The following is a 56,740-nucleotide window of genomic DNA, read 5'->3' on the forward strand; positions in this document are numbered from 1 at the left end:
ACCAGATCGACCGCGACCTCGACCGGCGGCTCCGTGAAATTGCTGTCGAGGAAGACGACCTGGTACTCGAGTCCCGACTGGCCGGCTGGCTTGCCGGCGACCACGCCGACTTTCGGTTCTGGCTCGATGCGCCGCCGGCGGTTCGTGGCGAGCGAATCGGCGAGCGCGAGGACAAAGATCCAGCCCGCGCAACGGAGGAAACCCAGGCCCGTGAGGCGAGCGAGGCCCAGCGCTACGAGGAGTACTACGGCGTCGACATCCGCGATCTGACCATCTACGACCTCTCGGTCAACACGGCTCGCTGGGAGCCCGACGCGGTCCTCGACATGCTCGTCACGGCCGTTGAAGAGTACGACGCCACGGGTGACGAAGGACAGGCGACCGTCCCTCTCGAGTACGATATCTAGCATGACCCAACGCCAGCGTCTCCGCCCCGCTCCGGGCGACCGCACACCAGCCGAACTCCTGCAGTTCGGTGTCGTCAACCTCGATAAGCCACCCGGCCCGTCCTCACACCAGGTTAGCGGCTGGCTTCGTGATGCCGTCGCAGACGCGCTGGCTGAGGCTGATCACGGTGGGGACAGCGATAGCGACAATGACACCACACCAACGATCGACCAGGCCGCCCACGCCGGCACGCTCGATCCCAAAGTAACCGGCTGTCTCCCGACCATGCTCGGCGACGCAACCCGGCTCGCACAGGTGTTCCTTGAGGGTCACAAGGAGTACGTCGCGGTACTCGAGTGCCACGGTTCGATTCCGTCGGACGTCAAGTCGACGATCGCCGAATTCGAGGGGCCGATCTACCAGAAGCCGCCACGAAAGAGTGCGGTGTCACGCCGGCTCCGCGTGCGCGAGATTTACGATCTAGAGATCCTTGAACAGGGCGATCGGCAGTTGCTGTTGCGGATGCGCTGTGAGAGTGGCACCTACGTCCGAAAGCTCTGTCACGACCTTGGGTTGGCACTCGGTACTGGCGGACACATGGGTCATCTGCGACGGACGGCAACCTCACCGTTTGACGATACGGACCTCTACACTGCAACGGAGTTCCTCGATGCGCTCGCGTTCTGGCTCGAGGACGACGATCCAAGCCTGCTGTACGACATCGTCGATCCCGCCGAGCGGATTCTCGAGGAGATTCCCCGTCTCGTAATCGACTCGACGGCTGCTCGGGAGGTCGCAGAGGGGGCACCGGTCTACGCACCGGGGGTGCGGGAGGTTGTAGCCGACACCGCACTCGAGCGCGGTGATCTCGTCGCCTGTTATACACAGGTTGGGTCGGCGGTCTGTCTCGGCGAGGTCGTTGGCGATCCCGACGCAGAATCTGGTGTCGTCGTCGACCTAGAGCGGGTTCTCGTCTGAGGCGCAGTGCCCATGACAATCTGAAACGACACGCTTAAACAGCAGACACTCATCGTATCACGTGCGGGACCGTGGGGTAGTGGTATCCTCTGCGGATGGGGTCCGTAGGACCCGAGTTCAATTCTCGGCGGTCCCACTCGAAATTATCTAAGTGTTCAACTCTTAGACTCTCAACCCCTCGAGAGTGCCGAAAATCCAATTCTCGCTTTCAGTATATTACCACATAGCCGACAGCATAGTAGGGGGTGGTCGGCGTGACGGTCGCACCGTGGCCGTCGGTCGACCATTCGACCTGCGAACACTGTGGTGCCCACGTCACCGATCGGTTCCNGTGGTCGGCGTGACGGTCGCACCGTGGCCGTCGGTCGACCATTCGACCTGCGAACACTGTGGTGCCCACGTCACCGATCGGTTCCGCCGTGTCTTTGGTGACGATCGGGACCGAGCCCACCGTTGCGGAGAGTGCGATTCGTACGCTCGACTGAGTCGCGGCTCCGCTGCTGGTGTCGACGTGCCGGTGCCAGATCCAGAAACGTCCGCTGGTCGCCACGGAGGTGAGACCGATGCCTGAACGGGTCGACCCACGGAACCTCCCGTCTGGCTACTCGCCTGCATTCATTCAACTCTCCGACGGCCTGGTGTGCGTAGCGGACGCCACTGTCCGTGACTCGGGCTGGCTCGAGTTCACCGAGTGGTCCGGCACGACCGGTCTGGTGCCGCCGCGAGAGTGCGGCCGGGTGAAGTTCATTGCGACAGAGCACGTCGACGACGAGCTACGTCGACGTATCGCGGACGCGGATATTCGTGCGGAGTACGCTCCAAAAGCGGAGGTGAGTCGATGAGCCGAACCGGTCTGCGAAAGTTCGGCGTGATGGCTCCTACGGTTGTCCGTGAGCCGACGCGAGACCGCGACAACATCCCGATTTGCCCGGAATGCGGCCACCCTGTTCCCAAGACGAAGGGGTCGCAGCGGATCGAGAAGCCAGACCTCGTGAACGTGGTTCTCGCAGCCTCTTTCGACGAGATCGTTACGTTCGGATGGTGCTGCGACCGACACCCCTACGACATTGTGTTGCCCATGCGAGCAGGTGGCCCCGAAGCGGGTGCACTGATCGATGGGTGGACCGGCGTCAAGCTGCGGTTCTCTGACGAGCACGTCCGCCACGTTCCGGTCCCGGAGCGGGAGGTGAGCGAGCATGTCGAGTGAGCAGGTGACGCTGGTTGACTTTGGGCCGGACCTCTCCGGACTGACCGATGCCGAGCGCGAGGCGTACGTTGCCTGTCGAGAGAACGGCACCGGTGTTCGCGAGTTCGCTCGCCGGACCGATCGACGGCCGGGAACAATCGGAAATCTGCTCGCTCGAGCAGAGACCAAGCTCGAGGAGGGAACGCGATGAGCCGACTCGTCGAGAACAGCGAGTGCGAGCGCTGTGGTGAGTCCGTTGATGGGCTTCGCCGTCTCTGTGACGACTGTACACGCGACGTTCGAAACGCGCGGGAGGGACCGCTGTGAGCGTCGACGCTGCCGACGATCCGGTGCAGTTCGATGATGTCACCGGCTCTGAGTCCGATACCTTCCCGAAACCGCGTGCGCACGGTGCCGCGGTGATGAACCATCTCGCCGATGTCCAGGAGCCGAACGCTGGCCGGAGTGCCGACCGCGGGACACTGTACGATCGATCGCTGTCCTACTGGCGCGAGCACGTCGGCGATCGTGACCTCGAGCCGCACGTGGCCGTCGAAGACTTCGAGGCTGACTGGCTACCGGCAGGAGACTACGCCTTGGTCCTCACGTCGTCGCGCTGGAAGGCCGGTACCGGCCGCGGTGACGATTACCGAGCGTACTACGAACAGCACCTGAAGCTCCGCGAATGGGGTTCAGAAGACGAGAACGGCGAGCGTGAGCTTCGAAAGCCGCCGCTCGCGTTGCACGTCGAGATCATGCCTCAGTTCCGCCAAATGGTCTACAAGAGCGGTGATCCACTCGAGTGCCCATACGGCGAGGGAACGCGGTTGCTCGCCTGGACGACGTGGGCGGAAGATCCGTTCGAGATGGAGCGCCGAATGTACGATGCACTTCGAGCGGTGTACGGTACTGACGCAGTGGACCTTGACGATCGCGTCGACGACGCCCGCCGGCTTCCGAAAGCCGAGGCGCACATTCGGTTCCACATCGACAAGAAGAACGCGCTCGTCGAGACGCTCGACCAATCAAAGCAGCTCATCGACTGGGGTGGAGAGTCCGAGATCGAAGCTCACCAGCGACGCCAGAAAGAAGGCTGGCTCGAGGCGCTCGTCGAGAGTGACCGCTGGCACCTCCTCGGGTTCGATCCGAAGCGCTACAGCACGGAGATGAAGATCTACCAGGCGAATCAGTGGCACAAGAAGCCGCGCAGTGATCCGTTCCATCACCCGAAGCTCGAGGCTTCGTACGCGGGCGTCGACCGCGGAGAACTCCCGCACGTTTCCGAATGGGACGAGGTACTCGACCACCTTCGGACGGTCGTCGCGACGCATGCACGATGGGCTGGAATCGGTCGGTCGGACCTCATTGAGGATGATTTCTTCGATGGGCCGATGTCACCGCCGTGGGACTTCGAGCGGCCGACAGGCCGGCGCGAGATGCTTCGCCAGCGTTACGAAGACCTGGCGACGGACATCTACCGGGAAGCGCTGAAGGAGTCCACCACGGCCGTCTACGACATCCTGCGTATCATCGCTGAACACGACGGTGCGACCTACGATGCACTCGAGGAGCGAACCGGACTCGCGAGATCGACGATTCGGTACCACGTCCGTCGACTCGCTGAAACCGGTGTCGTCTCTCGCGAAGGGAATCCGGTGATGGTGTTCTTCGTTTCTCGCGTCGTCCTGGAGCAAGCACGCGAGATTCTCCGGGAGGTTTACCCGGACGACACTGTCGAGCAGCAGGATGAACGCGCCGAAGAGCGCCGTGAGAACCGTGAGAGTGACAATAGCCACTCAGCTACGGACGGAGACGAAGCCAGCGAGAACGACGATGAACCGGACTCGATTGGCTTCGAATACCTCGAGCGATTGAGCGCGTCGATCCACGACCTGGCGTACCTTCGTGACCGCGACCAGCTCGACGATCGCGACGTTCGGGTGCGGGCTGACGAACTTCCGCCACCGTTGCGGTAACCCGTCGTCGGTCCGGTTTGCCCGGTGAATAGCTGTAGCATTCGCTTTTTCCTGTTTCTTTCACCCTTCCTCTCCAGTGTCATTACAGCCCCCTTCAACAAACTCATTTTCTACGCAGTATTTCACTTTCACCTGGGTGTTAACGGCCGGTCTGCGCATATTTTGGGCCAGTTTAGCCGATTCGCGCGAACAATAGAACCGGCGAATTGCGGCCTGTGGTGCGCAAAATCTCCCGTATTAGGGGTTGGTGTCGGTAACAGGGTTGTCGGGTACCCCTACGGTAGGTGCCCCTAAGGGGGCAGGGCAATTGCGCGGCGCGCAGAGCGCGCGCCGCGCTCGCGAAAATTTGGCCTGCCGATATTGGACGCCAAAGAGACGCTACCTACAGATATCTTAGGATAGGACCTCGATAATCTTCCTTGTCAAATTTCCTTAGGAGGGTATCTGTACGACCCTTAACACACCTCACCCACGGAAAGCGAGTATGATAAACCCCAGTACAGAGCCGCCAACGATAGCGAAAAGCAGCCATTCAATCAGACCGGACATGAACCATTCTACCACATTATCACCTCCATTGACGGATTGGTTTTGACACAGGATAATAAAGTAGGAGAATTAGCACTTTTAGTACTGTTAGTACTGTTCCACTCAGACTCCTTGGGGTTGCACGTCGACAAAATCAGTTTCCCGAATATGCACACGAGATCGAGCAGGCCGTGTGCATATTCCGTTCCGATCGACGCTGCGAGACGGGACTCTTCTCTGTTGGGCCGACAGGTTCGCCCGATTTTGGGCCGATATGGGCCGTCCAGTGAGTCGAAAAAACTAGGATTTCGGGGGTCGTGTGTACGAGCATGCGAATCCGAACGGACGGTGACTATGCGTATCGACGAGACGCGATTGAACGTGCAGCCGACTTCTACGACTGCAACAAGACGAAAGCGGTCGTGAGCGCCTGCGACGATGTGCCTCACTTCGTTCGAGCTATCCGCCAGGTGCTCGCCCGTGATGATCTGACGCTCGAGCAGCGCCGGGAGATCGCGGAGACACTGAGCAGTCGAGCGGTGAGTTTCGAGGTAACAACCGAAGTTTCAGTTGAAACGAAAGGGGAAATGTGAATACTTCTCTGTGATACTCTGATTTAGAGATACTATGACCGGCAGATCAAAAGGCGTCTTGCGACTCGTGGCGATAGTATACTTTCCTGTCGTTGCAGTAGGAACGTTCTTCGGCTATCTCTCGGCTATTCTCTTGTTCATCCCGAGCGTTCTCCGTCAAATAATCACGGGCTATGAGAGAGATCACGAGCAGAACCCATCCGTCCGCTTTCGTCTGATGAAGTGGTTCGAAGACTGGAGACGTTTCGTCCTTTTAGGGCAAGGAGATATGCCGTGGAAACCATAGTGAGTGGCTGTCAGAACACATCTGAAATCGAGATTTTCGCCTGCTGGGTTCCACGGTGATCGCCACCGCCATGCCACCGGAGTAGCGGGAGATCGCACGAACGAACCATCTTGTCCTGGAGGATCGTCAGCCCCGATCGCCCATGTGGTCGGTAGACGACGAAACAGTACCAGCCGTCGTGTCGGCGTAGCTTCTCGTGGTACTCGCGGTAGACCTTCCAGTTTCCGGGCTGCCCGTTCGAATGCTCGTGCATCGTCGATTTGATCTCGACCGGCGTGCCATTGCCGAACCTGGCGTCGTGCCACGAGCTGCGCTCGAGTTCGAACCGACGTTTCTTCGCCATTCGTTTCTCGACGGCCGTGCCGAAGTGGTTCGCTCGCTTCGAACGATTCACGCGGACCACGCGCATCGCGCGCCGATATATATACTCCTCCGCTGCTGGTGAGTCGAGCGCGGAGAGCCCCGCGATGGGCTACGGCGTCGCGGTCCTGACGGACCGCGCCGCCCATGACTGTAGGGGGGTCGCTTCCGCTTTACAGGTAGACACCCCGACGCCGTCATGCAATCACCTGCTCGACGGTGTTAACCCAGTCTGCCTTTGTCCCGCCTTCGTCAATGTCGTTCCACCAATTCGAGACGGTAGCGTGGCTGTAGGGAACGAACTCGGCGGTTTCGCGCGCGGACATTCCCTGTCGGCGGCACTCTTCCATCGTCCAGGCAGCGACGCGTTTCACGTCCTCCTCGGCGATTGCGTCGCCGTCTTTGCTGTCTCCCTCGGGTGCTTCCCAGGCCCAATCGGCTTCGTCCTGTGTGTGGAAGTTCCAGTCGGTCGGCGGGATACCCTCGAGCGGTCGCGGATCGACGTCGACGAGTTTCCCGCCCGAGACACGATCGGCGACGACGGCGGTCTTCTGCGAGGTCTTCTTGATGATGATGCCAACGCGCCAGAGTAGCGGGTGAATCGAACTCTCGCCGTGTGCGATGTAGATGAGTGCTCCGCCGTACTTGCGGATCTTGTAGACCAGCGGCCCCATCTTCTGGCGGACCTTGTGGCCGTCTGCACCGGTGCCGCTGGCGTTCGTCGAGAACTCGTCCCCGATGAAGAGCTTCGGCTGCTGGGGGTTGTTGACGGGATCGCCGTCCTGCTTGGCCCACTCCTCGAGCAGCGGGTAGTGTGGAATCCAGCCGTCTTCGACGGTGCCATCGTCGCGGACCCACCGATCCGTCCGGTCGAGCGTTCGGATGTTGCTCCCGACGAGGAGATCGCCGTCGACCCACCGTTCCCGGAGCTGGCCCAACAGCCCAGCGAAGTCGGTCTTACCCGCGCCCATCTCGCCCAAGACGACGATCACGGGTGCCGGGCCGGCAACGATCTCCTGCAAGCGGGTGACGGCTTTGATGCCAGCGAGGTCGGCCTGCTGACTTGGGTCACCGATGTAGTGCTTCAGCGTGAGCGTATCGCCGTTGTCGAGTGCGTTGCGGGCTGTCTCGCTCCCTTCGACGCGAAGGATGTCTCGGTTCTTGCCGACCGCCATGTAGTCTTTTGCAGCCTTCCCGTCCCACTTGTCCGGATCGTGGTGGATTGCGCGCATCGCCAGCTGACGGTCAACCTGTTCGTCGCGAACGAATCCGGTGTGCGGAAGTACCTCGTCGGGAGTGCGCTCGAGCTTGCCTTCCTGGTACTCGCGGAAACCGCCGACCGTGTAGTTGTCTTGCTCGTCACTCATGCTGACTCTCCCTCGAGTTCCCGGATGATCTCTTCGGCGTCGATCTCCGCCTCGTCGAGTGCGTGCTCTATCTCCTCTCGCTGGCGTCGGCGAATCGCGCTCGCGAGCATTCGGTTCTTGCGCTGCTCGAGTTCGGTGACCATTTCCCGGCACTCCTCGGCGAGCAGTCGCTTCTCTGGCCGTTCGGCACAGTAGTCGAGTTCGCGAGTCTTCTCACGGTAGCGCTCGAGTTCGCTGGTCGTCAGTTCGAAGAGTCTCTGCTGTCCGTAGAATCTCATTNGTAGTCGAGTTCGCGAGTCTTCTCACGGTAGCGCTCGAGTTCGCTGGTCGTCAGTTCGAAGAGTCTCTGCTGTCCGTAGAATCTCATTGGTCAGTCCCTCCGTCGGTTGCAGCGACTTGCTCTGCGGCCTGTGCACGCGTCTGTGGTGGGCCGCTGGTCGTGTCGATCTCGTGCTCGTCGGCGTACTCTTCGACGTATCTGGTTACGTCTTTGATCTGGTCGATGTCACGGTCCTCGGCGTCACTCTTGGCCGATTCGAACCGCTCTTTCACCGACGTTCGTGGGTTCATCAGACCGCGCTCGTCGGCTTCTGCCTCCTCGTTGATCACGTCGCTCTGGATCTGGAGACCCATCTTGCTGATCCGTCCACGGAGTCGATTGTACTCCAAGAACGCGTCGACGAGGTCGCCGTGAATGTCCTCGAGCATGGTCTTCGTCGTGACGAGCTTCGAGTCGGCCATCTGGCTGAAGTAGCAGCCGCGTACGACCAGCTGGCCGGTGTCCTCGTGGTACGTGAACTCGCGTACCTCGTACGCTGTTTCGTCGTTACAGCGGTAGGGTGACGGCCCCTCGACGGTCTTCTCTGCCCACACTTCGGGTGCGACGTAGAGCTTCCGCCGGGTGTCGGTGACACCGTTGATGTGGTACACTTCCTCCATGTGCCGATTGCGGAGCTTCCGGGCACCGGTGACGAACAGCCCGAGCAGCGGCGGCCCAAGGAGCAGCATCGCCGCGAAGATTCCGCGAGCGACCGGCGGCATGCCTGGAATCTCCGGTCGAATCCAGATGAGTGCCGCGCCGATCGAGACTGCGGCACCGGCGACGAGTAGCTGGCCTTCCGCGAGCAGGTAGGTGAGCCGGTCCGACCATCCGCCGAACGTGGCGCTGGTGTCTCCGCTCATGCTTCGATCACTCCGCTGTCTTCGCTGCGGATCACGTAGGCCGTTCCAAGCCCCGCCAGTCCGGTTGTNGTGTCTCCGCTCATGCTTCGATCACTCCGCTGTCTTCGCTGCGGATCACGTAGGCCGTTCCAAGCCCCGCCAGTCCGGTTGTCATGATGACGCCGGTGAACAGGCCGGACTCACCGCCGAACGTCTCGAACGGGTTCTCTTCCTGTGCTTCCATCTCGGTGCCGAGCCTGACGGTCGTGCCCTGGACCGAGACGCCGACCGTCGACGCACCGTTCACTTCGCGCACGCTCGTCGAGATCGTGGTCTCGCCGGTGTCGATCTCGAACTCTTCTTGCGGGACTTCGACCGCGCCCTCCTGGTCGACGCCAGCGAGCGCGTCAGAGACGACGACGGTGAACGGCCGGTCGGCGTCGAAGGTGATCGTCGCGGTGCCGTCCTCGAGCTGGTACTCCAGAATCCGAAGGTCGTCGCCAAACTCGACTTCGTACTCTGGACCGGCGCTTTCGTTGCTGGTCTCCTCGGCGATCGCGGTGCCGCCCATCAGGCCCATGCCCATCGCGAGCGCCAGAGCTGTGAGCGTGGAAAACAGAAGAATCCGCCGCACGTCAGTCACCTCCGAACGGGAGCAGATCCGTGACGACACCAACGACGACCGCGATAGCCGCGCCGATGATTGCGATTCCAGCGAGCACCCCGCCGGTCGTTTCGAACGGATCATCGGGGAACGTGAGCCCTGGGCTGCTATCGTCCTCCAGCGCTTCCTCGAGGTCGTCGACCTGCTCGCGGAGGTTCTCCATGCGTTCAATCGTTTCGTCTCCGTCAACCTCGGTCGGGTCGGCTACGTAGTCGATCGAACGCGAGTACTCGACGCTGGGCACGACTTCGACCGATTCGATAGCTTCCCCTTCGTCGATATCGGTCGTCTCCAGAATCCATTGCTCACCGTCCTCGACGGCCTCGGATACGTCCGCGACGTGGTCGGTCGTCTCACCGGTGACGACGATCTGCCAGCCGTCGTGTTCGTCCGGGTCGGTGATCGGCTCGGGTGCACCGCTTCCCGTCCAGAGGATCACTTCACCGTCGACGCCGGCTTCCGGTTCGTATTCGTCTTCGATCGTGATTTCGTCCTCGAGGCCGGTGACGGAATGGATCTCGAGGGGTTCCTCACCGGAAAGTGTGGTCGTCTCGAAGCCGTCGTCTACCGCAGACTCGTAGCCGAAGTACGCCATTCGGTAGTCCTCGGGCTCGAGGGTCATTCCGCTGCGGAGGTTCAGCGCTTCGCCGTCGAATTGCGGATAGAGCAGCCCCTCCAGTTCGTCCGCCTGCAGGTCCGAGTGGGAGATCGTGGCCCGGTAGCTCGCTGAGTCCGGAACGTTCGCTCCGATCGCGAGGAGTTCGGCAGCAACCCGCGCCTGGTCGTCGCTGTCGCCGAACTCGTCGACGATGTCCTGTGACGAGAGCACGTCTGCAGGATCGATCGCACCCTGCTGGACGCCGTCGTACAGGTTGGAGACGTACGTTTGCACGTCGCCTCGGATATCGGTGTACGCTGTCTCGACCACAGCGAGCACTTCGGACGTGATCTCGCCGGTGTCGAGAACCGTCGTCTCTCCGAGGTCGCTGTGCTCTGCGACGAGCGAGTAGGAGTCGTCGATGTGGATGCCGTACTCGTCCCAGTTCTGTGCCCACTCCGTTTCCACAGCGGCCCCGTACAGACTGTCACTGCCGGACGTGTGCCCGAGTCCGATTTCCCAGAGCGGTTCGTCTCGCCCCTCCAGCTCGGTCGGATCTACCGGAAGGTCGACCTTCCACTCGTACATCACGAACTCGTCGTCAGCGGCGTCTTCCGTCTGTGAGGCTTCGATCGGACGAAGCCAGTCGATGTTCTCGACGTCTTCCTCTTCACTGGCGGTACTGAGCGCGAGCCCGCGGGTGTTTCCAGACTCAAACTCGACATGTTCGAAGACGCCGATCGACTCCTCAACGTCGAGTGTGAGCTGTTGAACGAGCGCGTTCAGGCCGGTGTTCCGACGCTCGACGATGTTGATAACCGACCGAGTCGTCTGCTTGTCGAGTGCCTCATGTGCGGCATCGACTGCATCTTCTTGGCTCCCCCCGTCGACGATTGCTCGCACTGCAGCCGCTCGAATTTCCTGCCACGCGACGCGGCCGTACGGTGTGTCCTGGGGGTCGTCTGGCCCCAGGAACTCCTGTTCCATCTCGTCGACGAACGCTTCCCGGCCGTCTGCGACCGAGGCCGCCGCCTCGTAGAGCTGGTCTTCGAGCACGTCTTCCGGGTCGAGATCGGTGCCTGGCTCATGCCAGAGAATGCTGCCCGTTGTGATACCCGCCGCTGCTCCTGATGCAAGGTAGAACCCGATAGCAGCCGGTGGGATTGCTTGCACCTGACCGATCGGCGAGTATGTCGGTGCAACGCGGTCGCCGGCCGCGCCGAGGGTGATCAGTGCCCCGCCCGCGATCGCGCTGCGCTCGAGGAACCCGCGGCGACTCACCGCATCCGAATCGTGGGCCGTGGGCGTGGGCTGTGGGCTGTCTGTACTCCGGGTTTCGTCGGTGGAAATAGCTGAAGTCATTGAATTCTGAACCTCGATTACTTGTAGGCGATCAGGTAGAACGCGGCACCGTTGAGGAACACCGTGAACCAGCCGACGTACCACATCGTCTCCAGCGTGTGCGAGACGGCCGGCACGAGTGCCCCGAGCACGTTTAGAATCACCGCCAGGAGCATCACGACGGTCTCAACGTCGGTGTAGTCCTCCGGCGTGGTCTCGTTGGTCAGCCAGCCGATCACGAGCACACCGACGGAGATGATGAACGCGTACGTGATCTCCGTCCCGTGGGCCGCATAGAGTGCGTCCGTCAGCGCGAAGTTCAGCGGCTCGCTGAACTCGAGCGTCCCGACCGCGCCGATCGAGAACGACGCCAGGACGAAGATCGGTGCGAGAATGCTGTCTGTGAGGTCGATACCGTCTTCCCGTCGAATTGAGTTGGGAACGTACTTCTGGGGTAGGCTAAGTGCCATACCTCCGCGGNGAGAATGCTGTCTGTGAGGTCGATACCGTCTTCCCGTCGAATTGAGTTGGGAACGTACTTCTGGGGTAGGCTAAGTGCCATACCTCCGCGGATCAAACCCGCTTCCTCGAAAAACTCCGCAAAACCGTGGCATGACCTTGGTGAAACCTTGGTCAAACCGATAGTCACCAACCTTTATACCAAGGCGGGTTGCCGCCAGGCGTATGGCGCTGAACAAACTTCGTCAGTTAGATCAGAACTCGCTCGGCGTTACACTACCAAAAGACGACCTCCGAATTGATGGGGTGCTTGATGAGAACGGAGAACTTCGTGACGAGCATTACGTTCATATTCGTCATTTAGAAGAAGGAGAATGGAAGATTGAATTACTTGACAATACATCTTCATAGCGATGCCTGTGCGGTTGAACTGTGTACGCTAAGGGCGGGACCGTAGTGTGACCTCTCGACGGAACCCAACGCTCGTGTTAGTTGGTCGGGGCACGCTCACAGCGGCCGTCGACGCACGTGGCCACTCGGAAGTGATTGTCTTGGGTGCGGCCGTGATTGATCGGAGCGAATTACTGAATAGCCTATCTCTAAAGACCACTTTTACTTATCTCGAACCAAAATAAAACTGCAGGAGGTTATCGACTTGAGTTATCCGTGTCCGTCCGCAGAAGCGTATAGCGTTACGCTAAAGTAATCACCTCTCCAGGGGGTATCATCCGTAAATTTCTCCTCTGAACGGTATTCGGAAATACCGTTCATTGAGAACGAGGTTTCAGATGTATTATCGTTTTCATATTCAACACCAAAGCTTCCACTTTGACCAGTGGATTGGTTTACTGGGTGAACAGTTCCTTGATGGACATAATTGGAACCTGACAGACCAGCACCTGCACCACTTGGAAGTGTGACATCTGCTGAAAGGTCGTATTCTCGCTCGCGCTGTAATTGAGAACTAGTCGGATCATATGACACCAGTGTCACATCGTCGTCAACCACGTCAATGCTCACTTCCATCTCTCTGAGTCTGACTTTGTAGAAATACCCATCATCAGGGTAGCCAGTCATATGGTGCCAGATGAAGTACACGTATTCATCACTAACCTGTTCATGGGCTCGATACATAGTGGCGTGCCCCTGTGCGTACCCATAATCAACACCCGCTGAACTTTCAAGATCGAGTGTGGAACTGAACGTCGCAACGTGGTCAACCGTATCGGTTGGCTCCATTCCACCGCCGGTTAGGATTCCGGGTCCACTGTGTGGATCCTCAGTTGTGATACTGGCGTCACCACCAATGTCGTCGCTAGTGACAGTTGCTTCGGCATACGCTTCTGATTCGGAGCGGTCCTCCGTATCATCTGCAGATGCCATGCCGGTAAGCGCAACTCCAGCTATGGAGCCAGTGGTAATTGTTTTCAGAACTTTCCTCCGGTCATACCCATTATCCATAGGCATACGACATCACCTATTCAGAGGAGTGTTATAAAATTATGGGCTAAAACAAAACCCAAATAAAAACTATTCGCTGATTATCTATGCTAGCTCATACACTGTTTGAACGGACTATTTTCAGATTACCATAACAATGTATAAGTAGTGAAAAGACAGCACATCTTCAGTAAACTACTCTATTTCGCTCGTTGGGGGTAGGGCTTTCGTGTGGACTCCCGTTCTATGCCATCCACAAATCCTTCGGATCTGGCTGCGCGAGATTATATCTGGCGAGCACCGTCCGTGGTAGCAAGGGAGATATACTTCCCACTCACGTTCAGCGTCCCACTGATTCTTCGCGCGTGTGCGCTGTCTGTAGCGGAGTTGCGTCTCAACGATACTGTCGAGGCCGTGGCACTGTTCGACGGCGCGACTGTGGACGTGTTACGACTCGCGGTGCGATGTGTTGTACTCGGTGACAGCTGCTGAGAGAACCCAGAACTCGTGTTTGCTGGTTCGGGACACACTCGTGGCGGTTGCTGATGCACGTGGCCGCTCGGAGGTAATTCTCTCGGGAGCGGCTGTGATCGCCCGAAGCAAGAGCTGATTCAATATATAAAGTACGGAGTCAAGAAGTTACGCAAAAATCGCAAAATTAGGGGGTGCGCTAGTTCTCGATCTCGAAGTTCTGGACCTCGTTCTGTTCTTCGATGTTACCAGGGTCGTTTCCGATATATGCGATCACAGCGTAGTCTCCCTCAGGCAGTTCCTCACTGCCTGTACCGATGTCTGCTTCGTCGCCAAGGGTCATCGTTTGACCGACAGTGTCTAGATGAGCACCATCACTATCAACGGCACCGGGTTCACTGTCTCCATCGGTGTAGAACTCGTTGTCCGTCGAGCCGTCTTCGACGACGTACTCACCGGTTTCACTGTGCAGCAAGATGATTCCATCGGCGTTCTGCAAGTTAGTGGCCGATAGTGTCACTTCGTTCGTCCCATCTCCCTCAATATCTATGGCAGCTTGAGCGTTTTCGCCCATGTCACCCATATCCAGCACGAATGCAGCAATCACGGCCGCGAGAATGACAGTAATCGCCACCATGAGTATAACTCCGATGACAGGGGAAACTGCACGCTCATTGTCCGATCCGACCAATTTGTTGCGGATTGTTTTTCCGTCCATGTATTATTTATTGTGTTTGTCTTTTATCTGTGTTTTGTACATTCATGATATATGCCAATTGGGTTTGATCCCGTTAGTCCGTCAGCTCGAAGTCTCGGATTCCAGTCTGTTCTTCAATGTTTTCGGGATTCTCACCGATATAGGCGATGGCAGTGTAATCTCCTGCGTGGTCGAAGTTGGTGCTATCGTGCTCAATGGTGACTTGTTCCCCAACAGTGTCGAGTTCCATCGCGGTCTCTGTGCCGTCCAGATCGATCAGATCTTCGTTGTCTTCCCTCACGTACTGACCTTCTTCAGAGTTGATGAAAATAACCCCGTCGGCGTTATCCATGCTAGCTACTGAGATAGTGACAGCATCGGTACCGTCTCCCTCGACGCTAACACCAGCTTGGGCGTTTTCACCCATGTCACCCATGTCCAGCACGAATGCAGCAATTACGGCTGCCAGAATGACAGTAATTGCCACCATCAAGATAACCCCGATAACAGGCGATACAGCGCGCTCATCTTCCGATCCGACCAATCTGTTGCGGATTGTTTTTCCGTCCATCATTGTTTAACCACACCTGAATCAGCAGAAAGGTTATACGCGATGGCATGGTAGCCAGTCGCGTACGGATGGGGGCTCCACACCGACCCACCGTGCAACCTTCCTCACTGTAATTTGGTGCTGATAGTCTCACGAAATTACCATACCTTAAACCCCACTGACGCTCAACAGATAACGGTTTCAGATCTGATAATCAGTGGCCCGCAGAAACCCTACAGCACCCCCTTGAACCGACTCAGTCTTGCGATTTAGTAATTCGACGAGCAAACGACAATACCAAAGCCAGTTCAGTTCCACGGACTGCACATGACTAAGACTGTGTTCGTGACCGGCCGCGACCTCGCGCGCACCTACGACGGCGGGGTCTACGAGAACGCGTGGGAAGCGGTCGAGCAGTACCGCGAAGCGACCCGTTACGCGAACACACACGACGCTGGCTCGGGTGCTACGGCGTCGGCACTAGATCTACCCCGCGGTCGTCTCCGTACGTGGATCGACGACGGTGGTGCACCGGACGTGGTCCGTGGGATCGATACCGCACGCGAGTATGGGTGGCTCGAGTGCACTCCCAGTGACGATGTGTTCGCTGGGTTGAACGCACTGGTTGCAAACATCTTTTCGGGCGGTTCGATTGCGGAGCAGCACTACCAGCCGTCGTTCGCATTGAACCACCACGGCGAGGACTCTCACGTGATCGACGCGCTCGAGCTGGTCGGCGTCGACTACCAGGTGGTCGACGATCGCGACGGACGGGCTGACGAAGTCCGTCCTGCTGAGGACGGTACCGTTCTTGGGCGCGTACTCGCTGTGCTCGGCGCACCTGTCGGCCCAAAAACCAGCCAGCAACTCTCACTCCCGAGCTATCTCGTGGCCGGTTCCGAAGAGGTCCGAGAGACGTTCGTCTACGCGTATCTCGAAAACCGGGCCGTCTATCACGAAGGGAAGGACACCCTGACGATCACCGAAGAGCGCAACGATTCCTACCTCTCTGGGCTGGCAGCGCTCATCAACGATATTGCAGGTGGTGGCGTCAAACGAAACGCAGAATCGATTACGATCTCCGCTGAAGCCGCTCGTTCGCTCGGCACCGTTCGGTAACTACGGTTCCGGCTCGAGTTCGTCGGCCTCGAGGTCTCCGTTCATATATGCTCGGCCGCGGTCGGTAATCTGGTAGTAGCTTCCGTCCACCTTCTCGATGAGATGTGCCTTCTCAAGCTTGCTCATCCGTCGGGAAACCCAATTTCGTGAATAGTCCAGATTGATCGCCGTAACCGCGGGAGAGAGTACTAACTCGGATTCATCGAGCAATTCGAGAATCCGGTTGTCGGTTTGGTTCATCCAGTCAACCCGCGGGCGCATACCCGCTTGTCGTCTTGTTGCATTTAACAGATACCGAAACCTGTTCTACTAAACAATATTCGGTGTTCAATAGAACACGGATTAGTGGGTTAGAGTTAAGTCCCCTCCGTGTCTGGATCGGAGCAACGGAAGTCAGACGGACCCGCCGCTACTCGGTCGGGTCCTCGTCAGAAACGCGGACCCGGTGTAGTAGCACCGGTCCGCCTGGCCTCCGTATCCGAGGTACGGAAGCATGCAATCGCTCGACGCAACGGGGGATAAAGCCCCCGATCGACAATATCGATTAGACTCCGGCCCACAGCCCACGGCCCGGTCAATCCGGCTCCGAACGACTATCGGAAACGGAATCGGAAAGTATCGGAAATCGACAGGCGCACGCGAGAGGCTTCAGAAGTGGCGAATTTCACGAAACCCTGATTTATCGGAAGAATCGGAAACGGCCCTGCAACGGCTAAGTATCAGTGGTCCTTTCGATCAAATCTACCGACGGACAGCGACCGTGCGCGCCCCCAGGTACCAACTAACGGCGCGCACGGTGAGTCCGCGGTCCCACAGACGTGAGACCATGACAAACCAAACGCGCAACCACGGTAAGCGTATCGCATTTTCAGATCACCGCTGCAGCTGTGCACCCGAGGTGCATCGATGAGCGTCGGCGAACTCGAGCCGATCACGCCGCGCGAGGCGGTCGACATGTGGCTCGATCGCCTGCAGTCCACGCGGGCCGATGAAACGCTGAAGAGCTACCGGTACCGACTGAAGCCGTTCCTCGAGTGGTGTGAGAAAGAGGGCATCGACAACCTGAACAACCTTACCAGTCGCGACGTGTTCCGGTTCGACTCGGATCGGCGCGCTGATGGGCTGAAGGTGTCGACGCTGAACAACCAGCTGGGGACGCTCAAGCAGTTCATCCAGTTCTGCGAGCGGATCGACGCGGTTCCTCAGGGATTGCCAGCAAAGGTCGAGGTCCCGTCGGTTGACCTGGCTGACCGCGTCAACGACGAACTCCTCTCCGCCGACCGTGCCGAGACGATTCGAGGGAATCTGAACCGATATGCGCGAGCATCGCGCCGGCAGGTAATGTTCGAACTGCTGTGGCACACCGGCTGTCGACTCGGTGGGCTTCGCGCGCTCGATCTCCGTGACTGCTTCTTCGAGGAGTCCGACCTGAAGCGACTGCGCCACCAAGACGACATTGATCAGGCCGCACTCGAGGCGGTCGATCTCCCGTTCGTCTACTTCCGTCACCGGTCAGAGACGCCACTGAAGAACAAACGCGAGGGCGAGCGCCCGGTCGCACTCTCACAGGACGTTGCTGACCGCGTTCGGGAGTACATCGACGTGAATCGCGTCGAGCGAACGGACTCGGACGAACGCCGGCCGCTACTGACGACCGAGAAGGGGAAACACGCCCGCGTTTCGAAGTCGAGCATTCGGCGGGAGATCTACATCCTGACCCAGCCCTGCCGCTGGGGTTCGTGTCCGCACAACCGTGATACGACGACCTGCGAAGCCCTGGAGCACACGCTTGAGGCGCGGTGTCCCTCGAGTCGGTCGCCCCACCCGATCCGTTCGGGTTCGATCACGCACATGCGTGACGAGGGCTGGCCACCGGAAGTCGTTGCAGAGCGAGTGAACGCTACCCCTGAGGTGATCAGGGCGCACTACGACCACCCTGATCCGATCCGACGGATGCAATCCCGTCGCGAGTTCCTTACGGAGGATTCAGCATGATTCAGACAACCCACGACAGTAACCCGCGTAACAGACGGCTTGTTGAGCTCGGCGGTCCCACTCGAAATTATCTAAGTGTTCAACTTGTAGCGGCTCGTACCCCGAGGCGTCCGAAAATCTAATTCTCACTTTCGGAATATTACCACATGTCCGACAGCACAACGGGAGGTGGTCGGCGTGACGGTCGCACCGGGGTCGTCGTTGACGCTGAATCGGCCGCAGTTTCCAGTCGGTGTTTGGAATGCCAACACACTCTTTGTTTGGATCACCAGCAACATTTTGCAACCAGCAGTGGAATCATGGAGCATGGGCCTCACAACTGACGACTTTGCCGAGTTCATGGTCGGTGATCCAGAGGACAACGAAGAGGTTCCGCTGGGAGACGCCCTCAACGAGTTAGCCGTCGATGTCGAAGTGGACGCTGTCGAAGAGGTCCGTGACGTTCGCGAGCGGCTATGAAGCTCTCTCGATACAAACGTCATTGTGGCCGCTGTCACAAAGGATACCGAACGGTCCGATACTGCTGTCCGTGCACTCAACGAGTTCGATGGCGAACTCCGAGAGCACGGTGCAAAACAACCGCACGAACGAATCATCTTGTCCTGGAAGATCGTCAGCCCCGATCGCCCATGTGGTTGGTAGACGACGAAACAGTACCAGCCGTCGTGCCACGAGTTGCGCTCGAGTTCGAACCGACGCTGTCTTGCATTATCAAATCTGAGAGTGACAACGGCAAGAATTCTGCCAGTCTTGTGTGACCTGGACCTATGGACTGGGACGAGCCAGTGATCGACAAGCGCGACCCCGCGCACCTACGGTGGAGGTTCGTATGCAGATCTGTGGTCGGCGTACTCGACTATCAGGCAGTCATGCGCACGCGAGTCAGTATCTGAACAAGGGCTCCTACGCAATCTCGAACTGACCACAGTGTAGCCAACCACTCGTGACCGCAGCTCGGTCACCCAAAATCGGCGATGATGTCTCTTCAGCGACGCACTTCCCGAGTTGTTCTCCTGATTCGTTATCACACGCTGGACATCGTGCGCTCATCCAGCAGTCGTGGTAGTTCCGTCTATGTGATGGGGGTGGGTCCCAGTGTATTGGGATTGCTCTCACCTTCACAGAAACCGGATGTTTGTCCCTGAGATCGATACTCGGTGGTACTCGAGATGACTGCTTTGTGGCGTTCGGGAGCAGTGTGGTGTTTGGGGACAGGCCAGTCGACGACCACCGTGATAACGGAAGCGTGATGTGACTGAACCCCCACCGTTGTATAACGCCATCGAACCGGCAGCCGTCTGCATCCTCTTTACATCGACTGCAACGCACGACCGCACGGCTGGTCAGGTGACAGTTACCTACTACGGGTATCGTGTTACCGTCGATGCAGTCGGGACGGTTTCAGTCGAGACAGTGCCTGAGGGCGCGACGTTTCACCTGTGGCTACTCCGAAATATCGCCTTCGTTCCTCGCTGTCGTCTCCGAAACCACGAACCGCGCGAGCTTTCGTTTCGTGTGGGAATCAACAAGATGTTCCTCGAGTCGTGCCTCTGCTGGTGTCTCTCGGCAGAGTGGGCATTCGATGGGGGCTCTGGACGCCATACTCGTTGCACGTGAGTGAAGACGAAAAGACTTGGCCGCTCAGCGGTTGACCAGGTACCGAGTGGTTTAACCCGCCGCCCTCGAACCACTCGAACGAACCGATGACAGTCGTCCTCGCCGGCGTCGGTGCCGACAGCACGAATCTTGGAAGGCTTGCTCCCCTGTACGACGACGGCCACTTCGAGTACGTCCCGATTCCGGAGAAAACGCGCGAGACCACGGAGGCCGAAACGCTCGGCTCGTGGACGCTGCAACACGACGACCGCACCGCTGCCGATCTCACATCCCGAATCGAACCCCAGCCAGTCCGCGGCGGCGTCGAAACCGTCTCCGGTGACGCGCTCGAGAACTGGCCGTTCCATCACGACCCAAATTTCGAGGCGCTGACGTATGGTGAACACCGAACCAGCGGGTACCTGTCGCGACTCAGTGCACTCGAGTCGGGTGACGTTGTCGGCTTCTACGCTGGGCTCCGTCGGCCGGACGGTGACCGCGCGCACCGGTATCTCCTCGGGTACTTCACGGTCGACCGGGTCGATGTCGTAACGCCTGATACGCCTGCAACAGAGCGTGCTGAAATCCTCGCAGCGCATTCGGAGAACGCCCACGCGAAACGTGCTCGAGACGACGGGCTCTATCTGTCGGAGAAGTCAGTCGTCTTTCTCGACGGTCGGGAACCGGGTGGACTGTTCGATCGGCACCCGATCAGACTCAGCGAGTACGTGGTCAAACCGGGGAACGAGCGCGCACAGTACTACCTTCGTGAGGAGGTTGCAGACGAGTTGGCGGTCGTCGAGGGCGGGACAAACATGATGTACAAACCGGCCTACCGGTGTGCGTGCTCGGGCGAGGAGTTTCGCCAACTGGTTGGTCCACTCAGTGAACGGACGGCGGAAGATGGTATGGTTGACCGATCACAGACGCTGTCTACCGATACGTGAACGACCACTGAAAGAATCGGTCAGTTTCTTGTAGCGATCGACCGAAGACCACGCAAGTGACCGCAGATAATGCCGACAGCTCGGGACCATCCCGCCACGACCGCATTCGACGCCACCCGACACCGGGCACACGGAACTCGCTTGCGCACTGGACGTCGGCGAAACATCCGCTCCGCGTCGCGATTAACTACATTTTCGTCTGGCTGGCTCGCATCTCGCCGAGTCTCCGGCTTCGTCGGTGGTGTCTCCGTCGGATCGGTGTCACCGTCGGCTCCGGCGTCTCCTGGGGGCTCGAGGCGACGCCGGATACGTTCTGGCCGGAACTGATCACACTCGAGGACCACGCGATCGTCGGCTACGATGCGACGTTGCTGTGTCACGAATTCCTGCAAGATGAGTACCGGACAGGAGAGGTCGTCGTCGGTGAACGGGCGATGATCGGGGCGGGCGCGATCGTTCTGCCCGGTGTCGAAATCGGTGCCGACGCGAGCATCGCGGCGAACTCGCTGGTGACCAAGGATGTCCCCCCGGGGACCACCGTCGCGGGTGTACCTGCACGGCCAATGGGAGGGCACTCGAGTGCCCAGCCGACAGGTGACGACGAGGCTGATGAATCGGAGTAAGGGCGAGTTTGTGTGTGGACGGGTTAGTGTACGAGGCTGTGAGGGCAGGGCGGGTTAGTGTACGAGAGCGTGTCAGTGCATGTCTTGCCGTCGTGTACTGAAGTGGGTCTACCAGAAGGGGAGAACGAACCGAATGGCAGAGATACCGCTCTCGTCCAGTGAGTCAGACGTAAAAAGACACGTCGAGTTCGTGCTCGGTTCTGGGCTGGTTCTGATTCGAAATCGAGCTCGGGTTCGAGGTCGATCCGTGCTCAAGTTCGAGTTCGAGTTCGAGTTCGAATCTGTATTCCGATTCAGACTATCGTGTCCGTATCCATCTCCGCATTCCTGCTCGTCTACAGCGAGGACCAGGACTTGCGGGCTTCGTTCCAGGAGGTAACACTGGCGATCCACTTGGCAGCGATCATCTTCTTCAGGTTCTTCGCGGGGAAGCCGCCGAAAGTGCCGACGGGCAGCGAGACGCCAAAGGCCGGTTTGACCTCGTGGGCGACAGCCTTGTCACCGACGGAGACGACGGTTCCTTTGTCCTCGTACTCCCAGGTCTTGAGCGGGCGGTTCTCGATCGCACGCGAAATGTTTTCACCGACAACCTCTGCCGCCTGCCAGGCGGCCTGAGCCGTTGGCGGTGCAGGGCGGTCACCTTGGTCGATCAGCGCCGAGTCGCCGATCGAGAACACGTTCTCTTCGGTGGTCTGGAAGTTTGCCTCCACGTTGACGCGGTTGTGTTCTTTCTCAAGTTCGGCGTCGTCGAGTGCATCGCGGCCCGTGATGCCGCCGGTCCAGATGAGGACGTCGTGTTCGAGTGGTTCGCCCTCGTCGAACTCGATGACGTCGTCTTTGGCCTCCGTGATCGGATCGTCCGTGTGGATGCGGACGCCGGCGTCCTCGAGGAGGTCGCGCAGTGCCTGCTGGATTTCGGGGTCGTTCCCAGGGAAAATCTCGTCGAGCGCTTCGACGAGGTGAATCTCGATCGGGGCGCGGTGGTTGTCGCGGAACTCAGCGATTTCGCCCGCGGTCTGGATGCCGGAGAGACCGGCACCGCCGACGACGACCTGCGCGGGCTCGCCGCGGGTCGCGTCCTGGCTGGCCTGCGTAACCTCGTCGTGGATTTCCATGGCGTCGTCGAGGCTTTTCAGGGTGAGCGAGTGCTCTTCGAGACCGGGAATGCCGTAGTAGGCGGTCTGGCTACCCAGTGCAACAAGTACGTAGTCGTAGTCGACATCGTCGCCCTCGGCGAGTTCGACGACCTGTTCGTCGACATCAAGCCCGACGACATCGTCCTGGATGAACCGGGTCGACGGATCAGCAATCTGGTCGACTGGGAATGTGATATCCGATCGAGCATCCGGGTCACGGACGACGCGGTGGGCCTCGTGGAGAACGAGATGGTAGTCCACGTCAGCGATCCAGGTTAGTCGCGCGCTGCCACCGAGTTCCGACTGCAACTTGGCAATCGCACCGGTACCGGCGTATCCAGCACCGAGCACGACGACGTTCTCAGTCATACGACACACTCTGAAACACTACGATACAAAGGTGTTGGAACTCGTGTCTGTGTGGGTTATGCTGGCACACACGAGTGGTGACAGTTGCTGCCGGTCGAAGTGACCACCACAGCGCTACACACTCACACCACAACTGGCACGTCGACAGGTTTAGGGTTAGACGGGTCTAAAACCGAATAAGATGATGCTGAGCGACGTGATGGAGGACTACCTCAAGGCGATCTATCAGCTTCAGCGCGACCACGACGAACGGATCAAAACATCCGAAATCGCAGAAGCGCTCGACGTCACGTCGCCGACAGTCACCAGCATGCTCGAGAAGCTAGAGGACCGCGGGCTCGTCGACCGCGAAAAGTACCGCGGGGTCACGCTCACCGATGAGGGTGAAACGGTCGCACTCGAGGTCGTCCGTCACCATCGACTCCTCGAAGCGTATCTCACAGAGCACCTCGATTACGACTGGTCGGAGGTCCACGCCGAAGCGGACCGCCTCGAACACCACATCAGCGAGGATTTCGAACAGCGCGTTGCGGACGCGCTCGGCCAGCCGACAGTCGACCCCCACGGGTCGCCGATTCCGAGTGCAGACCTCGAACCACCGGACCGACCCAATGGCGAGTCCGTCACTGAGTTCTCGGAAGGTGACATCGTCGTGGTCGAGGAGGTTGCCGACCGTGATCCGGAGGTCCTCTCGTACCTCGCAGACCACGGTGTCGAACCGGGTGTCGAACTCGAGATTCTTGAGGTCGCACCCTTTGGTATGGTAACCGCGCGCTCAAGTACAAGCGAAGACGATGTTTCGCTTCCGGAGGGTGTTGCCCATCACGTTCGCGTCACCTCACCGGTCGAAGCCGAGTCCTAGCCTCCGTTCCACACCGCGTCCGCGAGCCGTTTTTCCCGTTCCTCACCGCTACTTGGCTGTTTACCCGCTACCCTGGCCCAAGTAGGAACCTGTCTCGCCAGTAGATTAGACCGTATCTAATTGAGTATTCGGTGGGTAAACTACAAGTTTAGGGGCATCTAAACATCTATCAATGGTATTTCAATCAGTGGTACTGAGGGGGATCACTCGTGAGTGACGATATCTATGATCGGGTCCCACGATGGGTTCTTGCCGTCGGTCCCGTCGCCATTCTTATCGCGGTTTTCGGCTTGCTGTATCTCACATCGCCGTTTGGTGACCTCTCTGGCGTCGAGGAAGCGAGTACACTTGAGATCCTCTGGATGCTGGCGATCATCGGATCGATTGCGGGGATTATTCCGGTCGCGATCGGAATGCTCTGGTTTCCCTTCATCCGCGACCTTGATCCACGGTATCTTCACGCCTTCCTGGCGCTTGCCGGCGGTGTGCTCGCGTTCATCGCGGTCGAGATGGCCGAAGACCTGATCTTTGACTACGGCGTCGAGGTCCCAGACACGACGCTTGCTGGCGTTGCCGTCGGCGGGTCGACCCTCGCTGCAGTAACCGCAATTATCGGCGTTGGCGGAACGTTCGCCATCATGTACGCCGCGAGTGAGTGGCGTCAACGCAAGGCAGCAGCAAGCGAGAAGAGCGGCCTCGAGATCGCCTATCTCGTCGCACTCGCACTTGGACTGCACAGCATCGGCGAGGGGCTGGGTATTGGTGTTGCCTACATTCAGGGCGACGCTACGCTGCTCATGCTGCTCGTGCTGGCGTTCGTTATGCACAACGTGATGGAGGGTCCGACTGTCGTCGCTGCCGTCGCCCGGGACAGAGCGACGCCGCCGCTGCGACACTTCGCTGCAATGGGCATCATCGCCGGCGGTCCGGTTATCCTCGGCGGCTGGCTTGGCAGCTTCGCCCAGTCGAACATTCTCGCTGTCCTCTGTTTCGCGATCGCGATCGGCGCGATTCTCCAGGTGCTCATCGAGGTCGCAGACCTCATCCGATTCGACGCTGAGGATATCCTTACCCGAACCAACACGGCGACGTTCTGTATCGGGTTCGCCCTCATGTTCCTGCTCGAGGACGTTCTCGTTGACGTGCTTCTCGAGGGCTGGCTGATTCCGGTCTGAGTCGGTTTCGTTCTGTCCTTCGCGTAACGCCTTCTACTTCCCTCACTGGGTGTCCGCCCGACCACGTCACCGCCCGTAGTCACTCCTGACACTGGCCCATTGCGACGCTGCGTCATTGTCGTTCGATCCCACGTCAAAACACTGCCACTACCCGACCGTACCCGTCGGGTTTAAGGAATCCAATTACGAATAATTCAGTATGTCATCAATCGAACTGACCCCCAGTCAGAAGAAAATCCTTCGCGCGCTCACAAATCTCCACAAAGAGTCCGAAGATGCCATCAAAGGTGAAGACATTGCCGAACAGGTAGACCGCAATCCCGGCACCATCCGCAACCAGATGCAGAGTCTCAAAGCCCTCCAGCTCGTCGAGGGCGTCCCCGGGCCGAAAGGTGGCTACAAGCCAACCGCTGCCGCCTTCGAAGCTCTCGAGATCCAGCAGATGGACGACCCCGCTTCGGTCCCACTCGAGCACGAGGGCGAACCGGTTACCGACGTTATCGTCGAAGAGATCGACCTCTCGAGTGTCCATCATCCAGAACTCTGCCGTGCAGAGATCCACATGCAGGGGGCGATCAGCGGGATTCACGAGGACGACGAGGTTACCGTCGGTCCGACGCCGCTTTCGAAGCTCGTTATCGACGGCCGCGTCGACGGCAAGGACGATACGAACAATATCCTCATCCTGCGCATCGAGGATATGATTGCGCCGGCCGAAGAACCCGAGCACTGAGGGGTCACAGTCGCATCTGTTCTCTCATCTGCTGTTTTCTCGTTTCAGATAGCGGTGCCACTGAGTTGATTACGAACGATTTCCGACGAGGAGCCGCTATTTACGGAGAGTCAAGGAGACAGCCCTTCAGGGCGGGGAGGATGTCAAAGTGAACTGCGCTGTTGGTGACTGGAAACGAACCGCTATTGGTTCACTGTCGTTACCACACGATGTGGTGTTGTTGTTGTTGTTGTTCGCCCGGTCCCAAAAACAGCGATCAGGCTGGTTTATGCATTGGCAGTGATTAAAGACGCTGAATGGGCTTGATTCAGCTGATTCAGTCCACTCTGTCTGAATTCAGCCTGCGTTAGTTGGCTGTGTCCGCTTCAACTGTCTCAGCGTCTTCATCCTCGTCTTCATCTTCGTCATCATCTTCGTCATCGGCTTCACTCACCGCAGCCGGAATGACATCGACGCTGGCGACCGCATCGCCGTCTTCGACATCCATCACGATCACGCCCATGGTATTACGCCCGACCGTCGAAACCTCGTCGACGCGGGTGCGTACGATCTGGCCGCGCTCGCTCATCATCACCAGCTGGTCGTCTGCCGCGACCGCCTTCGCGGTCGTGACGGGACCGTTTCGCTCGCCGGTCTTGATGTCGATCAGTCCCTTGCCGTAGCGAGACTGGGTGCGATACTCAGAGAGCGGTGTCCGCTTCCCGTAGCCGTTCTGTGTCACCGTCAGCAGATTCTGCTCGTCGCCCTCGTCAGTCGCGACCAGCCCAGCCACGGCGTCATCGCCCTGGAGGTCGATGCCGTTGACTCCGCGAGCGTTGCGGCCCATCGCCCTGACTTCGTCCTCGTCGAACCGAATGGTCATGCCGTTCTCGCTGGCGATGACGAGGTCTTTGGTGCCGTCGGTGACCTCGACGTCGACGAGTTCGTCACCCTCCTGCAAGTCGGCTGCGATGATTCCGGTCGATCGGATGTTGTCGAACTCCGAGCCGGCGGTTCGCTTCACGTAGCCGTGTCGGGTCGCCATCGTGACGAACTCGTCGTCGCCGAAGGCGTCGGTGTCGACGATTGCCGTGATATCCTCACCGGAGTCGAGATCGAGGATATTGACTGCGGACTTCCCGCGGGCCGTGCGGCCCATCTCGGGAATTTCGTAGGTCTTGAGCTGATAGACTTTGCCCTGGTTCGTAAAGCAGAGCAGGTAGTCGTGTGTGTTCGCTCGGAAGACCGTCGCGACACGGTCATCTTCTTTGACATCAGCGCCGATGATCCCCTTGCCGCCCCGGCCCTGGGGATCGAACTGGTTGATTGGCATCCGCTTGACGTAGTCGTCTTCGGTCATGACGACGAACACCTCCTCCTCTGGAATGAGATCCTCGTGAGTGACCGTCCCCTGGTCCTCGATAATCGAGGTCCGACGGTCGTCGTCGTACTCGTCTTTGATCTCGCGGAGTTCCTCCTTGATGACCGAGAGCAGTTCCTGCTCGCTTTCGAGAATCGTCGTCAGGCGCTCGATCTCGGCCTGAACATCCTCGTACTCGTCCTCAATCTCCGCGGCTTCCATCGAGGTGAGGCTACCAAGTTGCATTCGGACGATGTGAGTCGCCTGTTCCTCGGAGAAGTCGTACGCTTCCTGCAGCGCCGCTTTCGCATCATCGCGCGTCTCGCTGTTGCGGATCAGATCGACGACATCCTCTGCGTTCTCGACGGCCTTCAGCCGGCCTTCGAGAATGTGTGCGCGGTCCTCGGCCTCCGTGAGATCGTACTCGCTGCGCCGACGAACAACCTCGCGGCGGTGGGCGATGTACTCCTCTAAGGTCTCCTTCAGCGACAGCACCTGTGGCTGGCCGTCGACTAGCGCGAGGTTGATGACACCGAAGGTTTTCTCGAGGTGGTTCTCGAGTAGCTTGTTCTTCACGACCTCGACGTTCGCGCCGCGCTTGCACTCGACGACGATGCGGACGCCGTCGCGGTCGGACTCGTCGCGCAGGTCCGAGATTCCCTCGATATCGCCCTCGGTGACGTCCTCGGCGATGCGCTCGACGAGACGAGCCTTGTTCTCCTGGTAGGGCAGTTCGGTGATGACGATGCGCTCGCGCCCGTTTTTCCACTCCTCGACCTCGAACTCGGCACGCACACGAATGCGCCCGCGGCCGGTCTTGTACGCCGAGTAGATGGCGTCGCGGCCGACGATGTTCGCTCCGGTCGGAAAGTCGGGACCCTTGACGTGCTCCATCAGGTCCTCGACCGTTGCGTCGGGGTCATCGATCAGTTCGATCGTCGCGTCGATGACCTCACCGAGGTTGTGCGGCGGAATGTTGGTCGACATTCCGACGGCGATCCCTGAGGAGCCGTTGACCAGCAGGTTCGGGAACGCCGACGGAAGGACGTCCGGTTCCTGCAGACGGTCGTCGTAGTTCGACGAGAAATCGACCGTATCCTTGTCGATGTCCTCGAGTAGCTCCTCGGAGACGGCGGCCATCCGGGCCTCAGTGTACCGGGGCGCTGCGGCCGGGTCGCCGTCCATGGAGCCGAAGTTCCCCTGCCCGTCCACGAGCGGGTAGCGCATCGAGAAGTCCTGAGCCATGCGGACCAGGGTATCGTAGATCGCGCTGTCGCCGTGGGGGTGGTAGTCACCCATCGTCTCCCCGACGATCGAGGAGGACTTGCGGTGGGACGACCGCGAGGTGACGCCCATCTCGTGCATCGCATACAGGATGCGCCGATGGACGGGTTTCAGGCCGTCACGGACGTCTGGGAGAGCACGACCCGCGATGACGGACATCGCGTAGTCAATGTAGCTCTGTTCCATCTCGTCTTCGATGCGGACGTTTTCGACCGCACGAGCCTCTACGTCTGTCGGATCGGGTACGTCTGAACTCATGTCTGTCTCACCACTAGATGTCGATCCACTCGGCTTCCGGCGCGTTCTCCTTGATGAACTGCTTGCGCGGCTCGACGGCGTCGCCCATCAGTACCGAGAACATCTTGTCCGCGGCGGCCGCGTCCTCGACCGTGATCTGCTTGAGGATGCGGTTCTCCGGGTTCATCGTCGTCTCCCAGAGCTGTTCGGGGTTCATCTCGCCGAGACCCTTGAACCGCTGGACCTGCGAGGGGTTGCCGTCGCACTTCTCTTCGACGATTTCGTCTCGTTCCACGTCCGTCATCGCATCGTAGGTCTCGCCACGATATCGGATGCGATACAGCGGCGGCTGGGTTGCATAGACGTAGCCACCCTCGAGTAGCGGCCGCATGTGCCGGTAGAAGAACGTGAGCATGAGCGTCCGGATGTGCGCCCCGTCGACGTCAGCGTCCGTCGCCATGATGATCTTCTTGTACCGGACGTCCTCGACATCGAACTCGTCACCGATCCCCGCGCCGATCCCGGTGATCATGTTCCGGATCTCGTCGTTCTCCAGAATGCGGTCGAGTCGGTGTTTCTCGACGTTCAGAATCTTCCCCTTGATCGGCAACACGGCCTGGAACTCCGGATTCCGGGCCTGTTTTGCACTCCCACCTGCGGAGTCTCCCTCCGCGATGAACAGTTCTGCCTCCTCTGGGTCCTTGGTCTGACAGTCCGCCAGCTTACCCGGCAGCGAGGTGGACTCGAGTGCCGACTTGCGGCGGGTCAACTCCTCAGCCTTCTGGGCGGCTTTGCGTGCCTTTGCCGCCTCGACGGCCTTCATCACGATGGCCTGGGCGGTGTCGGGATGTTCCTCGAAGTAGGTGCCGAGGCAGTCGTGCATGGCACCCTCGACGATTCCGCGGACCTCCGAGTTGCCGAGTTTCGTCTTCGTCTGGCCCTCGAACTGCGGGTCGGGATGTTTGACGGAGACGACGGCAGTGAGGCCCTCGCGGATGTCTTCGCCCTTGAGGTTCTCCTCGATATCCGAGAGCAGATTGTTCTCGTTGCCGTAGTCGTTGATGACGCGCGTGAGCGCCGTCTTGAACCCGGTGAGGTGGGTGCCACCCTCGCGAGTGTTAATGTTGTTCGCGAAAGCGTGAATCGAGCCCTGGAGCTCCTTGGTGGCCTGTATTGCCACCTCGACGCGGACGTTCTGATCTTCGTCTTCGAAGTAGATAATGTCCTCGTGCATTGCCGAGCGCGTCTCGTTCAGGTACTCGACGAACTCGCGGATGCCACCTTCGTACTCGTAGGTCTCTGCGACGGCCTCGCCCGCTTCGGTTCGCTCGCGCTCGTCGCGGAGCGTGATGCGAACCCCCGAGTTCAGGAAGGCCAGTTCGCGAAGTCGGTTCGACAGCGTCGAGAACGACATATCGGTCGTCTCGAAGATGTCCTCGTCCGGCCAGAACTGAATCTCGGTGCCGGTCTCCTCGTCTGGCTTCATGTCGCGGACGCGCTCCATGTCGCCGACGGGTTCGCCGATTTCGAAGGCGTGCTTGTAGACACCCCCGTCGCGTTTGACGGTCGTCTCGAGTCGGGTCGAGAGCGCGTTGACGACGCTCACACCCACACCGTGGAGGCCGCCAGAGACCTGGTAAGACTTGTTGTCGAACTTGCCACCCGCGTGGAGGACGGTTAGAATGACCTCGAGTGCGGGGCGGTCGTACTCTTCGTGCGTGTCGACGGGGATTCCCCGGCCATCGTCCGCGACGCTAACCGAACCGTCTTCGTTGATCGAGACGGTGATCTCGTCGCAGTGTCCGGCCAGTGCCTCGTCGATCGAGTTGTCCACCACTTCGTAGACGAGATGATGGAGGCCTCGAGAGTCGGTAGAACCGATGTACATCGCCGGCCGTTTGCGCACGGCTTCCAGGCCTTCCAAGACCTGAATCTGTCCGGCTCCGTACTCGCTTTCCTGGGACATATAACTCTAAAACCTGTTTTCGGGTAGTGGCCGACCCCTAATAAAACTCACGTACGCGCGCGAGCGCGAACGGCTGCGAGGCCCCGTCATCTGTCCGTTCATCGCAGTTCTCAGATGGACGTACATACTGCCCGCACCGTCACTCCCGCTTGTTTCGAGAGAAGGGAACTGCAGTGTGCAGACATCGAATTTGATCCATACCTGCAGGAGTGGGCACCAGATTCTTTTCGACCGGCAAATGAGCGCCGCATATCCGATGACTAGACCAACCTGGGACGCAGACGAGCACGAACCGAGCGCGAAACACGACCAGCGGGGGCGTTCCGGGCACTGTGCAACTGCGCGAGATGTCATCGTGCACAACCCCAACCCGAACCGACGCGGGCGGTGGCTTTCGGCAAGTATTGTCGTTCTCGGGGCCGTTGCGATTATACAGGCCGCTGCCTTCGATATCGTCGCGGGGCAACTCTGGAACGCACTTCTCGTCGGCACAGCGCTGATCGCAACTGGGGCATACAACTACGCCAAGAGAGCGGACGCGGCGTTCGGAAGCGTCGGTGTCGCGACACTCACTGCGATCCTCGGTCTCTGGCTCGTCGCATCGCCGTTTGTCATCGGCCCCGACACTGGCACCGTCGCAGCGGCGAACGACTTCAGCGCGGCGATGACTGCCGCCGTTGGTCTTTTCGTGTTCGTGATCGGGAGTTACAGCGCCGCCACGGCGCGACTGCGGCGAGGCAAAGCCGACGCTCGTGAGACTGCGGTGTACGACCGACGTGGGCAGTGATCCGTGACCTGTCCTGCCACTCGTCATTCGCGACTCGTCACCTCCCACCCGCCATCCGTGACCCGTCACACCAGCCGGTCATCGATCGGTTGGTGCAGCAAAAAAGGACTATAACTGTTGACCGCAACCGCGAGCGAACGGTGTTACCCGTGGATTCCCATCGCTTCGATCTGTTCCTGGTACCGGTTTCGGATGGTGACTTCGGTCACCTGTGCCACGTCTGCAACCTCGCGCTGCGTCTTCTTCTCGTTGCAGAGAAGCGACGCAGCATAGATCGCAGCGGCGGCATACCCGGTCGGAGACTTGCCCGAAAGGAGCCCTTCCTCGGCCGTCTTCTCGATGATTTCGTTGGCCTTGGTCTGGACTTCTTCGGACAGTTCGAGTTCAGAACAGAAGCGGGGAACGTACTTTTTCGGGTCGACGGGGCGCATCTCGAGGCCGAGTTCCTGCGAGATATACCGATACGTTCGACCGATTTCCTTGCGTTCGACGCGTGAGACTTCCGAAATTTCTTCGAGACTGCGTGGAATTCCTTCTTTTCGACAGGCAGCATACAGCGCAGACGTTGCGACACCTTCGATCGAGCGCCCACGAATGAGGTCTTCTTTGAGCGCGCGGCGGTAGATCACCGACGCGACTTCGCGGACGGATCGCGGGACACCGAGCGCGGATGCCATCCGGTCGATCTCACTGAGTGCGAACTGCAGATTGCGTTCGCCAGCGTCCTTCGTCCGAATACGCTCTTGCCATTTTCGCAGTCGGTGCATCTGACTGCGCTTTTTCGAGGAGATAGAGCGTCCGTAGGCGTCCTTGTCTTTCCAGTCGATCGTCGTCGTCAGCCCCTTGTCGTGCATCGTCTGTGTCGTTGGGGCACCGACACGGGACTTCTCCTGCCGTTCCTGGTGGTTAAACGCCCGCCACTCAGGGCCTGGGTCGATTTTTTCTTCCTCCACGACGAGCCCACAGTCCTCACAGATGAGCTCACCCCGGTCGGAGTCCTTTACGAGATTATCCGATTCACACTCGGGGCAGGCACGTACCCCCTCCTGATCTTCGGTCTCGTCCTTCTCACGCGTTCGCTCCCGCTGGCGGGTGGACCGTGTCATCGCACTTTTATAGTAGTATCACCAGCATACATAAACCTTTGGTAGCATGTTTCGGCTGTTGACGAAAGAAGCCCGAAATCGGGCGATATAAGGACTCAGATTCGAAGTTTACGATTTGAAACCGGAAAACCTTTATTTGAAACTGGCCGACCACAGCACCGAATGCCGGTCATCGAGTGTGACGTCGACGATGCGCGTGAACGCCTCACAGACGCCGGTGTCGCCGTCGAATCCGGAAACACCGACCACGAACGCTGGCGTGCGAGCCGCGGCGATGCAACCGCTGTCGCCTACGATAACAAGATCGTCATCCAGGGTAGCGAGCCCCGGGTACTCGAGTCCATCCTTCGCGAGGGCGGTGGTCGCGCACACGTTTACTTCGACGGTGGCGCGCGCGGGAACCCCGGTCCGGCGGGAATCGGCTGGGTGATCGTTACGAGCGAGGGGATCGTCGCGGAAGGCAGCAAACGAATTGGGCGCGCGACGAACAACCAGGCGGAGTACGAGGCGCTGATCGCTGCACTCGAGGCCGCGCGCGATTACGACTACGACGAGATTCACGTCCGCGGAGATTCGGAACTCATCGTCAAACAGGTGCGCGGAGAGTACAACACGAACAATCCGGAGCTGCGGGAGCGGCGCGTGACGGTCCACGAGCTGTTGCGCGCGTTCGACGAGTGGACGCTGGAACACGTTCCACGTGAGGTCAACAGTCGGGCGGACGAACTCGCGAACGAAGCACTGGATGGCTCGTAAGCACGTCGGTCAGGACCACCGGGTGACTGCTCGAACGCCGGATCAGCAAGCCACAAACCCTCGCGCACGAACACTCTTGTATGACTGCTGATCTCCCCGATGACGTCGCCGAGGACGCCGAACGCCTCACTCGCCTCGCACGCAAGACGCCTGACGAGAACGAGGCAACAGCCTACGAGGACCGCCGAGACGACCTGTTGGCCTCCCACGAGTACCGCTCCCGTATCCGCAACGAGGGCGATGCCGTCCTCGTGCTCCACCCCGCCGAGTGGCACGATAGCGAGGAAGGCGTCATCAGAACCGACCAGATCGACGACCTCTCGCGCGCGGTCGAGATCCAACTCGAGGGCACTGCCGATCCGGACGACTGGGAGACCGCCGACGCTGCTAACCGAGAACTCGCCGAAGCGGTCCGCGAGGAGTACGACGACGTTCACGGCGAGAACGCACGCCTGCTCGCAGATTTCGCTGGCAACCACTACGCGAAGCCGATCACATCGCTGACTCCCGCGGAACTCGCGGAGTTCAGCTCCGAGTACGTCGTTCGAAACGCGTGGCCAACTGAAGCACAGACGGCTGTGCTCGAGGAGTCACTCGAGTTGGTATTCGAAGTAGCCGACGAACCGTACCCGGGGATCGAGAGAGAGACAGCACAGCCGGCACTGGATGACGCCGTTGGTGAGGATAGCGAGTAGAGCGTTGGTGCGAACGTGTGGTTGCGAACGAGTCTGAGGAGGGGAGTCGGCCGTTCGTACTGGAGCGTAACTGGAGTGCTGTTGCGCTGTCGCGGTGTTTGCTATCGTCCCGTTGGACTGTTCGCTATCTACTCTTGTACTGACGCGCGGACCGCAAAACGAAGTACCGAACTGCCCGACAGTTCAGTAGCTGTTCTCGATGATCTCGCTGATCTCGTCGGCGCGGTCGTCGCCCGTGACGACCTTCGAGAGGGTCCAGCTGAGGCCGTCGAGGACGGCGTCGTAGCCGTCGTCGGTCAGCGAGTACTGGTTGGTCCGCTTGTCGAGTTCGCTCTTTTCGACCAGCCCGAGGTCGACGAGCTCGTCGAGGTTGGGGTAAAGACGCCCGTGGTTGACTTCGGTTCCGTAGTAGTCCTCGAGTTCGCGCTTGATCGCCAGGCCGTACATCGGTTCCTTGGCGAGGATGACGAGGATGTTGTTCTGGAACGCTGTAAGTTCTCGTGCAATACTCTGTTCGCCGGTGATTGATTGTGCCTCTGACATACCTGTGCAAATGTCACCAGACTATTTAAGACTTGCCAACCATTCGGTAATATCGTCGGGTTAGATCGCATCTAACCGCTGACGATGAGTACAGGCGGGTCTGTACTCGGTGCCCGTGTGTGTCGGCTGTCTGGCAACCGTCACGTAGAACGTGAAACGTGATTAGGAAAGTACTTTTTGATCCACCGTGGAGAGTGCGGTGCATGGTCAATCTCTGGGAAGATATCGAGACCGGACCGAATCCACCCGAAGAGATCTACGCTGTCGTCGAGTGTCTCAAGGGCGAACGGAACAAGTACGAGTACGACAAGGACGTGCCGGGCGTCGTCCTCGACCGCGTACTCCACAGCAACGTTCACTACCCCAGTGACTACGGGTTCATCCCGCAGTCGTACTACGACGACGAAGACCCCTTCGACGTGCTCGTCCTCGTCGAAGATCAGACGTTCCCCGGCTGTGTCATCGAAGCCCGCCCCGTCGCCCTGATGAAGATGGACGACGACGGCGAACAGGACGACAAGGTCATTGCCGTTCCGACGGAGGACCCACGCTACGATCACATCGAAGATCTCGAGGACATCCCACAGCAGCAACTCGACGAGATCGACGAGTTCTTCGCGACGTACAAGAACCTCGAAGCGGATAAGGAAGTCGAGACGCTGGGCTGGGAGGACAAGCAAGCGGCCTACGACGCGATCGAGCACGCCCAGGACCTCTACGAAGAGAACTTCGAATAGCCTCGACACTCTTTTCTCGTCATTCTCGTTGTTTCCAGTCGTTTCCTACCGTTTCCCACCACTTTTGCTTCGACGGACGTGCACCAATCTCGACACCATTCGGAGAGTCAATTCACCATGGTTATCCAACCACGGGTCGCTCATGCATTATGAGCATGGGTAATTTTAACCCTGTGTAGGTGATACACTGATCCGTCATGGCAGTAACCAACCCGTCCTCGCGTGAATCGGTACCGGCCAACGAGCAGGCAGCCGGTGTCGGAATGCGTCACGTGACGGTCGTCCCGACCAACTTCGAGGCCGCCGAGGAAGATGCAACCCTCGAGTCAACCGCCAGTTCTGACCCCAACACTGACGCCGCTGCTGATGGTCGGGACGACTGATACGGTCTGCTGTAACGGTTTACCGGCCTGACCGCAGGACGGCTCGCGGTCGAGCCGGAAATGACTTACAGTAGTCCGTATGAGACACCGTAGTAACGCCCTCCTCCTCGGGTCGCGTCTTTCACTGCTACCTTCTCTGTTGTCTATAGTAACACCTGCAACTAGTTACACACTGATCGCACGTTCGCGGTTCTCGTTCAGTTCACTCGCTCCGAACCGCGCTGCCGTCGTGCGATCAGGTGCGCAGTGACTTGCAGTGGCTACTATAGTTACAGCGCTCCCATATCGAGGGCCCCGTCCGCTGAGAAGGGTTTCGTCCTTCTCAAAAGAGTGTCCCGAAACGAACCTTCTTGTATACGGTTGAACTACGTCCGTCCATGGGTCTATTCGACCGGTTGCGGGGCGATGATGCCCCCCGCGTCGCATTTATTGGGGTCGACGGCGTGCCGTACAGTCTACTCTCGGAGAACGAAGACCTGTTCCCGAACTTTGCAACACTCGCCGACGAGGGGACGGCGGGCGAAATTTCGAGTATCGTTCCGCCGGAATCGAGCGCCTGCTGGCCGTCGTTGACGACCGGTGTTAATCCCGGTGAGACCGGTGTCTACGGCTTCCAGGATCGCGAGGTCGGCACCTACGATACCTACGTCCCAATGGGCAACGAAGTCCAGGCCGACCGCGTCTGGGATCGCGTCCAGGAGGAGGGCCGCCGGGCCACCGTGATGAACGTCCCCGTCACCTTCCCACCCCAACGCAACGTCCAGCGAATGGTTTCGGGCTTCCTCTCGCCAGGTCTCGAGAAGGCTGCCTATCCGGACGACGTCCGCGACTACCTCGACACACTTGATTACCGGATCGACGTCAACCCGAAACTGGGTCACGAGGAGAACAAAGAGGAATTCATCGAGGACGCCCACGCAACCCTCGACGCCCGGTTTGAGGCGTTCAAACACTACATCGAGGAGGACGACTGGGACCTGTTCTTCGGTGTCTTCATGACGACCGACCGGGTCAACCACTTCCTCTTCAAGGACTACGAGCGTGACGGGCAGTACAAGGACGAGTTCATCGAGTTCTACCAGAAGGTCGATGACTACATCGGCCGCCTGCGCGAGGCGCTGCCCGACGACGTGACCATGATCGTTGCCTCCGACCACGGATTCACCAGTCTGGACTACGAGGTCCACTTCAACGAATGGCTCCGCGAAGAGGGCTGGCTCTCCTTCCAGGACAACGATCCCGAGGAACTGGGAGACATCGCAGCGGAGACGAAGGCCTACTCGTTCATCCCCGGCCGTTTCTACATCAACCTCGAAGGCCGCGAACCTCGCGGCTCCGTTTCCGAAGACGAGTACGACGACGTCCGGGACGAACTCAAGGCAGCTCTCGAGGCACTCGAGGGCCCGGACGGAAACAAGGTGGTCGAACGCGTCGTGGAAAAAGAAGATGCGTTCCGTGGCGATCACGACGATATCGCGCCCGATCTGGTCGCAATTCCGAGCAAGGGATTCGATCTCAAGTCCGGCTTCAAGGCCGATTCTGAGGTATTCACGACCGGTCCGCGAAACGGGATGCACAGCTTCGACGACACTTCGCTGTACATCGACGAGCCGAGTGCCTCGATCGGCGATGCTGACCTCTTCGACATCACGCCGACGATTCTCGACCTGCTAGACATCGAGTACAGTCGCGGCGAGTTCGACGGCGCAAGTCTGGCCTGAATCGGTGACTTGCGGGCGGTTTCCTGTTGTCGCTCTCCCACTATCGCTGTTTCCCGCTCGTCGATTCGAGTCCGTTTTCCGCCCGGCGACGTACCGCCAACCAGAGACACTATGGAGGAACACATCCACGCTCAGGGTCACGAGCATGTCCGCGCCGAGCACACAAGCACGTTCGAGGTAACCACCGACGACTATCTCACACCCGCAGGTGACTGTATCCTCGCTATCAACGCCGACCGCGCACCTGCGGACTTCGACCCCGACTTCATTACCGCGTGCCAGGACGCCGACGCCACCATTACCGTCACCATCGAGGCCGACGGCCACACCGAAACAGTGACCGGTCGTGGAGATCCGGCACTCGAGTACACGAACGAACGAAGCGCGGTTGGCCGGACCAGTGACTACGTCGATGACCGGACGATTATGGTGGGGGCTGAGTTTGCTGCGGATGGGTTCGATCGCGATCTTATCGAGGCGCTTGCGGCGGGTGCAGACGTGACGGTGACGTTCAGGGTCGAGTAGCACGCTGTATTCGCAGTATGTGGCAGGTAATTCGTCGTGCTGTTGGGCCAAGACGACCCGAACGGCCACAACACAAATGGCAGAGAACGAGAATCGGTCAGTATGTCACAACGCGTTATTTGTCCGCACTGCTCGGCGAAGACTGCTGTCGATATCGATCGAACAGTACTCAGGACGCGTGAACGGACTGGTTCGCTTCGAGATGGCTACGATAGATCGGCGACGTGTGACGAGTGCGAGGAGACGTTTGCGTGTAAGGTCGAGGACCCGCTACGTCACTGAGTTCTTGGTTTTTGGTGCTGTTAGTGCTGCTGGTGCTAGAGCTTCTGTGTGCTATTAAATCGACTGTGTTGAACAGCCATACGGCGTGGATTCCACTGTTTCACGGCAAATTTGTGTTGTAGCGGCACACACTATGGCAATTTCTCGAAACTCACGGAACCAAGGTCACGTTCGCACGGCGAAGCCGAGCGAGGTGGTTGACGCCGAGACGAGTTTCGGTCTCGATCGTAGAGCGCTGATTGGAGCGCCGCTCATCGATTCTGGAGTTACTCTACGATTTGTTTGGTTGTTGTGTGGGGCCGTGTCACTCCGGTACTGCCGCGACTGCGTCTGCCACCGTCGTTCCGACCTGTTCGTAGAACTGTCCACGGAGGCTATCAGCGTGTTGTGACATCTGGGTTAGGATCACGATGTGATCAGACTCAACGACGAACACAATGTCGAGGTCGATGTCGAAGAATGTCCCTCGAATAATAAATTTCGTTTTGTCGTACAACCCTTCGTGGTTCGGCGAGACTTTCCGGCAGACGTAGCCAGATCGGTCTCGGAGAGTGGTCTTCAGCTCTGCTGGCGTGAGATAGCGGTCGCATTTCTTGCGTGCTGTCGTGGTAATACGAATCGTATCAAGTGGCGACTCAGCGGTCACACGCGAATACTACCGCCAGACGAACTTAAAACGATACGGCGATGCGTTCGCTATCGATCAATCCAATCTGGACCGCAGAGAAAAACCGATACGCATGTCTCCCTGACAGAACCGTATGAGCGACGAGTCGGAACAACCGGCGGATCCAGAACCCGATGTCAACATCAGCGGTGGGACGACAGGTGGCGATGTCGCCACCTCGTTCGATCCTGCAACCGCCGAAACGCGAGCCGAACGCGTCGTCGACCGGCTCGGGGAGCGCTACTGGCAGAAGACCTACGGCGGACAGGACGCTTTCACCTGTCTCGTCCGCACGATTCTGAGTCAGAACACGAGCGACAAAGCAAGCCAGCCAGCACACGATGCACTGATCGAACGCTACGGGCACTCGAGTTCACGTGCGGATGAAACGGGAGCCAGCGCCGAAGCCGAGACGGGACCCACGCCAGCCAACGACGGCGAAGCGGACCTTGCGGTCGCACTCGCACACGCCGAGCAGTCACAACTTGCCGAGACCATCAGTTCCGCGGGGCTCTACAACCAGAAATCCGAGATGCTCATCGGCGCGGCTGAGTGGGTCTGTGACGAGTTTGGCTCCGCGGCCGAGTTCGACCGATTCGTCACAGATGAAGCTCCCGACACCGTTCGCGAGACGCTCCTCGACGTGCGCGGGGTCGGTCCAAAGACGGCCGACTGTGTTCTTCTCTTTGCTGGCGGCCGCGGCGGCGTCTTCCCGGTTGACACGCACGTCCACCGAATCTACCGGCGCATGGGTATCGCACCCGCCGAGGCCGACCACGAGGAGGTCCGCGCGGTTCTCGAGGCCGAGGTGCCGGCCGCGAAGTGCGGCTTCGGACACACGGCCACGATCCAGTTCGGCCGCGAGTGCTGTACCGCGCGAAAACCGGCCTGTCTCGAGGACCCTGAGGCGTGCCCGATGGCCGACATCTGCGACCAGGTCGGTGTCTACCCCGAGACGGGCGAGGTCGTCGATCCTGCTGACGCGCCGACGTAACCTGCGCTAGGGTGTATAGTAGCCACTGCAAGTCACTACATACCTGATTCGTACGACTGCCGTGCGACCAATGTGTACATCGTTGCAGTGTCACTAGAGCTATTTCCGCACTCGAGTACCACACTCCCTATGGCACGCCCCCTGACACTCCTGAAGACCGCCGTCTTCACTGTCCTCGTTCCGGGCACCGTCGCCGGACTGATTCCCTGGCTGCTTGGGCGGAGTGATCTCGAGTACGACGTACTCGAGTTGTCGTCGGTCCAGCGCCTTGGACAACTCTCTCTGGTCGGTGGCGTTCTCCTGTATCTGCACACCGCGTTCCGGTTTGCGGACAGTGACGGGACACCATCGCCGAGCGATGAACCGGACGAACTCGTCACCGGTGGTGTCTACGCCTACAGCCGGAATCCGATGTATATCGGTGTCGTACTGGTCGTTGTTGGCTAGGCGATTCGGTACCGATCAGCGCTCGTCAGTTGGTGGGCGGTCGGCTGTCTGCTCGGCTTTCACAGACGCGTCGTGAGGTACGAGGAGCCGCATCTGGCGGCCGAACACGGCGAGGCGTTCGATGCATATGCAGAGCGTGTCCCGCGCTGGTTTCCTCTGTCACGGGTTCTTCGCCGAGTCGTCGAATAAGCGAACCGCTCGGTTCTGTACCGCTTGTCCGTGGCTATTTACCGTCATATATGTGATAGTTCACTTTCTCATCTGGTCTGGTAGGGTGAGGTTGTTGGGACAGACGACTCCGTGTCAACATTGACGGCCAATAGTGAGTGAGCGTCGCTTCCTGTGGAGTGTATGGTCATGAGTCACAAGATGTAGTTCGAACATCACAACGGTTTTATGTCGCAATCGGGGTAGAACCGGGGCACCAATGGCTGCAGGCCCAGAACGGGATGCAGAGGTTGACGAGACGAAGTCCGCGATCGACGCTTCAACTACCACATCGGCTGGATCTACCTCGAGACGGCGGTTACTCTCCGCAACGGCGGTTGGTTCTGTCACTGCCCTCGCCGGCTGTGCCGAACTGCTCGGCAGTGGGGACCCGCTGCGCGTGAGTATCTGGAGCGGCAATTACGCAGATCGCTTCGAGGAAGGTGTTGTCGACCGATACGAGGCTGACCACGACACCGAAATCGAGATTCACCGTGGCTGGGACGAAATCCTGGCCGACATCCAGTCGGCACCTGAGGATAACCCGCCGTTCGACGTCACCGTTGCCGAGGGGAACTTCTACTACTACGGCCGTCAGCAGGACCTCTTCGAGCCGATTCGCGAGGAGAATATCCCGAACGCCGACGGTATCATCGACTTCTACAGCGAAATGCGCGACACGGAGTACGGGCTCCCCGTCGACGGCGCGCCGTGTACCATCATCCACCGGGAGGACGCAGACGTTGACCCCGAACAGTGGGGCGACCTCTCCTCGTCGGCCGTCGCCGACAGCACCGGTATCGGCGTCGATACCGGCTTCTGGTGGTACCCGCTCTACGCCGCCGCGATCGGCATGGACGAGGAAGACGGTGCTGGCGAGATGCACGACGAGGCCTACCACGACGACGTGCTCGATCAGGTCGAGGACTGGAACGTCCAGAGCTGGGCGAGCTCCGGCGAGGACATCTGGCGAGCCTTTGAAAACGGCGTCATCGATGTCGCCCAGTGGTACTACGACCAGACCGCCTACGACATCGACGACTACGACGGGCTGACCCACACGATGCCCGACCAGACAACTGGCTGGCTCAACAACTGGTGTGTCGTCCGCGGCACCGACAAACGCGCCGAGGCAGAGGAGTTCATCAACTTCCTGCTCGACGCCGACGTGCAGTCCGAGTGGTCCGAACACGCGCCGATGGTGTTCAGCAACGAGGACATCGAGTACGCCGAGGGACTCGAGGACGACCTTCCGACGACGACCGAGGAGGCACAGGACATCGCGTTCCCGGACTGGGAGTTCCTCGCGAGCCACGACGATCACCTGTCAGACCAGTTCTCGACGATCCAACAGCAGTCCTGAGCAGCGACGGCGACACTCCATCACTCACACCACAATTTCACCTACCTGTCACTGAGCGCACTCCATACCAACTCCATATCAATGTCAGAAATCACACTGCACGACTTAGAAAAGCAATACGGCGAGACGACCGCCGTCGAAGAGGTCTCCGTCGAAATCGAAGACGGCGAGTTGCTGTGTCTGCTCGGCCCGAGCGGCAGCGGCAAGTCGACGACCCTGCGCATGATCGCCGGTCTCGAGACGCCCACGAGCGGCGAGATCTCGATCAACGGCGACGACGTCACCGACGATCCGGCATACGAACGAACCACCTCGACGGTGTTCCAGGACTGGGCACTGTTCCCGCACAAGACCGTTCGCGAGAACGTCGAGTTCGGCCTCAAGATGCGCGGCGTCCCGGCCGACGAGCGCGCACAACGGGCCGAGTCGATGCTCGAGCGCGTCCAGATGGACGGGTACGGCGACGACGATCCGACGAACCTGAGCGGCGGCCAGAAACAGCGCGTCGCACTCGCCCGCTCGCTCGCGGTCAATCCGGATGTCCTCCTGCTCGACGAACCGCTGTCGAACCTCGACAAGCGCCTGCGCGAGGACATGCAGATCGAACTCCGCGAAATCCACGAGGATTTAGACGAGACCTTCGTCCACGTCACCCACGACCAGGACGAGGCGTTCACGCTCGCCGACCGCATCGGCATCATGGATCAGGGGGAACTCATCCAGGTCGGCGACCCCGACGAAGTCTACGAGAACCCGAAGAACCAGTTCATCGAGTCGTTCCTCGGCGATACCAACTTCGTCAACAGTCGCGTCACACGAGCGACTGCCGACGCCGTCTACGTCGACACCGACCTCGGCACCGAACTCGTATTACCGACAGACGCCGAACCAGCCGTCGACGAGGGAACGGCACTCACGCTCTCGTTGCGCCCGGAAATTCTCTCGATCGACCAACCGTCTGCTGATGGCGGCACGGCCGCTGCTGACGCCAGCGAGCAACTCGCCACCGACGGCAGCTCGCGAACCGCCGTCACCGGCACCGTCGAGAACGTCGTCTACCGCGGCTCGACCGTTCGCTACTCCGCCGACATCGACGGCACGTCCATGTTCGCCGAGCGAACCGACGCGAGTACCGGCGCGCTGTCGGCCGACGACCAGATCCGACTCGAGTGGAACGGCGCAGACGTGCTGGCCTTCCGCGAGGACGGAACGCGGGTTTCCCTCTAAGCAATGTCTGAGACGACATCACTGCCACAGATCCCGACCTCGCTCGCCTCGCTCCGGGAGTCGGTCGCCGGCCAGTCGAGTTCGACACGGGCGCTCCTGCTAATGGCCCCGCTGATCGCGTTCGAACTGCTGGTGTTCGTGATTCCGTTCCTGATCCTGCTGCGGATCAGCTTCGCGGAACCATCGAGCGATCTGATCTACGAACCGGGGACGTGGTCGGTCGAGGCCTACGCCGGCGTCATCGACAACATCCTGGCGTTCGAGTTGTTCTGGAGTATCGTCAGCTACTCGTTCCTGTTAGGGATCGTGGTGACCGTCGTGACGGTCGCGCTCGCGCTGTTCTACGCGTACGCCATCTGGCGCGCGACCGGGCTGATCAAGACGCTCTTGCTGTTCTCGGTCGTCTTGCCGCTGCTGACGACGCTTGTCATCCGGACGTACGCATTCTCACCGCTGCTGTCGCCGACAGGGACATTCAACGACCTCTTGCTTTCGGTCGGTCTCCTCTCGGACCCCGTCCAGTTCGTTCCAAGTACGGTTGGTGCCGTGATCGGCCAGGTCTACATCGTCCTGCCGTACGCCGTGCTGGCGATCTACAGCGTGCTGGCGACGATGGACTGGCACGTCGTCGAGGCAGCCCGAGACCTCGGTGCGAGTCGACCGCGCTCTGTTGTGGAGGTCGTCGTGCCACAGGCGATGCCCGGCATTATCGTCGCAGCGGTCATCTCCTTCGCTTGGAGCGTCGGCGCGTACGCCGCACCGGGACTGCTCTCGGAGAACATTACGTTCGCACTCTACGTCGAGGAGTTGTTACTTGGCGACCTGCGTTATCCGACCGCCGCCGCACTGTCGGTCATCATGCTCGTCCTGATGCTCGTCACGATTTCGATCATGTTCGCCGTTCTCAACCGCTTCGGAGGTGACTTCGACCTTGCATAGAGAGACACTCGAGAACGCCGTGTTCCGTGCCGGCTACGGCGCGCTGCTGGTGTTCATGTTGTTGCCGCTGCTCGTCGTCGTCGTGACGTCGTTCTCGGCGTCGAGACGGGTCGCGTTCCCACCGGACAGCTACTCGTTCGTCTGGTATGTCGATTTCTTCGACAGCACACAGTGGTTAGACGCCTTCACGAACAGCATCGTCATCGGCGTCGGAACGGCGCTGCTCGCAACGGTGCTCGGCGTGCTGGGTGCGTTCGGGCAGGAACTGGAAACTGACAGCGTGGTCGGCTCGGTTGTGGCACCGGTCGTGTTGATCCCGCTGTTGATCCCGCCGGTGATACTCGGCATCACGCTGTTGCTGTACTTCAACGAAGTCGGCCTGCGGGGATCCTACGCGAGCATCATTCTGGCGCACACGCTGTGGGCGACACCGCTCGTCTACTTCGTGATGCGCTCGGTATTCAGCCGGTTCGACTGGCAACAGCTCGACGCGGCCCACGACCTCGGTGCGGGGCCGGTTCGCTCGTTCGTCTATGTCGTTCTACCGAACGTGAAACACGGCATCTTCGTGGGCGGGCTGCTGGCGTTCATCATTAGCCTGCAAGAGTTCGTGATGGCGCTGTTCCTCTCGACGCCAGGGACTGAGACGATTCCGGTGCTCGCCTGGACGGAGATCCGCCAGGCGCTCGATCCGATGGTGAGCGTCGTCTCGACGTTCCTCATTCTGATCTCGATCGGCGCAATCATCGTCGCCGCGATTGCGACGAACCTCGAGTGGGTGTCGAAACAGCTCTCCTAACTCCTTTTCGAGGCCGACGGTCGTCGAATTTCATTTCTGCCACATCTTGATTGAAAATCGTAGTACCCTCTTGTGGGCGATTACAGCTACCTTGCTTGGTCAGGACAGTGAGGTAACGTCAGGTCACGTCATCGCTTGCAGCAGGGAGTGTAAACGAGAATGTCGCACCCTCGCCTGGCTCAGACTCAACCCAGATGTCGCCATCGTGGCGTTCGACAATGCGCTTGCAGAGCGCGAGGCCAATCCCCGTTCCCGAGTGCTCGTCTTGGGCGTGTAGGCTCTGGAATATCTCGAAGACACGCTCTTTGTCGTCCGGGGCAATACCGATTCCCTCGTCGGCGACTGAGACGACGACATTCGACCCGCTCCGCGCAGCCGAGATCTCCACCTGTGGCGGGCCGTCACTGTACTCGATTGCGTTAGACAGCAGGTTCTGGAATACCTGCCGTAACTGCCCTGGATCACCCTCAACATGAGGCAGCGACTGGGCTGTGATCTCGGCATCGCTCTCTTCGATGCTCATCTGGAGATCCTGGCGAACATCCGCGAGAACGGCATCCAGATCAATCGGCTCGAAGGGGTTACCGCGCGTTTCGATCCGTGAGTACTCGAGTAACCCCTTGATCATGGCGCGCATCCGTTCGGCACCGTCGATGGCGAACTCGATGAACTCCTCACCGTCCTCATCGAACTCATCCCCGTAACGGCACTCGATCAACTGGAGATAGCTTGTGACCATCCGCAGAGGCTCCTGGAGGTCGTGTGAGGCGGCGTAGGCGAACTGTTCGAGGCGCTTGTTGGATTCCTTGAGTCGTTGTTCAAACTGCTTGCGCTCGGTGATATCGGCCATGGCACCAGGGAACGATACTGGATTCCCATCGTCGTCGTACTCGACGTGTCCGCGCGCAACGACCCACCGGAGGTCGTCGTTGGCGTCCCAAACGCGGTACTCATCTTCGTACTCCGCTCCCGATTCGATAGTGTCGTCGATCTTTTGTTTCACTCGCTCGCGATCATCGTCATGGATCGCAGAGACGAACTGATCGAGTGAGACACCTTCGGCGGCCGCGTCGGGATCGATCCCGAACTTCTTGGCGAAGGATGCGCCTGCAACCATCCGGTCCTCGGGGATATACCACTCCCAGGTTCCGACAGCGCCAGCTTCTGTTGCCGCTTCCAGTCGCTCTTTTGCATCTTCGAGATCGCGCTTGCGTTCGACCCGCTCGGTCACGTCGTTCACCACCCCCAACCATCGACTTATTTTGCCCTCCTCATCGAAGAGCGGTGTGGCACGCGAAACGACCCAGGCTACGGTGTCGTCTTCACGAACGACCCGGTGTTCCAACTCGAAGCTGCTTTTCGTGTGAATCGCTTCGTCAATGGTTTGCTGGACGCGGGGCTGGTCTTCGGGTGGGACATATTGTTCAACCCATGACCGCCCGTGCTCGTCGGCATCAGCCAGAAAATCTGATCCCGCGACACTGTCTAGCTCGCTCCAATCTGCGTTCGTACTGAACACTGCATCCGACGTGGTGGTGACTAACGCGCGAAAGCGCTCTTCACTCTCGCGCAGTTGTTCGTACGCTTCTCGCTTTGCCTGTTGGAGTAGCTCCTGTCCGCGCAACACGACGTCCGATGCGAGCTGTGAATCCGCGGCGTCTCGATCCTGTAGTAGCTCCTCTTCGCCCTCTGCCTGGAGTTCCTGGACGATCGGCGTGATATCCTCGACACTGTGGACGATGTAGTCGATTTCCCCAGCTGTGTCAAACACTGGTGAATTGATCGGACTCCACCAGCGCTCCTCGAATCCATTGTCATCTGACTCACGGTCGGGGATCGGGTAGTGCGTCACCGGCATGGTGTCCGCTTCCCCGGTGGCCGCGACTTTATCGAGTGATTCACGGAGGTTCTCGACACCGTCGGCTGGGTCGTCGGGGTTATTCGGAAAGATTTCGAACAATGTGTTCCCCAGCATCTCCGACCGGTCGGTCATCGTCGCCTCCAGATATGCATCGCTCACGGCCACGATTTTGTAGTCCTCTGGCTGTACGATGAGATAGTTCCCAGGGACGTTCTCGAACAATCGACGAAAGGTCGCTTCGGTGGCTTCCGTTTCCGTTTCCGTTTCTGTTTCCGTTTCCGTTTCCGCTTCTGTTTTTATCTGTTTGCGGTCGCCAATTTCGCGAACGATTCCGACTGTTCCCTGCACGGTATCCCCTGCATCGAGGACGTTCACCCGAACTTCACAGCGAACCTGTTCGCCCTCCGCGGTTTCCAGGGTGAGATCGAGTGCCTCGCTTTGGTCGGCGGCGTTCGCTCGGAGACGGTCGATCTCACGGTCGATCACCACACTGTCGCCGCCAAAGAGCATGGACACGTGTTCGTCGAGCAGCTCCTCACGCGTGTATCCCGTTCTCTCGACGAGGACGTCGTTGATCGAGACAAGGCAGCCATCGGTGTCGAGCCGATAAACTCCGTCGTCGATCGTATTGACGAGGGTACGATAGTGCTGGAGGGCCTCGGTGTCATCGGCATCTCCCCAGAATGCCATTTCGGAAGCTCCAGCCCGTTCACTCATACACATGTAGAGCGCTCCGACTCGGATAAGTTCCCTGCCAAACTACACCCCGTCTCATTCGGAAATTTGAGATCGGCCTCCAACACCGCCTTCGGCCCACCTTACTCACGCATAGCCAGTCTGACTCAACACACAGCCAGCTACCAGTGAACTACCCCTGCCTACTTGGTGGCTGCGTCGCCTCCTTGAGGCAGGGACTTCCTGTTTCAACGACGTTGTCAGACTACGTCTGACAGCTTGTCGGGGTTCCCTCGACAAACGCGGCTTGCAGATACGACAAGCGTATCCACAGCGGCCGCAGTCTCTGCAGGCGTAGATTCGGAGTGACCCACACCTATTCCGAGATCAGCCCAACCACGCTGCGACACGTTCGGCGCGGCGTTCCAATCCCGGTCGGTTTGTAACTCGTGTGGGCGCTGTATCCCCGCCCTACTCACTCGGCCTCGCCTCGCTCCTTGAGGACGGGGGTTTAGTGCCCTCTCTTTCAGCTAACACCGACGCCATCCCCTCTGGACCAGCGTGAACGGATCGAACTCCGCCTCGAGTACCGCCGGCACCAGCTTCGACAGCGAGAGTGCGCCGACGAGAAGCAGCGGGTCCCGGTTGTGTGCTGCAATCGTGTCGGTCAAGCAGACGGGAACTCGAGTGCAGGACCGAACCGCGCCCCGGCACGAAACGGGGCGATCGCTTCTGTTTCTCCACCAGCCCCGCTCGCGGCACCCGATGCGAAACCGGGCCCGTTGCTGATCGCCGGCTACTCGAGTACCACACCTGAAACAACATACACGGCCTAGAACGGCACGCAGGAGGAGACCGCAAGCGTGAGCGGGTATCGATCGACGCGCCGCTAACGACCTTCGCGAGTAGCGCGATAGCTGCGTAGACGACGGCAGTGAGCAGTGCGTAGCCGAACCAGACTGAGATCATCGGCGCAGCACTCGCCCCCGTTCGTTGATGCTAACCAGTACTCACTCTCGTTCGTCGCCACTCGAAGCCACTGTTCGTGTGGCGTGTCGCCGTCGTGGAGCGCTGTTCGACACTGGGACACCGTTCTAGCTGTGGATCGAAGCGGAAAACTCGGTTGCCGGCGTGCGTTGGACGAGCGCGATTGGTGACGTGCGGGACACAAGCGCGATAGCGTCACAATCAAGAAGCAGGCGAGAGCCGGCACGCGCCGGCGAGCACTACAGAGAAGCGCAGCGTCAGTCGACGACGCAGCCTACAGGAACCGGAACGTCTCCAGATTCTTCGGCGCGAACGTGCGCATGTTGTAGTCGTGATAGAGCGCACTCGAGAGGTCCTGCGTCGAGCGCTCGTCGCCGTGGACACAGAGCACCTTCTCGGGGCGCGGGTTCATCGTCTTCACGAAGTTCTCGAGTCCCGCGCGGTCGGCGTGGCCGGAGAACCCGTCGACGGTTTCGACGTCCAGATTCAACGCGAGGGTGCCGCGGCCGTTGCCGCCGCCCATTGCGCCGACTTCGCTCGTCGGGATCTCGTCCCAGCCGTTCTGGATACGGCGGCCGAGAGTACCCTGTGCCTGGTAGCCGACGAACACCATCGTCGACTCTGGATCCGGGCCGATGTGGCCGAGCCAGGACATGATCGGACCGCCGGTGACCATCCCCGAGGTCGAGAGGATGATACACTGGTCGCCGTCGGCGACGTCCTGTCGCTCCTCCTCACCGCCGTCGATGTGGTTGAACTCCTCGGCGAGGAACGGATTCTCGTCCTCGTGGAAGATGCGGTCGCGGAGTTCATCACGTAGATACTCCGGATACGTCGTGTGGATCGCCGTCGCCTCCCAGATCATGCCGTCCAGATGGACCGGCATCGACGGAATCTCGCCGTTTCGCATCGCCTCCTCGATGACGAGCATGATCTCCTGGGAGCGACCGACGGCGAACGCCGGGATGACGACCTTCCCACCCTTCTCGTAGGTCTCGTTGATGACCTCCTTGAGCTTCTCCTCGGAGTCTTCCTGGTCCGTCTGGTAGTCGTTGCGACCACCGTAGGTGGACTCCAGAACAAGCGTTTCGACGCGCGGGAAGTCGTTGACCGCGCCGTTGAACAGGCGCGTATCGTCGTAATGAATGTCCCCGGAGAAACAGACGTTGTAGAGACCATCGCCAATGTGGAAGTGCGAGACGGCCGAGCCGAGAATGTGCCCCGCGTTGTGGAAGGTGAGTTTCACGTCTGGCGCGATGTCTGTCACGTCACCGTACTCGAGTGGGATGCAGTGTTTGATCGCCTCGCGAACCATCTCGGAGTCGTACGGTGGGGTGCGTCCCTCCTTGGCGGCGACGTCGAGGTAGTCGAGGGTGAGCAGGCCCATCAGGTCTCGCGTGGGTTCGGTACAGTAGATTGGACCGTCGTAGCCGTACTTGAACAGGAGCGGGATAAAGGCGGAGTGGTCGAGGTGGGCGTGAGTGAGGACGACGGCGTCGATCGTTTCCGGACCGGCACCGAACGCCTCTGGGGCGTGGAGGTACGGCACTTCGCCCTCTGCGCCGGGCTTGTCACCACAGTCGATGAGGATGCGCGTTTCCGGTGTCGAGAGGATGAATGCGGCGCGCCCGACTTCGCGGCAGCAGCCAAGTGTCGAAATGCGGACGTACTCGTCATCGGACATCTCTTCGCGGTGGATCTGTCGGCCGACCTTCTCCAGAATGTCTCGGCGCTCGTCGCGCTCTTGCTTGAGGAAGCTCCGAACGTTCGAGACCGTCGAAGACTCAATCGGTGGGGTACGGACAACTTCGGGCGTCCAGCCGACGTTCTTCGTGATGTCACGAAGCGTCGAACCGTGGCGACCGATAACCATACCCGGCTTTTCGGCCTCAATGACGACCTCGCCGGTGTCGGCGTGGAAGTCGAGGTCCGTGACGCCGGCCTCGTCAGGGATGACGTTCATGATCTCCTCGCGAGCTTCGTTCGGCCGGGAGAGAACGCTTGGGTCCGGCCGGACAGTGATGCGCTTTCGAAGCTTGCTCGCGAGCTTCCGGATGAGGTCACCTTGCTGGGCGAACTCTTTCGGATCGCGTGTGTAGACGACCAGCTCTGGTCCTTCGTACTTCACCGAGGAGACCGAGATATCACTCGGTAACTCGCTCGTGATCTCTGCTTGCAAATCGTCGAGTTGCTGCTCTACAGTGCTCATAATCGCCAGATGTGGCTTGCGTGAACTCGCCGCCGGAGAGTACGTTCGTGGACGCTATCGCGAGAGAGAGATCGACGTTGTGGTCGATTTCGATGCCGAGAGCGGTTCCGACAGAACTGCCTGCCGTGATACGGTCCGTTGTAGTTCGGTACCAGCGATCGCCGCCCCGTCGGGGCGATCTCCGGTAAGCCGCTACAACGATCCGTCTGAAACAACGCAGACTGCGTCGTATCTCGGATCATTCTGTGTGACATCGTCCCATACGAACATACTCCCAGGTCGGTTATCCTGGTCACTGCGGGAAGATTCCAGGGAGAACCCGCTTACCCGAGGCTATTCTTTGCGTGGTATAAAAGCCTTCGCAAAATCCAGGATGGTAGCCCGCGAAGCCGTCCTATGGACCTCACACCGGCCCGCGTCGCCGCCGAACGAGACTGGGTTCGCGAGCGCGCCGACACCATCGTCCCGCTGATCAACGACGTTCGCGATGACCTCGGTGAACGTTTCGAGACCGATGTCGATCCCGTCACCGAACAGCAGTACCGCGAGGAGGTTGACGTTGTCTTCGCAGATGGTGATCTCGCCGTCAACGTCGCCGCGATGGTTGGACTTCTCCGTGAGCTGGACGTCGAGAGTGACTATCCCGGCTTCGTCGTCGACGAACTCCTCGGCCGTGAACTCGCTGCCACGATTGCCGGCACGCAGCCACTCCGAACGCTCGGCGAGGCAACGTTCCACTACACGGATGTCAACCTCCACGGCGACGAAGACGAAAACGCCGGCATCGACGACCTCGAGGCCGCCCTCGCCGCCGGGTTTCAGGAGCGACTCCCGGGTTGGGACTGGACCGAACGCGAGAGTCCGTTCAGCGTCCCTCCGATCGACGACGCCGACTCGTAGCTCATCGCCACCCTGCAAGAAATGCTGGTCCCGAACCAGCGCTCTCACCATACTGCATCACGTCGAAACCGAAGAAAACATCAGTTACTCTCGTCGTCGGAGTCGGAGTCCGAGTCAGCGCCATCGTCGTCTGCCCCCTCTTCGTCGCTATCGGCCGTCTCGTCGTCATCAGCAGCTTCACCATCGTCGCTGTCGCCGTCGCCGTCATCAGCCTCATCCTCGTCCTCATCCTCGTCCTCATCCTCATCAGCTTCTTGCTCGTCTTCCGGTTCCGGCTCTGGCTCAGGCTCGGACCCCGGCGCAGGTTCCTGTCCCTGCATCTGCTCCAATACGAGTTCGTAATCCTCGCCCGGCAACAGCGCTGCGACCTCTCCGTTTCGAAGAAGGTCAACCAGCCGCTCGTCCGGCCCATCGAGCAGGAACGCCCCCTGCTCAGCGATAGCGCCCTCGAGTGAGATCTCGTCCTGCTCGAGCATGGCGGATTCGAACTCGACGGCCTCCGTTCGGAACAGCTCCGTCGTTCGCTGCTCGATTTCCGCCATCAGCTCCTCCTGAGTTGCATCTTCGCCCGCCTCAGCGACGACCTCCTGTTGGATCTGGGCCTGCTCCTGCTGGCTCGGCTGGACGGATGCCGTGATGCCGTCGGCGGGATCGATCCCTGGCTCCTGGCCCGTCTCGAGTTCGGGCGCGCTGTCGTCCGAACCGATGCCGGGGATATCGAACTGGGTACAGCCGGCGAGCGACGCTGTCGCACCGACACCGGTCAACTGGAGGACACGACGTCGAGTGGGGAAATCAGTCATTACGCATTTGCTGTCGACGACCGGCAGGAATAAACCCTCGTTCTCGGCGTGCAAACACGTTCGGTGCGTTGTCCGATGGACAAGTTAATCCGCGTGCAGCAGTGCATAGGGTCGTCGTTCTGGCGAGTCAGTCCGGTACCTTCCCCGTCTCGACGCCGGTCGCGGCCCTTTTATTCGCCGCGTCGGTATCACTCGACAGTGACCACCAGTCGCAGTACGCAGTCCGTTCGCGCCGTGACACTCGAGCGGCCCACCCCCACAGCGGCTCGCGATGCGATCGCAGACGGTCTCGACCGTGAGGCACTCGTGACCGTTTTCGGTCGCTGTACCGTCGACTATGACGGCCGTGCCTCGAGTCAACTCGCCGCCGGCGACCGCCACGTGATGCTCAAGCCCGACGGCGCGGCGCTCGTTCACACCGACGAGGGCCAGCAGCCGGTCAACTGGCAACCGCCGGGCTGTGCGCACGACGTGTTCTGCGAGCCAGCAGCTGGTGCGGACGGGTCTGACGGGTCTGAAACAGACGGAAGTGGAAGTGGAAGTGGCAGTGACGATGTCACCGCTTCGGACACAGACACCGCGACACTCGTCCTCGAAAGCACCAGATCTACCCCCGAAGAACGCCTCCTCGTCTGCTTTCAGGACGTTCTACAGGTCTCGACGTTCGCCGGCACAGACGAGGGGGAACTCACCCTCTCTGGCACCGAGTCTGACCTCCGCGATCGCATCCTTGACAGTCCAGACCTTTTGGAATCCGGCTTCACCCCACTGGCCACCGAGCGCGACACGTCCGCCGGTGCCATCGACATCTACGGCGAGGACGACGCCGGCCGCACCGTCGTCGTCGAACTCAAACGCCGCCGCGTCGGCCCCGACGCGGTTAGCCAACTCCGGCGCTACGTCGACGCACTCGAGCGCGACCTGCACGCGGATGCGACCCTCCGTGGCATTCTCGTTGCCCCGTCAGTGACCGAGCGCGCACAGCGGTTGCTGGGAGAGCACGGACTCGAGTTCGTCTCGCTAGAGCCGACCGACGAGTAGGTTCGGGTTCGCGGTCAGGCTGGATACGTCCCCTCGAGCGTCGCCGTCTCGATGACGTGTCCGTCCATCGCGGACTCGAGGTCGTCGGCACTGGTTTCTGTATCGAGGTCGCTTCCGAGCTCCGACTCGAGTGCGAACAGCCGGAACCGATAGGTGTGTTCCCGGTCCGGCGGGTTCGGACCGCCATAGCCGCGCTCGCCGAAGTCGTTCGTTCCCTCGCGGGCACCTGCCGTCTCGGGGTCCCAGTCTTCAGGGATCGTGTGCTGGTCAGGCGGGATATTCCAGACGAGCCAGTGGTCCCAGATCTTCCCGGCTGGTTCGACCGCGTCCGGGTCGTCTACGATGAGTGCGAGCGAGGTGGTACCGTCTGGAACGCCGTCGAACTCGAGTGGTGGGTTGATGTTTGCGTTGCGGTAGCCGTGCTGGTCGGGAATGCGGTCACCGTCGGTGAACGCCGAACTCCTGAGCGTGAGTGTTCGCGAGTGTGTTGTCATTCGTTTGGCCTCCGTTTTCCGCTTTCTGTCTTCGACCCGTTGCCGGCAATAAACTGCATGCTGCAGGCAACGAGCGACACGAAAGCATTCGACGAGGCACTGGAAGAAGGTTTCATGGCAGCGTCGGAGTCTGGGGCCTGCCACAACCATGTCGAGTTCTCCCGTCCACAGTCCTCGGTTCGAAACATGGGCTGGACGAATGAATCACCTCCGCGAAGACCACGGAGACACCGCTACCGGAGTTCACGGCCCCGGCAGCGAGCGGCGGTCTGCTGCTCGGCTACGACTCCTCCTCGAGGAGTCGCTGCAGCCGGTCGAGTTCGGTGAGCGCCTCGACGGGCGTCATGTGCCCGACGTTGAGGTCGCGGAGTTCGGCGGCGACGCTATCGGGGACCGGAGCGGTTTCTGTCGATTCGAGTTCGCTGGTGCCGCCGTCGGCTGTTGGTTCAGTTCTTGCTGTGGTCTCAGCGGCAGCGTTGGCGTCGACCAGTTCTCGCGACCGGTCGACGACATCCTCGGGGACGCCCGCTGCGGTCGCGACCTCGACGCCGTAGGAGCCGGTAGCTGCGCCAGGTTCGATCTCGTGGTGGAAGACGACCTCGCCGTCTGTCTGTTCCACCTCGAAATGGAGCGTGAACGCGTCTGGGAGGTCGTCAGCCAGTTCGGTCAGCGGATGGTGGTGGGTCGCAAAGAGCGTCGTCGCGCCGACCGCGTCGTGGAGATGTTCGGTGATGGCCTGCGCGATAGCGAGGCCGTCTGCGGTCGAGGTTCCTCGTCCCACTTCGTCGAGCAGGACGAGCGAGCGCTCGTCGGCGTCCCGGAGGATAGTTGCGAGTTCGTCCATCTCAACCATGAACGTCGAGCGGCCGCCAGCGATGTCGTCGCTCGCGCCAACGCGGGTGAAGATGCGCTCGACGGGCGTCAACCGCGCTGACTCCGCGGGGACGAAGCTCCCGACCTGCGCGAGCAGGACGATTTGAGCGACCTGCCGCATGTAGGTCGACTTGCCGGACATGTTGGGCCCCGTGATCACCGCCAGGCGCTGTTCGGCATCGAACCGTGCACTGTTCGGGACGAACGACTCCTGGGTGCGCTCGACGACGGGGTGGCGGCCGCCGGTGATGTCGATTTCTACCCCACCGTCGGTTCGTTCTGATTCGGGATCGAGAATCTCGGGCCGGCAGTAGTCGTACTGTGCCGCGACCGTTGCAAGCGAGACCAGCGCGTCGAGCGTCGCCAGCGCGTCTGCCAGTCCCTGCACGCGTTCGACTTCGTCACCGATATCGCTGCGAACCTCACAGAAGAGTTCGTACTCGCGTTCGTCCGCACGCTCTTCCGCGCCGACGATTTCGTCCTCGCGCTCTTTGAGTTCAGGCGTGACGAATCGTTCGGAGTTCTTCAGCGTCTGGCGGCGCTGGTAGTTCTCCGGTACGGCGTCGAGATTGGGGTTCGTCACCTCGATATAGTAGCCGTGGACGGAGTTGTAGCCGACCTTCAGCGAGTCGATGCCGGTTCGCTCGCGCTCTCGGGCTTCCAGGTCGTCGATCCACTGCTTGCCGTCCCGTGCGGTGCCGCGGAGGTCGTCCAGATCGGAATCGTACTCCTCGGCGATGATACCGCCCTCAGTGATCTCGATCGGCGGATCGGAGACGACGGCGTCGTCGATCAGTTCCCGCACGTCGACGAGCGGATCGAGATTCTCGTGCAGGTCGCGCAAACGGTCGCAGTCCGCGTTAGCCAGCTGGTCTCGTATCTCGGGCACGACAGCGAGCGTGTCCCGCAGCGAGCGCAGGTCCCGTGCGTTCGCCCGCTCGCGGGAGATGCGTCCAATCAGGCGCTCCAGATCGTATACATCGCGGAGCAACTCGTGGCAGTGCTCGCGCGTCTGGACCGACCCCGTGAGCTCTTCCACCGCGTCGAGGCGCGCCTCGATTCGGTGGGACTCGAGTAGCGGCCGGCGAAGCCAGTCACGAAGCGTCCGCCCGCCGAGGGCGCAGGCGGTCTCGTCGAGCACGCCGACGAGCGTCGCGTCGTCCCGGCCGTTGACGGCACGGGGCTCGAACAGTTCGAGACTGCGCAGGGCAACGGCGTCGAGCAGGAGGTACTCCCGAGGATCGTACCGGGTGAGATGCGTGAGGTACTCGAGTCGGTCCGTCTCGCCGGGCTCGCGGGAACTCCCAGCTTTACCGGCGTCATCGCTCTCATCGCTCTCATCGCCCCCTTTTTCGCCCTCGTGCTCGCCGCCACGTGCGTATTCGGCGTAGGCGAGCAACGCGCCGCAGGCTCGAATTTCGGCGTCGCTCGCGAGCAGCGCGTCTGGTTCGCCGAAGTACTCCGAGAGGATCGATGCGGCGCGCTCGCGGTCGAAGACGCGCTCGTCGAACGGCGTCACCATGCAGTCGTCGGGGAGCACATCGGAGGGGGCGTTCGGGCCGACGACGGCTTCGGCGGGTGCGAAGCGACTCACCTCGTCCGCGATCGACTCTTCGGCAGCGGAGCTCGTGGCGAGGAAGTCGCCGGTCGAGACGTCGAGGAGGGCGAGGGCGAGTTCGTCGTCTGCGGGTCGCGTGTCGATCCCACGGCCGCGGGCAACGGCCGCGACGAAGTTGTTGTCGTCGCTCGCGAGGAGTTCGTCCTCGGTGAGCGTGCCGGGTGTGATGACGCGGGTGACCGCGCGTTCGACGACACCAGCGGTTTCGCCGGGCTCTTCGACCTGATCCGCGACAGCAACGCGGTAGCCGGCTTCCAGCAGGTCCTCAATGTACGATTCGGCGTTGTCAATTGGGATGCCGGCCATCGGGTACTCGCCGGTGCTGTCCTCGCGGCTGGTCAGGGCGATCTCGAGGAGGCGGGCGCTGCGCTCGGCGGCACCGCAGAAGGTCTCGTAGAAGTCACCGACCTGAAAGAGGACGATTGCGTCGTTGTAGCGGGCACAGAGGTCGTGGTACTGACGCATCATCGGCGTCAACTCGTCGCGTTTCTCGGCCATCGCGTTGGGCGGGCCAAGCGCCGGGTCCATACAGTGTGGTCGGCCGCCGGACGCTGAAATAGCTTGCTGGACGGGACGACGGTGGTGAGGGGTTGGATAGAGTGGAGTGGGGTGGGTGAGAGGACGCTCACTCGCCGTCCGTCTCGAAGTTTACCTCGAAGTATAGCTCTGCGTGTGCCG

57 protein-coding genes, 1 tRNA gene and 2 pseudogenes (2 of these 60 running past the window's edge) are annotated in these 56,740 nt (G+C 60.1%); 36 read left to right on the forward strand and 24 right to left on the reverse strand.

Translation table 11 applies throughout. The features are described 5' to 3' along the window. The 9 genes from cmk to C482_RS12685 all read left to right on the forward strand — a co-directional run. Nucleotides 1-407, forward strand: partial view of a (d)CMP kinase gene (gene cmk, locus C482_RS12645; RefSeq protein WP_006168012.1) — the 3' portion only. Its footprint begins 169 nt before the window's first position; the window shows 407 of its 576 coding nt (coding positions 170-576); the start codon falls outside the window, past its left edge; its stop codon occupies nt 405-407. A 1-nt stretch (nt 408) separates the two neighbouring features. Further along, a complete protein-coding gene (locus tag C482_RS12650; protein ID WP_006168013.1) occupies nt 409-1,365 on the forward strand; it encodes an RNA-guided pseudouridylation complex pseudouridine synthase subunit Cbf5 in 957 nt (318 codons plus the stop codon). A gap of 65 nt (nt 1,366-1,430) precedes the next feature. Continuing rightward, nucleotides 1,431-1,501, forward strand: a tRNA-Pro gene (locus C482_RS12655). Between the two features lie 195 nt (nt 1,502-1,696). Next, nucleotides 1,697-1,936, forward strand: coding sequence for a DUF7563 family protein (locus C482_RS22400; RefSeq protein WP_071402737.1), 240 nt, complete (start codon nt 1,697-1,699; stop codon nt 1,934-1,936). After that, entirely contained in the window at nt 1,929-2,207 is a 279-nt protein-coding gene (locus tag C482_RS12665; RefSeq protein WP_006168014.1) for a hypothetical protein, read from the forward strand. Before C482_RS22400 ends, C482_RS12665 begins: the two co-directional genes overlap by 8 nt. Then, nucleotides 2,204-2,572, forward strand: coding sequence for a hypothetical protein (locus C482_RS12670; RefSeq protein ID WP_006168015.1), 369 nt, complete (start codon nt 2,204-2,206; stop codon nt 2,570-2,572). Before C482_RS12665 ends, C482_RS12670 begins: the two co-directional genes overlap by 4 nt. Further along, nucleotides 2,562-2,762, forward strand: coding sequence for a sigma factor-like helix-turn-helix DNA-binding protein (locus C482_RS12675; RefSeq protein WP_006168016.1), 201 nt, complete (start codon nt 2,562-2,564; stop codon nt 2,760-2,762). The genes C482_RS12670 and C482_RS12675 overlap by 11 nt, the downstream gene beginning before the upstream one ends. A gap of 112 nt (nt 2,763-2,874) precedes the next feature. Further along, complete coding sequence (locus C482_RS12680) at nt 2,875-4,527, forward strand: winged helix-turn-helix domain-containing protein (protein ID WP_006168018.1); 1,653 nt, start codon at nt 2,875-2,877, stop codon at nt 4,525-4,527. An 857-nt stretch (nt 4,528-5,384) separates the two neighbouring features. Continuing rightward, nucleotides 5,385-5,648 carry a DUF7692 domain-containing protein gene (locus tag C482_RS12685; protein ID WP_006168019.1) on the forward strand — a complete coding sequence of 88 codons (264 nt, stop codon included), beginning with the start codon at nt 5,385-5,387 and terminating at the stop codon, nt 5,646-5,648. Between the two features lie 296 nt (nt 5,649-5,944). Here C482_RS12685 and C482_RS12695 read toward each other — a convergent pair whose 3' ends face one another. The 7 genes from C482_RS12695 to C482_RS12725 all read right to left on the reverse strand — a co-directional run bounded on the left by C482_RS12695 (nt 5,945) and on the right by C482_RS12725 (nt 11,895). Beyond that, nucleotides 5,945-6,343 (reverse strand): hypothetical protein, encoded by a 399-nt coding sequence (locus C482_RS12695; protein ID WP_006168020.1) that lies wholly within the window; start codon nt 6,341-6,343, stop codon nt 5,945-5,947. Between the two features lie 148 nt (nt 6,344-6,491). Beyond that, nucleotides 6,492-7,661 (reverse strand): P-loop NTPase family protein, encoded by a 1,170-nt coding sequence (locus C482_RS12700; protein WP_006168021.1) that lies wholly within the window; start codon nt 7,659-7,661, stop codon nt 6,492-6,494. After that, nucleotides 7,658-7,939, reverse strand: coding sequence for a hypothetical protein (locus tag C482_RS12705; RefSeq protein WP_006168022.1), 282 nt, complete (start codon nt 7,937-7,939; stop codon nt 7,658-7,660). Before C482_RS12705 ends, C482_RS12700 begins: the two co-directional genes overlap by 4 nt. Before the next feature lie 85 nt (nt 7,940-8,024). Then, complete coding sequence (locus C482_RS12710) at nt 8,025-8,843, reverse strand: hypothetical protein (protein WP_006168023.1); 819 nt, start codon at nt 8,841-8,843, stop codon at nt 8,025-8,027. Between the two features lie 79 nt (nt 8,844-8,922). Then, complete coding sequence (locus C482_RS12715; protein ID WP_006168025.1) at nt 8,923-9,465, reverse strand: hypothetical protein; 543 nt, start codon at nt 9,463-9,465, stop codon at nt 8,923-8,925. Beyond that, the gene (locus C482_RS12720) at nt 9,458-11,446 is read right to left on the reverse strand and encodes a hypothetical protein (RefSeq protein ID WP_083858616.1); all 1,989 of its coding nucleotides are present in this window, start codon (nt 11,444-11,446) and stop codon (nt 9,458-9,460) included. Before C482_RS12720 ends, C482_RS12715 begins: the two co-directional genes overlap by 8 nt. A 17-nt stretch (nt 11,447-11,463) precedes the next feature. Continuing rightward, nucleotides 11,464-11,895, reverse strand: coding sequence for a hypothetical protein (locus C482_RS12725; protein WP_004213756.1), 432 nt, complete (start codon nt 11,893-11,895; stop codon nt 11,464-11,466). Between the two features lie 214 nt (nt 11,896-12,109). On the opposite strand from C482_RS12725, the gene C482_RS20470 reads away from it, so the two are divergent. Continuing rightward, nucleotides 12,110-12,295, forward strand: a complete 186-nt coding sequence (locus C482_RS20470) for a hypothetical protein (RefSeq protein WP_083858617.1) — start codon at nt 12,110-12,112, stop codon at nt 12,293-12,295. A 249-nt stretch (nt 12,296-12,544) separates the two neighbouring features. On the opposite strand, the gene C482_RS21190 is transcribed toward C482_RS20470, so the two are convergent. The 3 genes from C482_RS21190 to C482_RS20475 all read right to left on the reverse strand — a co-directional run bounded on the left by C482_RS21190 (nt 12,545) and on the right by C482_RS20475 (nt 15,066). Further along, nucleotides 12,545-13,351, reverse strand: coding sequence for a hypothetical protein (locus C482_RS21190; RefSeq protein WP_152422005.1), 807 nt, complete (start codon nt 13,349-13,351; stop codon nt 12,545-12,547). A 643-nt stretch (nt 13,352-13,994) separates the two neighbouring features. Next, complete coding sequence (locus tag C482_RS12730) at nt 13,995-14,513, reverse strand: type IV pilin (RefSeq protein ID WP_006168028.1); 519 nt, start codon at nt 14,511-14,513, stop codon at nt 13,995-13,997. A gap of 73 nt (nt 14,514-14,586) precedes the next feature. Continuing rightward, a complete protein-coding gene (locus C482_RS20475) occupies nt 14,587-15,066 on the reverse strand; it encodes a type IV pilin (RefSeq protein ID WP_006168030.1) in 480 nt (159 codons plus the stop codon). Between the two features lie 303 nt (nt 15,067-15,369). Here C482_RS20475 and C482_RS12740 point away from each other — a divergent pair, with 303 nt between their 5' ends. Next, nucleotides 15,370-16,161, forward strand: coding sequence for a hypothetical protein (locus tag C482_RS12740; protein ID WP_006168031.1), 792 nt, complete (start codon nt 15,370-15,372; stop codon nt 16,159-16,161). On the opposite strand, the gene C482_RS12745 is transcribed toward C482_RS12740, so the two are convergent. After that, nucleotides 16,162-16,422, reverse strand: coding sequence for a helix-turn-helix domain-containing protein (locus C482_RS12745; RefSeq protein WP_006168033.1), 261 nt, complete (start codon nt 16,420-16,422; stop codon nt 16,162-16,164). A gap of 645 nt (nt 16,423-17,067) precedes the next feature. Here C482_RS12745 and C482_RS12750 point away from each other — a divergent pair. From C482_RS12750 to C482_RS12765, 6 genes and pseudogenes are all read left to right on the forward strand, one after another. Then, nucleotides 17,068-18,156 (forward strand): tyrosine-type recombinase/integrase, encoded by a 1,089-nt coding sequence (locus C482_RS12750; protein ID WP_006168035.1) that lies wholly within the window; start codon nt 17,068-17,070, stop codon nt 18,154-18,156. A gap of 306 nt (nt 18,157-18,462) precedes the next feature. Beyond that, entirely contained in the window at nt 18,463-18,615 is a 153-nt protein-coding gene (locus C482_RS21830) for a hypothetical protein (RefSeq protein WP_006168037.1), read from the forward strand. Nucleotides 18,616-18,636: 21 nt separating this feature from the next. After that, nucleotides 18,637-18,705, forward strand: a pseudogene (locus tag C482_RS22860) (VapC toxin family PIN domain ribonuclease); the annotation flags it as partial. Between the two features lie 702 nt (nt 18,706-19,407). Continuing rightward, nucleotides 19,408-19,554, forward strand: a pseudogene (locus C482_RS22405) (HalOD1 output domain-containing protein); the annotation flags it as partial. Nucleotides 19,555-19,859: 305 nt separating this feature from the next. Then, nucleotides 19,860-20,699, forward strand: a complete 840-nt coding sequence (locus C482_RS12760; protein WP_006168039.1) for an Nmad3 family putative nucleotide modification protein — start codon at nt 19,860-19,862, stop codon at nt 20,697-20,699. A gap of 56 nt (nt 20,700-20,755) precedes the next feature. Continuing rightward, entirely contained in the window at nt 20,756-21,322 is a 567-nt protein-coding gene (locus tag C482_RS12765) for an acyltransferase (protein WP_006168040.1), read from the forward strand. A 335-nt stretch (nt 21,323-21,657) separates the two neighbouring features. Here the strand turns inward: C482_RS12765 and C482_RS12770 are convergent, their stop codons facing one another. Beyond that, nucleotides 21,658-22,827: an NAD(P)/FAD-dependent oxidoreductase gene (locus C482_RS12770; RefSeq protein ID WP_006168041.1), complete on the reverse strand. Its 1,170-nt coding sequence runs from the start codon at nt 22,825-22,827 to the stop codon at nt 21,658-21,660. Between the two features lie 181 nt (nt 22,828-23,008). Here C482_RS12770 and C482_RS12775 point away from each other — a divergent pair, with 181 nt between their 5' ends. The 3 genes from C482_RS12775 (at nt 23,009) to C482_RS12785 (ending at nt 25,597) form a co-directional block, all read left to right on the forward strand. Next, nucleotides 23,009-23,689 carry a metal-dependent transcriptional regulator gene (locus C482_RS12775; protein ID WP_006168043.1) on the forward strand — a complete coding sequence of 227 codons (681 nt, stop codon included), beginning with the start codon at nt 23,009-23,011 and terminating at the stop codon, nt 23,687-23,689. Between the two features lie 209 nt (nt 23,690-23,898). Continuing rightward, nucleotides 23,899-24,864 carry a ZIP family metal transporter gene (locus C482_RS12780; RefSeq protein ID WP_006168044.1) on the forward strand — a complete coding sequence of 322 codons (966 nt, stop codon included), beginning with the start codon at nt 23,899-23,901 and terminating at the stop codon, nt 24,862-24,864. A 199-nt stretch (nt 24,865-25,063) separates the two neighbouring features. Further along, complete coding sequence (locus C482_RS12785) at nt 25,064-25,597, forward strand: Rrf2 family transcriptional regulator (protein WP_006168046.1); 534 nt, start codon at nt 25,064-25,066, stop codon at nt 25,595-25,597. Between the two features lie 346 nt (nt 25,598-25,943). Here C482_RS12785 and gyrA read toward each other — a convergent pair whose 3' ends face one another. Together gyrA and gyrB are read right to left on the reverse strand one after the other, a co-directional pair. Then, nucleotides 25,944-28,478: a DNA gyrase subunit A gene (gyrA, locus tag C482_RS12790; protein WP_006168047.1), complete on the reverse strand. Its 2,535-nt coding sequence runs from the start codon at nt 28,476-28,478 to the stop codon at nt 25,944-25,946. Nucleotides 28,479-28,491: 13 nt separating this feature from the next. After that, nucleotides 28,492-30,423 carry a DNA topoisomerase (ATP-hydrolyzing) subunit B gene (gene gyrB, locus C482_RS12795; protein ID WP_006168049.1) on the reverse strand — a complete coding sequence of 644 codons (1,932 nt, stop codon included), beginning with the start codon at nt 30,421-30,423 and terminating at the stop codon, nt 28,492-28,494. A 256-nt stretch (nt 30,424-30,679) separates the two neighbouring features. Here gyrB and C482_RS12800 point away from each other — a divergent pair, with 256 nt between their 5' ends. Further along, nucleotides 30,680-31,210, forward strand: a complete 531-nt coding sequence (locus C482_RS12800; RefSeq protein ID WP_049896697.1) for a hypothetical protein — start codon at nt 30,680-30,682, stop codon at nt 31,208-31,210. Nucleotides 31,211-31,353: 143 nt separating this feature from the next. On the opposite strand, the gene C482_RS12805 is transcribed toward C482_RS12800, so the two are convergent. Then, entirely contained in the window at nt 31,354-32,316 is a 963-nt protein-coding gene (locus C482_RS12805; protein ID WP_004213785.1) for a transcription initiation factor IIB, read from the reverse strand. Nucleotides 32,317-32,478: 162 nt separating this feature from the next. Between C482_RS12805 and rnhA the strand changes: the two genes are divergently transcribed. Next, nucleotides 32,479-33,072 (forward strand): ribonuclease HI, encoded by a 594-nt coding sequence (gene rnhA, locus C482_RS12810; protein ID WP_006168053.1) that lies wholly within the window; start codon nt 32,479-32,481, stop codon nt 33,070-33,072. 80 nt (nt 33,073-33,152) lie between these two features. Then, nucleotides 33,153-33,767, forward strand: a complete 615-nt coding sequence (locus tag C482_RS12815; protein WP_006168055.1) for a DUF7108 family protein — start codon at nt 33,153-33,155, stop codon at nt 33,765-33,767. Between the two features lie 183 nt (nt 33,768-33,950). Here the strand turns inward: C482_RS12815 and C482_RS12820 are convergent, their stop codons facing one another. Continuing rightward, complete coding sequence (locus tag C482_RS12820; RefSeq protein ID WP_006168056.1) at nt 33,951-34,310, reverse strand: PadR family transcriptional regulator; 360 nt, start codon at nt 34,308-34,310, stop codon at nt 33,951-33,953. 203 nt (nt 34,311-34,513) lie between these two features. Here C482_RS12820 and C482_RS12825 point away from each other — a divergent pair, with 203 nt between their 5' ends. The 5 genes from C482_RS12825 to C482_RS22410 all read left to right on the forward strand — a co-directional run bounded on the left by C482_RS12825 (nt 34,514) and on the right by C482_RS22410 (nt 37,958). Beyond that, nucleotides 34,514-35,047, forward strand: a complete 534-nt coding sequence (locus C482_RS12825; protein ID WP_006168057.1) for an inorganic diphosphatase — start codon at nt 34,514-34,516, stop codon at nt 35,045-35,047. A gap of 197 nt (nt 35,048-35,244) precedes the next feature. Beyond that, nucleotides 35,245-35,430, forward strand: coding sequence for a hypothetical protein (locus tag C482_RS12830; protein WP_006168059.1), 186 nt, complete (start codon nt 35,245-35,247; stop codon nt 35,428-35,430). Nucleotides 35,431-35,807: 377 nt separating this feature from the next. Next, nucleotides 35,808-37,151: an alkaline phosphatase family protein gene (locus tag C482_RS12835; RefSeq protein WP_006168061.1), complete on the forward strand. Its 1,344-nt coding sequence runs from the start codon at nt 35,808-35,810 to the stop codon at nt 37,149-37,151. A 111-nt stretch (nt 37,152-37,262) separates the two neighbouring features. After that, entirely contained in the window at nt 37,263-37,676 is a 414-nt protein-coding gene (locus tag C482_RS12840; protein ID WP_006168063.1) for a DUF371 domain-containing protein, read from the forward strand. Between the two features lie 102 nt (nt 37,677-37,778). Then, nucleotides 37,779-37,958 (forward strand): hypothetical protein, encoded by a 180-nt coding sequence (locus C482_RS22410; RefSeq protein WP_083858618.1) that lies wholly within the window; start codon nt 37,779-37,781, stop codon nt 37,956-37,958. Nucleotides 37,959-38,262: 304 nt separating this feature from the next. On the opposite strand, the gene C482_RS12845 is transcribed toward C482_RS22410, so the two are convergent. Then, a complete protein-coding gene (locus tag C482_RS12845; RefSeq protein WP_006168064.1) occupies nt 38,263-38,604 on the reverse strand; it encodes a hypothetical protein in 342 nt (113 codons plus the stop codon). Between the two features lie 115 nt (nt 38,605-38,719). Between C482_RS12845 and C482_RS12850 the strand changes: the two genes are divergently transcribed. From C482_RS12850 to C482_RS12875, 6 genes are all read left to right on the forward strand, one after another. Then, nucleotides 38,720-39,619, forward strand: a complete 900-nt coding sequence (locus C482_RS12850; protein WP_006168066.1) for an endonuclease III domain-containing protein — start codon at nt 38,720-38,722, stop codon at nt 39,617-39,619. A 129-nt stretch (nt 39,620-39,748) separates the two neighbouring features. Beyond that, complete coding sequence (locus C482_RS22740) at nt 39,749-40,066, forward strand: methyltransferase family protein (protein ID WP_006168067.1); 318 nt, start codon at nt 39,749-39,751, stop codon at nt 40,064-40,066. Between the two features lie 427 nt (nt 40,067-40,493). Beyond that, nucleotides 40,494-41,636, forward strand: a complete 1,143-nt coding sequence (locus C482_RS12860) for an ABC transporter substrate-binding protein (protein WP_006168068.1) — start codon at nt 40,494-40,496, stop codon at nt 41,634-41,636. 81 nt (nt 41,637-41,717) lie between these two features. Beyond that, nucleotides 41,718-42,863 carry an ABC transporter ATP-binding protein gene (locus C482_RS12865; protein ID WP_006168069.1) on the forward strand — a complete coding sequence of 382 codons (1,146 nt, stop codon included), beginning with the start codon at nt 41,718-41,720 and terminating at the stop codon, nt 42,861-42,863. Between the two features lie 3 nt (nt 42,864-42,866). Next, entirely contained in the window at nt 42,867-43,802 is a 936-nt protein-coding gene (locus C482_RS12870; protein WP_006168070.1) for an ABC transporter permease, read from the forward strand. Next, on the forward strand, nt 43,795-44,601 hold the full coding sequence (locus C482_RS12875) for an ABC transporter permease (protein WP_006168071.1): 807 nt from the start codon (nt 43,795-43,797) through the stop codon (nt 44,599-44,601). The genes C482_RS12870 and C482_RS12875 overlap by 8 nt, the downstream gene beginning before the upstream one ends. Before the next feature lie 118 nt (nt 44,602-44,719). On the opposite strand, the gene C482_RS12880 is transcribed toward C482_RS12875, so the two are convergent. The 3 genes from C482_RS12880 to C482_RS12885 all read right to left on the reverse strand — a co-directional run bounded on the left by C482_RS12880 (nt 44,720) and on the right by C482_RS12885 (nt 50,333). After that, nucleotides 44,720-47,152 (reverse strand): PAS domain-containing sensor histidine kinase, encoded by a 2,433-nt coding sequence (locus tag C482_RS12880; RefSeq protein WP_006168072.1) that lies wholly within the window; start codon nt 47,150-47,152, stop codon nt 44,720-44,722. Between the two features lie 515 nt (nt 47,153-47,667). Then, complete coding sequence (locus C482_RS21525) at nt 47,668-47,808, reverse strand: hypothetical protein (RefSeq protein ID WP_161605600.1); 141 nt, start codon at nt 47,806-47,808, stop codon at nt 47,668-47,670. 590 nt (nt 47,809-48,398) lie between these two features. Next, nucleotides 48,399-50,333: a beta-CASP ribonuclease aCPSF1 gene (locus C482_RS12885; protein WP_006168073.1), complete on the reverse strand. Its 1,935-nt coding sequence runs from the start codon at nt 50,331-50,333 to the stop codon at nt 48,399-48,401. Between the two features lie 396 nt (nt 50,334-50,729). On the opposite strand from C482_RS12885, the gene C482_RS12890 reads away from it, so the two are divergent. After that, nucleotides 50,730-51,233 (forward strand): hypothetical protein, encoded by a 504-nt coding sequence (locus tag C482_RS12890; protein WP_006168074.1) that lies wholly within the window; start codon nt 50,730-50,732, stop codon nt 51,231-51,233. An 80-nt stretch (nt 51,234-51,313) separates the two neighbouring features. Here the strand turns inward: C482_RS12890 and C482_RS12895 are convergent, their stop codons facing one another. Continuing rightward, nucleotides 51,314-52,036 carry a hypothetical protein gene (locus C482_RS12895; RefSeq protein ID WP_006168075.1) on the reverse strand — a complete coding sequence of 241 codons (723 nt, stop codon included), beginning with the start codon at nt 52,034-52,036 and terminating at the stop codon, nt 51,314-51,316. A gap of 198 nt (nt 52,037-52,234) precedes the next feature. On the opposite strand from C482_RS12895, the gene nucS reads away from it, so the two are divergent. Further along, nucleotides 52,235-53,077, forward strand: a complete 843-nt coding sequence (gene nucS / locus C482_RS12900; protein ID WP_083858619.1) for an endonuclease NucS — start codon at nt 52,235-52,237, stop codon at nt 53,075-53,077. A 14-nt stretch (nt 53,078-53,091) separates the two neighbouring features. On the opposite strand, the gene C482_RS12905 is transcribed toward nucS, so the two are convergent. From C482_RS12905 to C482_RS12915, 3 genes are all read right to left on the reverse strand, one after another. Further along, nucleotides 53,092-53,571 carry a YbhB/YbcL family Raf kinase inhibitor-like protein gene (locus C482_RS12905; RefSeq protein WP_006168077.1) on the reverse strand — a complete coding sequence of 160 codons (480 nt, stop codon included), beginning with the start codon at nt 53,569-53,571 and terminating at the stop codon, nt 53,092-53,094. Nucleotides 53,572-53,851: 280 nt separating this feature from the next. Next, nucleotides 53,852-56,590, reverse strand: a complete 2,739-nt coding sequence (mutS, locus tag C482_RS12910) for a DNA mismatch repair protein MutS (RefSeq protein ID WP_006168078.1) — start codon at nt 56,588-56,590, stop codon at nt 53,852-53,854. A gap of 97 nt (nt 56,591-56,687) precedes the next feature. Then, nucleotides 56,688-56,740, reverse strand: partial view of a CHY zinc finger protein gene (locus C482_RS12915; RefSeq protein ID WP_006168079.1) — the 3' portion only. It continues 292 nt past the right edge of the window; 53 of the gene's 345 nt are visible here — the last part of the coding sequence; its start codon lies off the right edge, out of view; its stop codon occupies nt 56,688-56,690.

Source organism: Natrialba chahannaoensis JCM 10990, assembly GCF_000337135.1.
GTDB classification, from domain to species: Archaea; Halobacteriota; Halobacteria; order Halobacteriales; family Natrialbaceae; genus Natrialba; species Natrialba chahannaoensis.

Excerpts from the sequence above, each read along its gene's own strand:
- C482_RS20470 (WP_083858617.1), top strand. The coding sequence starts at position 12,110 with ATGGCGCTGAACAAACTTCGTCAGTTAGATCAGAACTCGCTCGGCGTT.
- C482_RS12825 (WP_006168057.1), top strand. The coding sequence starts at position 34,514 with ATGGTCAATCTCTGGGAAGATATCGAGACCGGACCGAATCCACCCGAA.
- C482_RS12665 (WP_006168014.1), top strand. The coding sequence starts at position 1,929 with ATGCCTGAACGGGTCGACCCACGGAACCTCCCGTCTGGCTACTCGCCT.
- C482_RS12770 (WP_006168041.1), bottom strand. The coding sequence starts at position 22,827 with ATGACTGAGAACGTCGTCGTGCTCGGTGCTGGATACGCCGGTACCGGT.
- C482_RS12685 (WP_006168019.1), top strand. The coding sequence starts at position 5,385 with ATGCGAATCCGAACGGACGGTGACTATGCGTATCGACGAGACGCGATT.
- C482_RS12885 (WP_006168073.1), bottom strand. The coding sequence starts at position 50,333 with ATGAGCACTGTAGAGCAGCAACTCGACGATTTGCAAGCAGAGATCACG.
- C482_RS12675 (WP_006168016.1), top strand. The coding sequence starts at position 2,562 with ATGTCGAGTGAGCAGGTGACGCTGGTTGACTTTGGGCCGGACCTCTCC.
- C482_RS12720 (WP_083858616.1), bottom strand. The coding sequence starts at position 11,446 with ATGACTTCAGCTATTTCCACCGACGAAACCCGGAGTACAGACAGCCCA.
- rnhA (WP_006168053.1), top strand. The coding sequence starts at position 32,479 with ATGCCGGTCATCGAGTGTGACGTCGACGATGCGCGTGAACGCCTCACA.
- C482_RS12785 (WP_006168046.1), top strand. The coding sequence starts at position 25,064 with ATGTCATCAATCGAACTGACCCCCAGTCAGAAGAAAATCCTTCGCGCG.
- C482_RS12725 (WP_004213756.1), bottom strand. The coding sequence starts at position 11,895 with ATGGCACTTAGCCTACCCCAGAAGTACGTTCCCAACTCAATTCGACGG.
- C482_RS12745 (WP_006168033.1), bottom strand. The coding sequence starts at position 16,422 with ATGCGCCCGCGGGTTGACTGGATGAACCAAACCGACAACCGGATTCTC.
- gyrA (WP_006168047.1), bottom strand. The coding sequence starts at position 28,478 with ATGAGTTCAGACGTACCCGATCCGACAGACGTAGAGGCTCGTGCGGTC.
- C482_RS12730 (WP_006168028.1), bottom strand. The coding sequence starts at position 14,513 with ATGGACGGAAAAACAATCCGCAACAAATTGGTCGGATCGGACAATGAG.
- C482_RS12710 (WP_006168023.1), bottom strand. The coding sequence starts at position 8,843 with ATGAGCGGAGACACCAGCGCCACGTTCGGCGGATGGTCGGACCGGCTC.
- C482_RS21190 (WP_152422005.1), bottom strand. The coding sequence starts at position 13,351 with ATGCCTATGGATAATGGGTATGACCGGAGGAAAGTTCTGAAAACAATT.
- gyrB (WP_006168049.1), bottom strand. The coding sequence starts at position 30,423 with ATGTCCCAGGAAAGCGAGTACGGAGCCGGACAGATTCAGGTCTTGGAA.
- C482_RS21830 (WP_006168037.1), top strand. The coding sequence starts at position 18,463 with ATGGGCCTCACAACTGACGACTTTGCCGAGTTCATGGTCGGTGATCCA.
- C482_RS12835 (WP_006168061.1), top strand. The coding sequence starts at position 35,808 with ATGGGTCTATTCGACCGGTTGCGGGGCGATGATGCCCCCCGCGTCGCA.
- C482_RS12815 (WP_006168055.1), top strand. The coding sequence starts at position 33,153 with ATGACTGCTGATCTCCCCGATGACGTCGCCGAGGACGCCGAACGCCTC.
- C482_RS12880 (WP_006168072.1), bottom strand. The coding sequence starts at position 47,152 with ATGGCATTCTGGGGAGATGCCGATGACACCGAGGCCCTCCAGCACTAT.
- C482_RS12820 (WP_006168056.1), bottom strand. The coding sequence starts at position 34,310 with ATGTCAGAGGCACAATCAATCACCGGCGAACAGAGTATTGCACGAGAA.
- mutS (WP_006168078.1), bottom strand. The coding sequence starts at position 56,590 with ATGGACCCGGCGCTTGGCCCGCCCAACGCGATGGCCGAGAAACGCGAC.
- C482_RS22410 (WP_083858618.1), top strand. The coding sequence starts at position 37,779 with ATGTCACAACGCGTTATTTGTCCGCACTGCTCGGCGAAGACTGCTGTC.
- C482_RS12870 (WP_006168070.1), top strand. The coding sequence starts at position 42,867 with ATGTCTGAGACGACATCACTGCCACAGATCCCGACCTCGCTCGCCTCG.
- C482_RS12805 (WP_004213785.1), bottom strand. The coding sequence starts at position 32,316 with ATGACACGGTCCACCCGCCAGCGGGAGCGAACGCGTGAGAAGGACGAG.
- C482_RS12700 (WP_006168021.1), bottom strand. The coding sequence starts at position 7,661 with ATGAGTGACGAGCAAGACAACTACACGGTCGGCGGTTTCCGCGAGTAC.
- C482_RS12865 (WP_006168069.1), top strand. The coding sequence starts at position 41,718 with ATGTCAGAAATCACACTGCACGACTTAGAAAAGCAATACGGCGAGACG.
- C482_RS12895 (WP_006168075.1), bottom strand. The coding sequence starts at position 52,036 with ATGACTGATTTCCCCACTCGACGTCGTGTCCTCCAGTTGACCGGTGTC.
- C482_RS12800 (WP_049896697.1), top strand. The coding sequence starts at position 30,680 with ATGACTAGACCAACCTGGGACGCAGACGAGCACGAACCGAGCGCGAAA.
- C482_RS12890 (WP_006168074.1), top strand. The coding sequence starts at position 50,730 with ATGGACCTCACACCGGCCCGCGTCGCCGCCGAACGAGACTGGGTTCGC.
- C482_RS12840 (WP_006168063.1), top strand. The coding sequence starts at position 37,263 with ATGGAGGAACACATCCACGCTCAGGGTCACGAGCATGTCCGCGCCGAG.
- C482_RS12750 (WP_006168035.1), top strand. The coding sequence starts at position 17,068 with ATGAGCGTCGGCGAACTCGAGCCGATCACGCCGCGCGAGGCGGTCGAC.
- C482_RS12830 (WP_006168059.1), top strand. The coding sequence starts at position 35,245 with ATGGCAGTAACCAACCCGTCCTCGCGTGAATCGGTACCGGCCAACGAG.
- C482_RS12670 (WP_006168015.1), top strand. The coding sequence starts at position 2,204 with ATGAGCCGAACCGGTCTGCGAAAGTTCGGCGTGATGGCTCCTACGGTT.
- C482_RS20475 (WP_006168030.1), bottom strand. The coding sequence starts at position 15,066 with ATGATGGACGGAAAAACAATCCGCAACAGATTGGTCGGATCGGAAGAT.
- C482_RS12760 (WP_006168039.1), top strand. The coding sequence starts at position 19,860 with ATGACAGTCGTCCTCGCCGGCGTCGGTGCCGACAGCACGAATCTTGGA.
- C482_RS12695 (WP_006168020.1), bottom strand. The coding sequence starts at position 6,343 with ATGCGCGTGGTCCGCGTGAATCGTTCGAAGCGAGCGAACCACTTCGGC.
- C482_RS12775 (WP_006168043.1), top strand. The coding sequence starts at position 23,009 with ATGATGCTGAGCGACGTGATGGAGGACTACCTCAAGGCGATCTATCAG.
- C482_RS12905 (WP_006168077.1), bottom strand. The coding sequence starts at position 53,571 with ATGACAACACACTCGCGAACACTCACGCTCAGGAGTTCGGCGTTCACC.
- C482_RS12705 (WP_006168022.1), bottom strand. The coding sequence starts at position 7,939 with ATGAGATTCTACGGACAGCAGAGACTCTTCGAACTGACGACCAGCGAA.
- C482_RS12650 (WP_006168013.1), top strand. The coding sequence starts at position 409 with ATGACCCAACGCCAGCGTCTCCGCCCCGCTCCGGGCGACCGCACACCA.
- C482_RS22740 (WP_006168067.1), top strand. The coding sequence starts at position 39,749 with ATGGCACGCCCCCTGACACTCCTGAAGACCGCCGTCTTCACTGTCCTC.
- C482_RS12860 (WP_006168068.1), top strand. The coding sequence starts at position 40,494 with ATGGCTGCAGGCCCAGAACGGGATGCAGAGGTTGACGAGACGAAGTCC.
- C482_RS12850 (WP_006168066.1), top strand. The coding sequence starts at position 38,720 with ATGAGCGACGAGTCGGAACAACCGGCGGATCCAGAACCCGATGTCAAC.
- C482_RS12740 (WP_006168031.1), top strand. The coding sequence starts at position 15,370 with ATGACTAAGACTGTGTTCGTGACCGGCCGCGACCTCGCGCGCACCTAC.